This is a genomic window from Phormidesmis priestleyi BC1401, from assembly GCF_001650195.1.
Classification (GTDB): Bacteria; Cyanobacteriota; Cyanobacteriia; order Leptolyngbyales; family Leptolyngbyaceae; genus Phormidesmis_A; species Phormidesmis_A priestleyi_B.
Map to the genome: position 1 here is coordinate 1 of NZ_LXYR01000030.1, position 57110 is coordinate 57110.

Below are 57110 nucleotides of genomic sequence, written 5' to 3' on the forward strand. Positions count from 1 at the left end.
GTTGAGTAGCGTAGGAGTTTGCTCGTTAACTCGCACGGCTTTCACCGCCACACCAAATTAAAAATTATGGTGTGGGGACTCCCGCCTGCCTAGCTAGAAGGCGAATGACAATCGAGCCGTTCTGGATGCAGGTGAACGAGTCAGATCTAAGGCAGGGAGACTACTTAATAAACTGTTTTGTCCCCATTTCACTCTTTGAAGCACACAACTTGGAAGAACAAGAAGTAGAAGTCCAAGAGCGGGACTTAATCGTTCTTACTCAGAGTTGTGATCTGGAAAATAGAAAAACTCGACTGGTTTCTCTCTATCTGATTTCTACCCTTCCAGAATTTGAAGCCGTTAACCCAGATTTTACAAAGAAAGGAAAGTGGAACGAGGTTCGCAAGGGTCGAGTTGAAGGGTTACATCTCCTTGCGTCACCCGTTAATCCAGAGGATAGTCGAGGTGCTCTAGTGGTAGATTTTCGTGAAATCTACAGCCTTCCGTTCAATTACCTGACTCAGCACGCCACACAACTCGAAAATCGGTGGCGGCTCAAATCCCCTTTTCTAGAGCATTTCTCGCAAACTTTTGCTCGCTTCTTTATGCGGGTCGGTTTGCCTTCTGGCGTGCCAGAGTTTAAATAAAGGCAACTAACCTTCGGCTCGAAAGTCGAATTTTTAATTACTATTAAACGCCGACTTCCGAAGCCGATTCGGGTTGCCCGATCGTTGCCAATTCCTTTTCTTTTGCCAGTCTGCGCTTTTTTGCATAAAACTGAATAACGGCTGCCATTGCCACAATCATGGCAAAGATTCCCCAGGCGGTGGCGCTAGTGGGTAGATTGTTTTTAAACACTGCCAGCATGACGATGATTACAAAAAACACGGTGGGCAACTCGTTAAACCAGCGAAACTGCTGCCCGGTCATTTTGCACTCATTGGCGGCGAGGCGCTTCATAATGATTTTGCAGTAGTAGTGGTAAGCCAGTAGCACAGCGACGCAGACAAGTTTGGCGTGGAGCCAGGGTTCTTTGAGCACATCTGGCTCGGTGGTAAGCAGCCCGATCGCCATCGCCACGGTTAACAGCATCGCAGGAGTCATGATGATGCTGTAGAGTCGCTTCTCCATGATTTGATATTGGTTTTTGAGAATGCTGCGCGCTGGCTCTGGTTGCTCATCTGCTTCGGCGTGATAAACGAACAGTCGAGGCAGGTAGAACATCCCGGCAAACCAGGCGACAATTCCAACAAGGTGAAACGCTTTGAACCAGAGATATGACATGAGACAATCCTTCAGAGTGTTGGATTTTAGTGAGAATCGGCTTGAGAAACAGAGGTAATCTCTCTATTTACCAGTTTCTGATATTGAGGCATCGATCGGGGGTGTCTTAATAAATTTGATACCTAAAATTACGATCGCTGCTGTGGAAAACTCTAATTCGTTTAGAAATCTGATTACCCGCCTCTGCTGCTTGCGCTTTCTCTATCTTATTTGCTAGAAGCCAGTATTTATACAGTTTTCAGCCCAAATTATGCTGCGCCTGAAGCAAGTTTCTTTTTTTAGAAAACATTTAAGCGGCTCTGATTAAAAAGTGGTAAAGTATGGAGCGATTCATCTCGTACACCACGATGGAATAAGGGTTTCAGCTCAAAAGTACGTCAAAAGACGTTGCTACCAAAAAGTTTTCCACAGCTCATCCGACCTTCAAGGACTCGGATAGGTCAGCTTGTGGAAAACTTTCTATAATCTGTGGAAAAGTCCCTTGTTCGTGTCAGAGGCTTTTAGGAAGTCTGATTAGTCTGCCGTCGATCGCTGCCTCACTTTTCCGATCAAGACCTGAATTCCTAGCCCAAACAGCCCGGTCGCCGCTAACCCAAATACTCCGGTTCCCAAAGCGCTCAAACCGACCACTAATGTTCTCACGGCAACCGCAATATTTGCGGTCGTGATGTTGTGATATTGCAGGGGTTTGCTCGCAAAAGAGAGCGCGATCGATTGAGTCATACTATATAAAACAAACGCCATTCCACCCGCAACGAGTGATCCTAAAACACACTGCAAAGGGCTGGGCATATCGGGCTGAGTCGTGGGTTTAGAAGATGTCATAACAAAAAGAGTGAGAGAATTTTGAGGTTTTTTGAGAAGCGATCACTGAGGGGCTAACCGAACTCCAGACGTACAAAATCTTGTCACCCAAAGATCTAAATTGGGATCAGCGATCGCCGTCATCTGATCTTTAACCTGCTCGGCTTGGGCATGAGACTCGACTAACCCAAACACTGTCGAGCCAGAGCCAGACATCATTGTACCGAGAACGCCTAAGCTTTGAAAGCGATCGCGGAGTTGCTGCACTTGAGGATATTCGGGCAAGACGACGCGCTCTAGATCGTTGTGAAGCAATTGACCGATTTGAGCGAGATTTTGTTGAGCGATCGCTGCCATCATTCCTCTAGATTGCTGCTTTCGCGCTTCTACATCACTAGCACTTTTGGGATAGGTATCACCAAACTGCTGCCGATAAGTTTGATATGCCCAAGGAGTTGAAATAGGCAAATCGCGATATTTGGCTAACACGACATATATATTGTGGAGATCGGGCAGACCATCAAGTTGCTCTCCTCGTCCCGTCGCCAGCGATGTCCCGCCTGAGATGCAAAACGGAATGTCAGATCCTAACGTCGCCCCTAATTCCTGAAGATCAGAGTGAGTGAGTCCAAGGTTCCACATCAAGTCTAGACCAACCAGCACCGCTGCCGCATTGCTAGAACCGCCAGCTAGCCCCGCACCCATCGGAATGCGCTTTTGAATCTTGATTTCGACTCCGCCAAATTTTGCGAAGTAGTCTGGAAACTCTCTCACCATCAAATCGGCAGCTTTGTACGCCAGATTAGTTTGATCTTGTGGGACATCGGGGTTATCGCACCACACCCGAATGGCTTCTGTCCCGATCGGGCGCACTGTCACCACATCGGCTAGCTCAATGCTTTGCAGCACCATCACCAATTCGTGAAACCCATCGGAGCGATCGCCCACGATTTGCAAATATAAGTTGATCTTCGCAGGTGCGATCAGAGAATAGGAACGCATAAAAAATTAGGATTCAGGGATCAGGGTTTGAGCATCAGGATCAACTCCCACGTCTACAGTGTTGCTGAGGTCAACCCAATTGGCAACGCTGAGATCTTCAGCACGAGCTTGAGGATTGACCTCTAATTGTTCCAGAATCTGAGTCAGTCGATCGCCCTCGATCAAACTCTTCAAATTGTTTCGCAGCATTTTGCGTTTGCTAGAGAAGCCGAGTCGAATCAAAGTCTGCATTTGTCGGGGATTGTGAGCGGGATTTTTAACGGTGCGGGGACGCAAACGAATCACCGCAGAGTCTACTTTTGGAGGAGGCTGAAAGGCTTTGGCAGGAACGTCGCAAATAAACTGACAGTCGGCTAGATATTGAACTCGCACCGATAACGCTCCAAAATGGGTCGATTTTGGATTCGCGCACAGCCGCAACGCCACCTCTTTTTGCACGAGCAGCACGATCGAGTCAAAGGGTTTGGGATTTGGATGCCCGATCGTGCCCAGCAATTTCTCCAAAATCGGTCCCGTAATGTTGTATGGAATATTAGCAACGACTTTATTCGGATTCTGAAATGCAGGAGCGGGGATTAAAAGTTCGTCAAGGTCGATCGAGAGAAAGTCTCCTTGCAGCAGCAAAAAGTTATCGATTTGACCCAGTTTTTTGGCTAAAAGCGCACACAAGTCTCGATCGATTTCAACCCCAACCACGGCTTCGGCTTGACTGAATAATTGCCGAGTCAAAACACCCGTACCGGGACCAATTTCTAGGACTCGATCGTGCTTCGATAGCTCTGCCGAACTGACGATCTTGCCCAAGGCTTTCTCGCTGCGGAGCCAGTGCTGACCGAATTGTTTGCGGGTTTTGGTCACAGTTTTATTCAGGTAAACCCACTAATTGACCCGAACCAGAAATGACAGTGCCGATCGCAGATCCCTTAATATGGTAAGCAGCAAAAAAATCAAGGGTTTGAGTGACTCGATCTGGCGGCACAATCACCACAAATCCAATTCCCATATTAAAGGTATTCAACATATCAATTGGGCTAACGTTTCCTTCGGTTGCTAACCATTTAAAGATTGGCAGAACGTCCCAGCTATTAGGATTGACTTCGATAGTTTGATCTTTTTGCAAACAGCGAGGCAGATTTTCGGGCAAGCCGCCCCCAGTAATATGCGCCATGCCATGAATCGGAATCTCGGCTTTGAGCGCGGCAAGAATCGGCTTAACGTAAATGTGAGTCGGCGTAAGCAGGACTTCACCCAAACTTTTTCCAGCTAACATTTCGGGCTGATCGCTCCAGTCAAATCCGCGATCGCCCACAATTTTGCGAACCAAACTAAAGCCATTACTGTGAACTCCAGAGCTAGGCAGCCCGATCGCGACATCTCCAACCTGCACCTGAGAGCCATCTAAAACCAGACTTTTCTCAACAATGCCGACGCAGAACCCCGCTAAATCATATTCATCTGCCTGATAAAAACCCGGCATCTCAGCCGTTTCGCCACCCAGCAGCGCACAGCCAGCCAGTTCGCATCCTTGCACAATTCCTGACACGACCTCAGCAAGTTGTTCGGGCTGCAACCGTCCTGTCGCTAAATAATCTAAAAAGAACAGCGGCTCTGCCCCACAGGTCAGCACATCGTTGACGCACATCGCGACGAGATCAATCCCAACCGTGTCGTGCCGATCGAGCGTGTGAGCAAGTTTTAGCTTTGTGCCTACGCCATCAGTGCCCGATACCAACACGGGTTCTCGATAGCCTGCGGGGAGTTGAAACAGTCCACTAAAGCCTCCGATGCCGCCCATCACTTCAGGGCGATGAGTGCGCTTGATGAGACTGCTGATGCGATCGACAAATGCCCTCCCTGCCTCAACATCAACTCCCGCCTCTCGATAATCCATGAATTAACCGCCTCTGTAGTCTGTCGCAAATGCTGAATGCTGCACTCTTGACTAACGCAAGATCACTGATTTTTTGAAGTCGTGCAGACATAAGACCTCAGCATAACCCACAACTACCCTGAAGCTAGTATGAAGTCTCCATGAAGTCACAGTTGAGGCAAATCTTAAAAGTTTTCGAGAATCGCTTCTCTACAAGGCTTTAAGGTCTATTAAGTAGTGTGAAGGTATCATAAAGTTTTTTTACATACCGATAATACCCTGATCCCCTGGGCAAAAACTTCATGGTAGTCTGTTGCAGTTCTACAAACAGGAGTAAAAACGGAACGAGTACGAGTTTATCAACAGCATCCTTGCAACATTGCAACCCGATGGTCAAACTCAAGCTCGATGAGCAAGTGTCCTTCACCTACGGAGATATGAATCAAATACTCATTAGTGGTCTTACTGCAACCCTGTTGCTCACGACCTCACTCGGTCTTAGCCACAGCAACAATGCTGAAGCATCACCCGCAGTCAGCCAACCCTCTGAAGCAGATCAAAACGCTTCCTCACCGCCGCATTCGCCGATAGGTGATGTTGTCAAAGTTGGTGAGCAACAGAGCCAAACCCCGTCCGCAGAGGACACGATCGCCAAGATCCAAACCCACGAGCACGCTGGACGCAAAGCCGCAACGCTCTATGTTCGTAACATCCCGGTTTTAACCTTCATTGGTTCACAGTCCGCCTCCTCTGGTGGGGTCAAAATGGGAGCGACGCAGACTGATGAATCGTCTCAAATCGCCAGGCTCAAGTCCGGTTCTGTCAGCGCAACAGCCCAGTCTTTAGAGCAGCGTCAGAATTCTAGCCAAGATTCGCAGCGCGATCCGGTCACGAGAGCCACCGCGATCGCTGCCAAACTCAATCAACTTTATCGTCAAGGCGTAGATGCAAAAGGCATCACGGTGAAATGGAAGCAAGCCCCTAATGGAACGGGCGATCGCTACATTATCGAAGCCAACAAGACGACGATCGTGACAGTCGATGCCGACACGATTCTACCCGACACGACCAAAAACCCTGAGCAAGACGCGCTGCAAGTCACCAATCGCCTCCGCCGTCTGATTGGAGATGCTGCCCCACTCAAGGAAGTGCCCAACAAACCTAACAACAACGGGCAACAAATCTCTCTAGGACCGATTAGGTTCCGTTTGGACGGGTGGGCTTCTTGGTATGGTCCTGGATTTAACGGCAGTGCCAGTGCGAGCGGTGAGATCTTCAATCAAAATGCGCTGACAGCGGCTCATCGTTCTCTCCCGTTTGGGACGCAAGTGCAAGTCACAAATTTGGACAACGGACGATCGGTGATTGTGCGAATCAACGATCGCGGTCCTTATTCGGGCGGTCGGGTTATTGATCTCTCAGCAGGGGCGGCTCGTATGATAGGAGTCATTCAAAGTGGTGTTGCTCCGGTTCGTCTAGAGGTGATGACTTCTAGAGGGTCAGTAGCATCCGGCAACTAATTCGCTGATGGCGGATGTATTCGATGAATCGTTTGTATGTTTTACGGATCGATTCTCTTCTACATCCGTTTTCTGTTCAAAATTGCCTTAACCCTCTCAGTGGCTGTCCATTTTCTGCTTCTGTTAAACCCTTGCTTTGCACCAAAACGCCAAAGTTGCCGAGTCCCATTGGGTTCATCAATCGATGCAGGGCATCTCGGCGCAGAATTACAGTTTGAATATCTTGATTATTTTTAGCGTCAATTTCGCTGAGTGCGGCAAGTCGATCGCCCAACCCCAACGCCATTAAAAACAGCCCTTGCTGCGTGAATCCTAAATTTTTTAACCCCGTTCGATCGCCCTGTCGCTCTAATGCTGTGAAGTCAACATGAGCCGTAATATCTTGCTGACCGACCTGAATATAGGGATTGTTGTGATGACTATGCTGGTAGTAACACTGCAACGTTCCCTGCGATCGCATCGAGTTATAGTAGCGAGTTGCGGGATAGCCATAATCGATCGTTAAAAGATATCCTCGCTGAATGAGATCGGCGACTAAACTCAGCCAGTCTAATGCTCCTAAGTTGACCTCAGTTCGATAGCCGTCTGGATAATTAGGCGAACTTAAATCAATTCCGTTGAGATCAAAATAGTCAGTCAACCTGGAAGTTGAGGGTTGATCAATCACCTCCGCAAATCCATTAGACTGTGCAGTCACGTAAATTTCTTGAAGTTTGCGGTTCGTCAACGTCACCAGATGAACCGGAAACGCATCGACCAATTCGTTTGAGAAAACGCATCCTGTGATTGAATTAGCCGGAATAGTGTCTAGCGATCGCCATTCAATCTGCACGTCTGATTGCCACGATCGTAATCGTTGCTGTTGTTCTGCCATCAGAGCGGCAGATTTCTCAACAATCACATAATCTAAACAAGCAAAACAGTCAGGATGATGACCTTGCAAACCGCTCAACACATCTGCGGCTAATAGTCCTTGTCCGGCTCCGATTTCAACCAATGTGAATGGCTGAGGCTGACCCAAAATTTGCCACATCTCTGCAAACTGTTCAGCTAACAGCTCACCAAAATCTGTAGCTAAATGGGGCGAGGTGAAAAAATCACCGTGCGCCCCAATCTTTTCATTATGTGCAGCATAATAGCCATACTGCGGATGGTAAAGTGCCATCTCCATATACTCAGCAAACGAAACCCGACACTCGGAACTGTGGAGAATGTGCTGAGTAATCAAATCAGACAAGGCAGATGCTCGATCGGGTAAATCGCTCACAGGAAACAGCAGTGTTGATGGTCAATCAATTGAGTCGCTCTCTGTCAAAATTTAGGGGTAGAGAAGTCAGAACTAATCTTTGCCCTGCCCCAGGTTCACCATACTCCGCGCTGCGCTTAAATCAGGCGATCGTAGCGGGCACTGCTTCTTTCTTGTTGGTTTCAAACGCAAGGACAAACTCAGTAGTGGGTCGAGTTTGCTTCAGCACCTTTATATAGCAATCGGCATCGGTGCGACGACGAAACCGAATTACCAATTGACGTTGAAGATCGGGCAGAGTTTGATAGACAGCCCAGGGGGTCAGTTGCTCTTGATAATTCATAGTTCAATTTTTGGGAATGTGTGGTTGAGGAGCGTAAAAAATTTAGGTGAGCAGTAAGGGCGCTCTGCCGAACCAGACGCTACTTATAGTGTTGCTGTCTTGGCTTCTCCCTAGTAATAGCGGTTAATTCTGAAGTTGTCAACCCTTACTTGATCGAAATTTCAAAGGAGACATCTACTCAGTTATTGAAGCTTTTTGCACGGCGATCGACCTGGCAACGTAGAATCTGCCATAGAAGTTTTGCACGATCAAACCTTATGCAATCTCTCAACTTTGAAAGGCTCAAAAAGTTTATCCTACGTCGTTAAATTTAGACAGAAGCATTTTGACTTAATTAAGAAACATACATTTGCACTAATGCAACTCATTTCACACAAATCAGATAGATTGTTTTTTCCCAACATTTAATTATTTGCTGTGCGAAATGTTGAATTAGAAACTTGAAGTGAAAATTTGAACAAACTCAGGCGGCTCAAACTCTCGTAGCTCGATCGGAGCACCCAGAATTAACTGATAAAAAGTAGTTTCAATGCGGCAATCTTGATGAGAGCTTCATACTACCGTGAAACTGATCAACTTTTAGAAAGCTTTGTTTTTACTGATAATTATGTGATGAACTTAACCAAATGCTTGGAAGCTCAATTCATGAAGTTCGATAGTAAGTTTGTGCTAATCATTTGAGACAAAAAATAGGGATGCACCGAAGCCCATCCCTAATGTTAAAAAATGGATTTGAGATTAGCGATCGACTGATCCCATGATGATATCGATGCTTCCCAAGATAGTAACGACATCTGCGACTTTCATGCCCTTCAGCAAGTGGGGTAAAATTTGCACGTTGTTAAAGTCAGCCGCCCGAATCTTCCAGCGCCAGGGGAACGGGTTATCATCTCCCATGATAAAGATGCCTAACTCGCCCTTGCCGCTCTCAACTCTGACGTAGTGTTCGCCTTTAGGAATCTTGAACGTCGGGGCGATCTTCTTGCCAATGAACTGATAGTCAAAGCTATTCCATTCAGATTTCGGTCCTTCTGCCATGCGCTTGGCTTCTAAGTTCTCAAACGGACCGCCTGGTAGAGCGGCGATCGCCTGTCTGATAATCTTGACCGACTCGCGCATCTCCCGAATTCGCACAATATATCGAGCAAAGCAGTCTCCTGCCGTCTCCCACTGCACGTCCCAGTCAAAATCGTCGTAGCATTCGTAGTGGTCAACTTTTCGCAAGTCCCATTTAACGCCCGAGGCGCGCAACATTGGACCCGATAGCCCCCAGTTAATCGCTTCATCGCGCGTAATGGTGCCGATCGCCTCAACCCGCTTGCGAAAGATTGGGTTATCGGTGATCAATCGCTCATACTCATCCACTTTGGGCAAGAAGTAATCACAGAAGTCTTCGCACTTATCGATCCAGCCGTAGGGTAGGTCAGCCGCAACTCCACCGATGCGGAAATAGTTGTGGTTGATCATGCGATAGCCACAAGCCGCTTCCCACAGGTCGTAAATCAGTTCGCGTTCGCGGAAGATGTAGAAGAATGGCGTTTGTGCCCCTACGTCTGCCATGAATGGACCTAGCCACAGCAGATGATTGGCGATGCGGTTTAGCTCTAGCATGATGACGCGGATGTGACTCGCGCGTTTAGGAACCGCAATTCCTGCCAGCTTTTCTGGAGCGTTGACCGTCACCGCTTCATTAAACATGCCTGCGGCATAGTCCCATCGGCTCGTGTAAGGCACAAACATGATGTTGGTGCGATTTTCGGCGATTTTTTCCATGCCTCGATGCAGGTAGCCGATCACGGGTTCGCAGTCAATCACGTTTTCCCCATCAAGGGTGACGATCAGTCGCATCACTCCGTGCATTGAGGGATGGTGCGGACCCATGTTGAGAATCATGGGTTCGGTTTTGGTTTCGAGCATTGCCATGGATGTTCAGCCTCTCCCTTAGAGATTTTGGAATAGCCCTACTTCAGTCTCGGATGATAATTATGTATACCGTTGCTCACTTGATGTTCGCCTTCTTAATTATAGAGAGCGCTGGCTGTAAACGTTGGCGGGGATAGATTTTGCTGGCAATGAAGTTTTTGCAGAAAATCAATAGAGACCAGTCGATGTTAGACCAAACCGATGCTTCTAAGATGAGAGAGACGGACAAGCTCAACGATAAACACAGATGGTACAAGCACTTCAAAAAACGCTGACTCTAGAGGAATTTCTGAAACTGCCAGAGACAAAGCCTGCTGGTGAATATGTGAATGGTCAAATTATTCAAAAGCCGATGCCGCAAGGAAAGCACAGCAAACTTCAGGAAGAGCTTGTCGGGGCTGTGAATACGATCGCCAAACTTCAAAAAATTGCCTACGCGTTTCCAGAGCTACGATGCACGTTTGGGGGGCGATCGACGGTTCCTGACATCGCGGTGTTTGCCTGGGAGAGAATTCCGCTTGATGAGAATGGGGATATTGCCAATGTATTTAATGTGGCTCCTGACTGGACAATCGAGATTCTCTCTCCTGATCAGAGTCCTACTAAAGTAACGAGAAATATTTTGCACTGTCTCAGTCACGGATGCCGAGCAGGTTGGCTGATCGACCCTGATGTCCGATCGATTCTGGTGTATCCATCGGGTCAACAGCCAACATTTTTTGAAGAGCCTGACGAAAAATTACCCGTTCCAGATGTGGTGAAGGATTTAGAGTTAACAGTGGGTGACGTGTTTGGATGGCTGAAAGTATGACTTCTGTGTCGGATGATTCTGATTTGGCGATCGCGCCTGAGTTTTTGCACATTCCGGTGCTGCATCGAGAGGTGATCGAAGGGTTAGCGATTCGTCCCGACGGTCACTATTTAGATGCAACCGTGGGCGGAGGTGGACATACATCGCTCATCTTAGCGGCGGCAGATGGGGTGCGGGTGACTGCACTGGATCAGGATGATCAGGCGATCGCCGCTGCTACCCAAAAACTAGCGGAATTTGGTGATCGAGTCACATTCCAGCACAGCAATTTTGCCAATTTCAATCCAGGAGAAACAAAGTTTGACGGCATTCTGGCAGATTTAGGCGTGAGTTCTGCCCAGTTTGATATTGCCGATCGGGGCTTTAGTTTTCGTCACGAGGCTCCACTAGACATGCGAATGGATCGCGGACAATCGCTCACCGCCGCCGAGATTATCAATTATTGGGATGAAACCAAACTCGCCAATATTTTCTACACCTATGGCGAAGAACGGCTTTCACGACGCATTGCCCGACGCATCGTAGAACGACGCCCTTTGCAGACGACAACCGAATTGGCAGAGACGATCGCGCATTCAGTGCCCCGTCAATATCGCTACGGACGCATTCATCCCGCAACTCGTGTCTTTCAAGCACTTCGCATCGCCGTTAATCAAGAACTCACGGTGTTAGAAACGTTTGTTAATCAGGCTCCGCAGTGGCTCAAACCCGATGGCAGACTTGCGATGATTAGCTTTCACAGTTTGGAAGATCGGATTGTTAAACACCGATTAAAAGAGTCACCATTACTGCGAGTGCTGACCAAAAAACCAATTATTGCCCAAGAAGACGAGTTAAAAGAAAATCCTAGAGCACGATCGGCAAAGCTCAGAATTGCAGAACGATTAGAGGATTAGGCAGTGTTTTGAAACTCTGGTCTTCGTTGCTGTCCCGCCTTGAACTGAAGTTCGGGCTAGGCAGAATCGCAGTGAGAACGGGTTAAACCACGCCCTAGAGAACGGTCGGTCTAATCACTTCCCTGCCGCTCTACTCGTCTGGGCAACTCGACTCGAAAGGTTGAACCCTCTCCTAGCTGACTCTCGACGCGAACCGTGCCGCCCATCATTTGCACCAGCCATTTTGTAATTGCTAACCCCAACCCCGTGCCTGCGTGACGACGAGTGGTTGATTGGTCGAGTTGGTGAAACTCGTCAAAAATGCGCGTCAGATCCTCTGAAGCGATGCCAATTCCGGTATCGCGGACTGAAATCACAAGCCGATCGTCCGCCAGCCCCCACACTTCGACCTCGACACCGCCGACATCTGTAAACTTAATCGCATTTGATAGCAAGTTCACCAAAATTTGTCGAAGTCGAACGCTATCGTTGTTTACCCAAGGGTCTTTGAGGTGTGACTTCACGTTTAAAAGCAACTGTTTTTGGTCGGCAAGCGATCGTAGCTCTGAGGTCGTCGAGTTGACTAGATCATGGAGATTAAAGCGATCGAGTCTTAGCTCTAGCCGTCCGGCTTCGATTCTGGATAAGTCAAGAATGTCGTTGATCAGCGCTAATAGGTTTTTGGCGTTATTGAGAATCCGATCGACCATTTCTAACTGCGCGGGGCGAAGTTGACTTTGCCGCAGCAAGAGCTGAGAAAACCCCATAATGGCGTTCATTGGAGTCCGTAATTCGTGAGACATCGTAGCTAAAAACTGCGACTTTAGCTGGGCTGCATCAATCAATTTTAGGTTTTGCAGTTGGATCTGCTGCCGCTGATTTTCCAACGCCTGATTCTGCTGTGCCAAAATCGCGTTCTGCATCTCTAATCGGACTTCTCGCTCTTCAAGCTCGTTGATTAATTGAGCATTATTCAGCGCGATCGCCGCTTGCTCTCCAAACGCAACCAGCATCCGTGAGTCTTCTTCGTCAAAGGCAGTGGCTTCTTCCCAGTTCCCGATCGCTAACACGCCCAGCCGCCCAGCTTGCGCCGATCCGATCGCCACCGCACAGAGAGACATCGGGAGACGATCGGGTAGAGAGTTATCTAATTCGCGTGTCTGAATCAGATGGGTCTTGCCAGTGACAAAGACCTGTCTCAACAAGCCATCCCCGCGATAGAACGCTTCGTCAATTGCAAACTCGCCGCGATCGAGTCCAGTCGTTGCGGTGAGTTCTAGCTGTTGAGTTTGAGAGTTTTGCAGCACAATTAACCCAAACTCAGCGTTGGGAATGGCATCACAAATCGCATCAATCATGACTTGCAGCAACCCAGGTAAATTGGTCAAGCGCTGATTGAGAAGATCTGTTAACCGCTGTAGCGTTCTTACCTGCTGCTGTTGTTCACCGAGAATCACGATCGCTTTGCGAAGATTGCGCTCGGCTTTTTGGGTGGCTTGATAGAGACGGGCGTTATCGACGGCAAGAGCGGCTCGACGAGCGAGATCCTCTGCTAGCGATAAATCGGCTGACGTGTAGTGTCGTTTTGACTCGATCGTGGCGAAGGTAATCGCCCCTAAAATTCGCTCTCTGGCAAGGAGCGGCACAATCATTACGGATTCAAATCCAAATTGTTTGATCCGTTCATGATGATCAGCGTCTTGAGTCAAGTCTGTGAGCAAATCATCAGAAACTTTGGGATAAAACCTTGACTGTCCAGTTTTCAACACGACTGGAATAGCATCCGTCGAGTTAAGGTCGATCGGATAGCGTTGTCGATAGTCTTCAAACGCCGCTACTTTCCGCGGATCTGCATGATATGAGGCAACTAACTGCGGCTGTTCGTCTTGCAGCGTGTGAATCATGCACCAATCCGCCAAATATGGAACCGACAGTTGAGCGAGATTTTCTAAAATGGTTGAGGCATTGAGAGAAGACGTTAGGAGCGTGCTGGCGTTTGCCAAAAAACGCTGTGAGTCTTCGGTGCGCTTGCGATCGGTGATGTCCAAAAACGCTCCGACGCAGCCTCTTGAATTGCCGTATTCATCAAACAATGGGGCAACTTCTGACACCAGTTTGACCACTTTGCCATTTTGCTGCACGATGTCAAGTTCGATGCCAGAAACCGGAGCGCCCGTTGCCGACGATCGCTGCATGGGTAGCTCTGACGCTGTGAGCTGTCTGCCATCTTGATAGACTTTATAGGAAAGTTGCTCGGCATCTGGGCGGCTTTTAGACGCGTTCTCGTTAAGCGAAATTCCTAAGTGCGCGCTCATAGTCGCGTTGATCCTGATCCGTTCACAATCGACATCTTCTGCAATGCCAATTCCGATCGGAATCACATCCAGCAGTGTTTGCAGTTCGGTGACTCGACGTTCTAAAGCGCGATTTAGCTGAACGATTTTTTCTTGTGCTTGCTTGCGCTGCGTAATGTCGCTCACAATGCCCAACATCCGAAAAGTTTGACCGTGCCGATCGCGTTGGGCTTTGCCGCGTGAGGTGCAATCGAGATAATTGCCCGACGCGTGCTGCATCCGAAACTCGACATCAAACGGGGTGTCTTGCAGGAGATGCGCTCGCATCACTCCTAGAACTCGATCGTGATCGTCGGGGTGAATCAGTCGAAAAAACGCGCTTTGAGCGGTGCCGATTTCTTCCCGCGATCGCCCAATGATTTCTAACATACGATCGTTGCAAAAAACCCGATCGTCGCAGATGTCCCAGTCCCAAATGCCATCATTTGAGCCTTCTAAGACGAGCCGATATCGCTCTTCACTCGCCCGAAGTTTTTGCGTTGCCTCAGCAGTTTGTTGCTCGGCTCGATTCACCCGCACCGCGCTCCACAAGCTGCGAGACAGGTTTTCGGGCGACAGCTTGCCTTTAGCCAAATAATCATTGGCACCTGCCTTCATCAATTCCACAGCAAGCTGCTCATCGCCTTGCCCCGTCAACACGATCAACGCGATCGAAAACTGTCGATCGCGAATCTGCTGCACCAAACTCAGCCCATCTCCATCGGGCAACTGGTAGTCAATCAGCGCACAGTCGAAATCGTCTTGTTCTAAAATCGCGATCGCAGATGCACAGTCTGCTGCCTCCACCGTTTCTCGAAGTTGAACCCCCGCATCTTGTAGCGATCGCTGCACAGCCATGCGGTCAACCACATCATCATCCACGACTAAAATCTTTAGGAAGTCTTCCATTACGGCATTTCACACAGCATCCAATAGCTACAGTGGGTCGAGGATGTTGTTCTTTTTAAACGCTCGTTGAGCGTTCGTCACATCCATTTCGTCGTCATCAACCAGAACAATGGTTAGCATCTTTCCTTCTAACGCCATAAATGTTGTGATATTTATATATTTACACTGCAGGTGAAGAAATCTATCAACCCATAGTAGGGTTCGATCCCATAGACGGAGATAGAACCTGGAGAAAATCAGAATTCGCGGATCGCAATCATGCAGCCCAAGTAGGTCGATGCCTATGTTTTCTACTTTGTCTCGTGCCGCTAACGTCTGAAAAGTGGTGAACACTCGATCGTAAAATTTTTGAGCGATACCCTTTCCCTTGTCTTTCGCCGCGAATTCGTAGTGTTTGTTTAAACTGCTGACCGTGACCCAGACGTGTCCATCTGAGCGATCGTGCTGCTGATCAAGTTGGCAAACACCTGCTGTAGGCTAAGCGATCGGTGCTCAACGAAGTAGAGCGAAGCCCTCGCCTTCTTAAGGAGAAGGGAAACAGAACTCTTGTCCTCTCTCTTTGGGGAGAGGGCTAGGGTGAGGGTAAAATCTGTGCTTCATAAATCAATTCAGCAACGCCCAATTTGCTTCTTGCAGAAGTCCAAAGATGCCCTCATCTAACAGGGAAGCCAGATTTCAAAGTCCCTTTCTCACGCGTGGGAGAGCTATATCTGGGCGGTCAAGAGCAGGACGATCGCTTCTTGGCAGTTCCGTGCCACAATTTTCTCTGAGTGCCCTACGATCGACGTGGTGCTTTTCCGTCTTCTCTAGCTGGTGTGGATATGATGAATCTGAATAATTTGATGAATCTTAAAAGGCTGCGTCTGCCTATGGCACAAATTGTGACGGTGAGTTTAGTGGCGATCGCGCTGCCGATCGCTCCAGCCAAGGCTTTTTCTGGCAGTGATCGCAGGGACTATGAATCGTGTGCGGCTGATTTGACTCGTGCCAAATTGTCGGCGGCGGAGGCGGCTAATGCGTGTGGTCAAGCGCTCAGACCTGGCGATTTGGGCACCTGCGTCAATCGCATCGCCAATGAAAAAGTGTCGGGATCGGATGCGCTGTTAGTGTGCCGTCAGGTGCGACGACCTGTTGAGGCGGCAAGCTGCGTGGTGGGCATTCGTCGAAACGTGTCAGATACGGCGATCGTCGATGTGTTAGATAGCTGTCGTCGGAGTCTCCTGCCTCAGACTTTCTCAGACTGTGTGGTGGGGCTAAATAGTCAGCTTAAAGTTGGAGGCAAACAAGCGATCGCGTCTTGTTTAGATGCTAGCGATCGTCCTTTTGATCTGCTGCCTACTTTTATTCCATTGGGCAACGAGATTCCAATTCCGATCACTCCTTCCCTGATTCCGACTCCGGTTGTGCCTTCAACCAGTCAGCCTGCGGGTTCCCGGTAGCTCGTTCTGGCTTTACATTATCTAGCTCACTCGATCGACTGCACCTCACATTTGCCCATGTTAAATATCTCTCAACTTCTGGCAGAAGAATTGTCTCTGCGTCCCGCTCAGGTTAAAAGTGCGCTGGATTTGTTTGCAGAGGGAGCGACGGTGCCGTTTATTGCGCGATATCGCAAAGAGCGCACGGGGGAAATGGATGAGGTGCAGTTGCGCGATTTGTCCGATCGCTTCACTTATTTGACCGAGTTAGAAGAGCGCAAGAAAAGCATTCTGGAGTCGATCGCGTCTCAAGATAAACTCACCGAGTCGCTCAGAGTGAAGATTGAGACGTGTTTGCAGAAAAACGAGCTAGAAGATCTCTATCTGCCGTTTCGACCTAAACGACGGACGCGGGCAACGATCGCTAAAGAAAAAGGTTTGGGCAGTTTAGCGGAGTTCATCAAGTCGCTGAATCAACCAAACGCGGCGGCACACTCTCTAGAAGACGAAGCGACGAAGTTTTTGTCGGAAGAAAAGGGCGTTAAAACGGTTGAGGAAGCGCTGAAAGGGGCGGCGGATATTCTGGCAGAAGAAGTCTCCGAAAAAGCAGAACTCCGAGCGTATTTGCGAGAGTTTTTGTTAGAGACAGGCGTGTTTCGATCGAGCATCAAAAACGACCACGCCGAAGGCTCGACGAAGTATGAGATGTATCGCAAATTTCAGGCAAAAGTCAGCGCGATCGCGCCTCACAACTTACTCGCACTCTATCGAGGTGAGACCGAGGGCATTCTGGATTTCGGTCTAGATTTTGACGAAGATGCCGTTTTAAATTATCTAGAATCCGAGATTCGCAGCAAAGCAAAATCGGTGCGAGAGTTTTATCGATCGATGCTCAAAGATGCGTTTAATCGATTGATGAAATCTTCTTTGATTACGGAAGTTCGGGCTGAAAAAAAAACTGAGGCTGACATCGAATCGATCAAAACATTCGAGTCGAATATGCGGGAGTTACTGCTTTCTGCTCCTGCCGGAATGAAGCCAACGCTGGCGCTCGATCCAGGATTTAGAACCGGATGCAAAGTGGCAGTTCTCGATCAAACAGGACAGTTTTTGCAATACCAGGCGATTTTTCCGCACACGGGACAGGGACAGCGAATTCAGGCAATGGTAACGCTAAAGCAACTGCTTGAGAAACACAAAGTTGAATTAATCGCGATCGGAAATGGAACTGCCGGACGAGAAACCGATGAATTTGTAGCAGAAGTTTTAGCAACGCTAGACCGAAAGCCGATTAAAGTCATGGTGAATGAGTCAGGAGCCTCAATTTATTCTGCCAGTGATGTGGCGATCGCAGAGTTTCCCGATCTAGATATTACCGTCCGAGGCGCGATTAGCATTGGTCGGCGATTACAAGATCCGCTAGCAGAATTAGTCAAGATCGATCCCAAGTCGATCGGGGTTGGGCAATATCAGCACGATGTCGATCAAAAACTGCTCAAGAAGAAGCTAGACGAGACGGTTGAGAGTTGCGTCAACTATGTCGGAGTCGATCTGAATATGGCTTCTAAAGAATTGCTGACGTTTGTGTCTGGCATTTCGCCTGCCATTGCTAATAACATTGTGGCTTATCGCAATCAGAATGGAGTATTTCGCGATCGCAAAGCCCTGCTCAAAGTTGCCAAATTAGGACCCAAAACCTTTGAGCAAGCCGCCGGATTTTTACGAATTCGGGGGGGTGATAATCCGCTCGACAACACCGCCGTCCACCCTGAAAGCTATGGCGTAGTCAAAGCGATCGCTAAAGATTTCTCGGTGCCGTTGACGCAGACGAGTCAGATTGCCGATCACCTTAAAGCCAACCTTAAAAAGTATGTGACCGATACGATCGGAGAACCTACCCTGCGCGACATCGTTGCAGAATTAGAGAAGCCCGGACGTGATCCTCGCGCTGAATTCAAATACGCCACCTTTAAGGACGGCGTAAAAGAAATGTCTGACCTGAAAGTGGGAATGGAATTAGAAGGAGTCGTCACCAACGTCGCTAACTTTGGCGCATTCGTCGATGTTGGGGTGCATCAAGATGGCTTAGTGCACGTGTCACAACTCGCCGATCGCTTCGTCAGTGATCCCAAACAAATCGTCAAAGTCGGACAGGTTGTTAACGTTCGAGTCTTAGAAGTGAATCAGGGATTGAAGCGAATTAGTCTATCGATGAAGTCAGGCGATCGAGAGAATATTCAACCGACTCGCAAGCAGGAATCACAACCGATCCGCAAACAAGAATCACAACCCCTCTCTAAACAGAACATTCAACCGAAACAAACCCATTCTGAATTCAAATCACCAACGCTAGACGACTTAAAATCGAAGTTTGGGAAGAAACGCTAAAGTAGCTTGGTAAATCCGCTTTGTTTAGAACTCTGCGTATTTTCAGATTTGTTTCGATATTCTATGGAGTGATAGTTTGCCAGTGTTGGGCGATCGTAAAGCGGGAGAGATGCCCTACATTGGTGGTTGCGATAATGACTTCTTGTTGAATTTGCTGGGCGATCGTGATGGCTTGGGCGGCAAGGATAACGTCTCCATCTGGAGACATGGGGTCTGCGGTAGGCTGTCCTTGTTGCCGAACGATCGCCCAAAGTTCAGCGGCTTTAAGGATCATTTCGGTGGTGATGGGGACGTATGCCAAGACGGTTTTGAGTTGGTCGAGTTGTTGAACGCTCCGTTGTTTCCCTGCACGGATGAGTTCTCGACGCACTTCATAGTCAGCAATTTCGGGAACAAAAACGATCGCACCTTGCCGAATCTGGAAGTCGAGCCAGAGTTGGCATTCTAGAGTTGTTCCGTTTGCTTTAGGATTTGTCACCATGCTCAAAGGTCCAGAATCTAGAAAAATGTGGCGGGTCATGAGGAAAAGAGAGGACGGTCTGAGAGGCGGTCTTCATCAAGAGATTGCTGGAGAAATTCCCAAGTTTCGCGCTGTTCTTGTTCATCGCCTTCTTCTCGCCAAGAACGGAGGAGGTCGAGAGCGGCTTGATTGATTAGAGGGGCAGGGTGTTCTGGGTTCAGGATGCGGATTTGAATTTGTTGCCCTTCGGTTAGGTTTAGAGGGGTTGTGGGACGGAGGATGCCAGCTTCATAAATGACGGTGAAATCAGCCATTTTCGGGTGCCGTGGTCAAGGATAGTCTCATTGTAGTGTGGAGATTTGTTAGCGTTGTAGAGCCAGATTTCTCCTCTATGCATGGTTCTGATAGCCTTGAAATTCGTCAGGATCTTCGTCAGTCCACTGCGTGAGTTCGCCTCCGACCTGGTAGAACGGACGTATACGCTCAGCCGCTTGAATGAGGCTGAGTTTTTTCGGTAGAGCGATGTTCTGACGCAGAAGACGAGAAGCAACCTCAATCACTTCTAGGGTTTCCTCTGGTGTGAGATGTTGAAGGGCTTCGAGAACCTCGTTTTTACCCATAACTCAGATGGATTTTCTCAGGGTGAAGTGGATGGGTCTATTATCATTGATTTCTGGACGATCGAATTTGAGGGCGATCGCGGGTCTTGCGTTAAATATAAGCATAGGGAATGAGTGTTGATTACAGTTAAAAATGGTTATCCATCAAGAGCTTCCATTTCCAAGTTTTCATCTTCAATTTTTGACTGATGTACTTTCCATGCGTGATTTGATCAGAATACTTAGTATAATAAAGTAACCAGATGCTCACCAAGATAAATTTCCGCTGTGTATACGCGGCGGTCTTTCCTCAAGGGTAGCGATAGCGCAATTGCTGCTCTTACTTTACCTTGTGCTACCTGTGCTTACGTACAGTGGGGCGTTAAGTTGATATGTGTTGTGAGCATCTGGTTTCTACACAGTCTTCCCATTTAGAGATTGCTGATTTGATGGAGAGTAATGACGGAATTAAGCAGCTCCTAGGTGGACTAGAATCTCGTCAGGATGTAGCGACGCTTCTGGATGTTACTGACCGTCAACTTAGATATCTTCTTTACTCGCCGAGATATAAGAAGTATGAAAAATTTGAGATAAAGAAAAAGATGGGAGGCGTAAGGCTTATTTACTCTCCTAGCCATGCTCTTAAGAATCTACAGAGAAGACTGAACGCTATTCTTCAGCAAGTTTATCAGCCGAAGCCGTCTACTTATGGGTTTGTCAAGGGTAAGGGCATTGTGAAAAACGCAGAACAGCATCTCCGTCAGAAATGCGTTCTCAATCTTGATCTTAAGGACTTCTTCTCATCGATCAACTTTGGTAGAGTGCAGGGTCTGCTTAAAGCTGCTCCATACAATCTACTTCACGAAGTTGCAACCGTTTTAGCTCAAATTTGCTGCCACGAGTTTGAGGTTGATGGGCAGCTTAATAGGCGACTTCCTCAAGGGGCACCTACCTCACCAGTTATTTCTAATATGATCTACGCTCCGCTAGACAGTCAATTGCAGCGATTAGCTAAAAGGCACAAATGTATTTACACTCGGTATGCTGATGACATCACATTTTCAACTTCTAAATCTAAATTTCCATCTTCACTAGCGTTTTATTCAGTAGGAGATGAAAAATGGCTTCTTGGAAAAGAACTATTGGAAGTTGTCGAAGGAAACGGATTCTCGGTAAATGAGAAAAAGACCAGGTTGGCAACTAAGTATCAGCATCAAGAAGTTACAGGAATTACAGTCAATCAAGATCTAAACGTCAAGCGGGATTATGTTAGGGAGATTCGTTCAATGCTCTATGTATGGAGAACGCATGGACTAGAAAAGGCAGAGGCTACATTTCTAGAAAAATTTGACAAAAAGCATAGACTGAACTCCATTACACCTTCTTTCAGAAGTGTTGTTAAAGGGAAAATAGAATTCTTAGGATCAGTGAAAGGTAAGTCAGATCCAATTTACTTAAAATTCACAGATGAGTTAAGAGTTTTAGCACCTGAATTAGTAAGCATTGATAAACTACTGAATTCTCCCATAGTTCGGGCGCAGATTATGACTGAAGGGAAAACTGATATCTACCATCTTAGAGCAGCTTTCAGCAATCTTCAAAAGAAAGGATTATTTTTATCTTTAGCTATTGATTTTGTAGATTTGCCGCCTGAGAAGCAGGGTGATAGTAATCTGGAGAAACACTGTGAATCACTATGTATAGTTACTCCTCAGTTCCCTGTTATTGCAATTTTCGATCGCGATAATTCCGCTATTCTGAAGAAAGTTCACGATGATTCAAAAGGGTTCAAAAGTTGGGGCAATGGAGTATATTCATTTGCATTACCTGTACCAAGCCATCGCCATGAAGATCCAGAAGTGTGCATAGAGCTTTACTACAGCAATGAAGAGGTAACGAGACTGAATCTCCAAGATCGGCGTTTGTTCTTGAACTCTGAGTTTAGTAAGAAAAGCTACAGGCATTCAGAAAACAAAATCCTCAGTACGACAAAGTTCAACGAGGTGAAAAATAATAGTCTAAAGATCATAGACAGCGAAGTTCACGATGATGCCGATAACAATGTTGCCTTATCGAAAAATGATTTTGCTAAGTGCATATTGAACTCAAACCCAGGCTTTGACAACTTTGATTTCTCTGAGTTTTCTGCGATTTTCGAGGTGATTGAAAAGATACTACAGCGTCATAACCTTGACAGTGCCGTCTGAAGAAGCCACAGAATCATACCAGCTTTATTTCTGAATCGACAAGTTGTGGATTGTGGCGAGGTCGGCGGAGTTGTTCCACCTGAAAGTCTCCACAGCATTAAACGAATGTATTGTACATCACCTTCGTCAGGTCAATTTGGTACTCAGCGATCGTCCGAAGGGGGCTGACTCTGCTTCAAATACTTAAGCGAGAGATTGCGACCACTTTCAGCGTTAGGAAAGTCAGGAGTCAGTGCTAGGGCGTTGTTGTAGCTAGCGATCGCTGCCTCATGATTCTCTAATCGACTCAACGCCACTCCCCGGCTATACCAGGCTTTATCAAAGTCAGGAGTCAGACTCAACGCTTGGTCATAACTGGCGATCGCTGCCTCACTCTGCCCAACATGATCGAGCGATCGACCTCTGCGATACCAGCTTTCAGCGCACTTGGGATTGATCGCTAACGCTCGATCGAAGCTGGCGATCGCGTCGTCATAGCGCCCCAGTTTGCGAAGGGCAATGCCGCGACCACTCCAGGCTTCATGAAAATCGGGTTTAGCAGAAACTGCTCGATCGTAGTAGCCGATCGCCTGACTCACATCGCCTAATCTCTGAAAAGCGCATCCCTGGTTATAAAGTGCTGCTGGAAAATCAGGCTTGAGGTTGAGCGCCTCGTGATAGCTCTCGATCGCGTCTTCATAGCGCCACAGCGATTCCAGGGTGTTCCCTCGTTTATACCAGGCTTCATGAGAAGTAGGATTTAGCTGCAACGCTTTGTCGTAGCTTTCCAGAGCTTGTTCATCAAAGCCCAACTTGTGTAGAACATGGGCTTGATTGACCCACACTTCTGACACGTTGGATTTGATTTGCAGGACTCGATCGTAGCTGCCCAAAGCATCTTCAAAGCGTCCCAATCGATTAAACAGATTGCCCTGATTATAGTGAGCGTCCGAAAAGTGAGGACGAACCTCTAGCGCTTTTTGGTAACTGACGATCGCTGCCTCATACTGTCGCAAATAAGTTAAGACAATACCTCGGTTATACCAGGCGCGGGCGTAATCGGGCTTGAGCTTGAGGGTTTCTTCATAGCTGTAAAGCGCCTCCTGACTGGAATTGAGCTTCATCAGCGCGTTGCCTCGGTTATACCAAGCTTTATAGTTTTTGGGGTATGGGTCAATAGCACGATCATAGCTAACAACCGCTTCGTTAAAAAACTCTAGTTTTGCCAGTGCCATGCCCTGATCGTTCCAAGCAGGCGCGTAGTCAGATTGAAGGACAATGACCTCTTGAAAATTGACGATCGCCGCTCGATAATGCCCCAACTCGTACAAGGCTTTGCCGCGCTCATACCAGCCGACATACCAGTTGGGCTGTTTTTCTAGCGCTTTGTCAAACTGAGCGATCGCGCTTTCATAGGCTTTGGCTTTGCTCAACTGCCGCCCCTGCTGAAGAAAATAGTTGGCTTTTGAACTGAGAGGCTGACCCATAACCCCAGTGACCCAATAAAAGCAATCGTCACTCTATCACTATCAACCTTATGGGATCAGTAGCAAAATAACCAACTCAACTTACAAACATTACAAAAAGCGCTATTGCGATTGCAACTGTGCGTCTAATGCTTTGCCAATTCGATCGTGTGCTTCTTCTAAATGTGCCTTGGTGTAAAGATCTTTGTCATCAACTTTTCGCATGGCTCGATCGAGCTTGCCGTGAAGCTGTTTGAGTTCATAGCGAGCGATCGTGCGGGCATCTTCGGGGGCATTGACTTGCCTCAATACCATTGCGATCAGGGTGTTCATATATTCACGCTGCAGCGCGCGACGTAGACCCGAAAGCTTGACCCGATCGCCGGGTTGCAGCACTTCGCCCCAGATGCCCGTTTGCAGCGTGTCAAACAATTCTGGAATCGTCATCGCTTGCCCAGGCGCGGTTTTGAGTTCGGCATCTCTGAGACGAGCGAGGCGATCATAGCTCAACAAGTCAAACAAAACCATCGATTGCAAAAACAGAATGTTGTCATGAATCGGGTAGTCGAGATTGCTGGCTGGCTCGGTGCCCCAATGACTCCAGCGAGAGGGCGCGAGTTTGTTGAGAAGCTCTGGTGAGAATCGAAAGGTTTCTTCATTGAAGACATTTTTTTGCAGCACCGCTAATGCCTGACGCTGTTGCTCTAGCGGCACTGGCTCAAAGGGCAACCGTCCTTTTGCGTCGCCGTAGCGATAGCGGTTAAAAAACTGTCCGCCAACATACTCGGTCAAAAATAGCGAGTATTGGAAGTAGTAATCAAACACTGCATTAAACGCGACGCGAACTTCGTTAAAGCTTTCTCCTTGACTGGGATATCGACTATCGACTTTCTTCCACATCTCACGCGCATTATCCATCTGCCATTGTGTGTAGGTGAGCAAATTGCTGCTCAAATCAAACACGTTGACTTTGGGGTCGAGAAATGACGACGCATCTTCATCGGTGGCATAAGCAAGGGCTGGCTCTGGTGCCCGTTGCGCGATTTTGTCGAGGGTGCGCGTCTCAGCCTGCGGCACTTTGGCATCAATGGGCGTATAGCCATATTCGATCGCCCATTCGTCGTAAGGTCCAATCACTGAGGTGAAGAAATCACCCTGCTTAGTGCCCTGTGGAGCTAAGTTGACCGGATTGTAGTCCATCACGGAGGCAACAAGTCCGTTCTTTTGAGTAATCGCAGTGTTGTTTAAGTCTTCTGACTTCAGCATGGCGCTGCCGTGGAAATTGTGTCTCAGTCCCAAGGTGTGTCCGATTTCATGGGCGATTAGTTCGCGCACAAATTCATGCACATAGTTTTTCATTTCAGGACTGCTCGGCAAGACGTTTTGAAACATCGACAGTGCCATATTGCCGACTGCAAACTGTTTGGTGGCATCTAGCCCATAGCACAGGTCTTGGTAGTTTCCTAAGTGCGACCCAAACCGCAGTTTGGGCACGGCTGGCTGCTCGGTTTTTGCCGAGTGGCGCTGGAGCGATCGAGCCGCCATCCCATAGCGACAGAGGTTAGAATTTCCAGTCAAATGAGCCGCAAAAGGCACGGTTGACATCTGATTCTGCTCGACGAGGGTGCGATAGTCTTGGTTGAGCGATCGCACAAAGTCGGCGGACACAATTATGTCTGCATCTAAAATCTCGCCCGTGAGTGGGTTGACCCGCGACGGACCCATTGCAAAAATCGCATCGGTCGAGTTAAACCAGCGAATCGTGTTGTAGCGCACATCTGCGGGGTCCCAATCGGCGTTATCGGGCATTTGCTGCACTGCGATCGCATCTTTAAACCCAATCTTTTCAAAGGCGCGATTCCACAGCAAAACGCCTTCTCTCACAGCATCGCGATGTTCAACGGGAATGGTGTTTTCGAGCCAAAACACGATCGGTTTTTTGGGTGCAGACATCGCGGCAGTCGGGTCTTTTTTCTCTAAATGCCAGCGATTGATGTATCGAATAAACGCTTGTCGCGGCGTATCATCGTCTAAATCTTTAAACGCGCTGATGAAATAGCCGATGCGATCGTCGGCTAACCGGGGACGATAGCCGTTCTTTTCGGGCAGTTTAGAGAGGCTGTAGCGAACGCGCAAATTAAACGATCGGCTGTCGGGCAGTGCGGCAATGTAGCTCGGCATCGCGCTATCGGCATCGCCGCCTGAGAAGCCAAAAACTGACTCAATCTCGACGTTAAGCGGAAAGGCTTTTGCTTTACTCAAATAAGATTTGGTGGCATCGATCGTGTAGCTGCTTTTGAGATAGCTTGCGAGTACGGGTGTCAGTCCAGGCAGATCGCTCAATAGTAAAGGAGTCAGATCGACCAGAATGCTTTTTCGCTGAGGGTGAATGCTGCGGATGGGCAAGACTTCTAGCACCGAATCGCTGAAAGAGCGATCGACCGATCGTGCCATTGGGGTTCCCGCTTGGGCACGAAAAAACGTGTTGGGAATCACAAACTGAATGCCATTATTGACGCGACGAAAGGTGAAGAGAAAGTCGCCTAATGGCAATCCGCTATAAATTCCTCGCTCTCCCAGACCCGATTCGAGCGTCATGGCAGCGAGATAATTGCGATTCAACTGGTCAGGCTGAATTTCAGCAAACAGCTTTCCGGTCTTCTCATTTCGGTAGAGCGAAAACAGCCCTGGCGATCGAGTCGCTCCTTTCACTACTTGGTCAAAGGGTTTGAACTGAGGCTTTTCTGATTCACCGTCTTCCTCTACCGCATCTTTTTTAGGTGCCTCTGCCAAGGGAGTTTGAGCGCTCAGTCGATCGGGTAACCATTGATGGAAGCCTAGAGGCACCACAACCAAAAACAGCCCAAGTAGAAATGCGAGAAGAATCGATCGTGGTTTCATTCTGATTGCCGTTCACCAAAGCAAGAGTTTTTTAGCTGCAAATCACTCACACTACCCTGACGCGAAACGCCACCGCTCAATGGTAGAGGATGACGTTGGAGTTTAGCTTAACTTATGAATTGGTTTTACAGGCTGCTCTCATTAAAAAGTTAGGTGATATGCTCAGAGGAATTTTATATCAGAACCGTAATGGACGATCGTGACCCAAAAACTGCGCTAATCGTCGGAGCGGGTCAAGGAATTGGCTTAGAGTTTGTGCGGCAGTTTCTCAGTGAGAATCGGGTCGATCGAGTCTATGCCACTTATCGAACTCCATCTTCAGAACTGGTTGCCATCCCCGATCCTCGGCTGCACTGCCTGCAAATGGACATCACTCAAGAGTCGCAGATTGCCTCCGCGATTCAAAAAATTCAGACCGAGACGACCACGCTGCACGCCATCATTAATTGTGTGGGTGTCTTGCACGATGGCGCGATGCAGCCTGAAAAGAGTTTGCGACATCTCAATACCGATCAACTGCTGCACTATTTTCAAGTGAATAGCATCGGTGCCGTGATGTTAGCCAAGCATGTGCAGCCCTTTTTGAAACATCGAAACCGCGCCATTTTTGCCACGATTTCCGCTAAGGTCGGCAGCATTGGCGACAACCAGTTAGGCGGCTGGTATGGCTATCGTGCCTCTAAAACCGCGCTGAATATGTTTATGCGAACGGTCGCGATCGAGTATGGACGAACCTGTCCTAGCACGATCGTGGTTACGCTCCATCCCGGCACCACTGACACTCAGTTATCTCGTCCGTTTCAGCGCAATGTTGCCCCTGAGAAGTTGTTTTCGGTCGATCGCACCGTCACGCAACTGTTACAGGTGATCGATCATCTACAAAACAGTGATAGTGGAGAATTCTTCTCGTGGGATGGTAGTCGATTGCCTTGGTAGGGCTATTTTATGTTGGCGCTCATGCCGATTTGGGCGGCGTAGGCGATCGCTAATCCATCCGCCGCGTCGTCGGGCTTAGGAAGCTCTGACAGACTAAAGATCATCATCACGGCGCGCTGAACCTCTGATTTATCGGCTCCATATTTTGAGACGGCTGATTTGACTTGCGATTGGTGCAAAAAGATTGGCGACCCTAATCCACATTCTCCCAGCGCTAACTCAATCACTCCGAGCGCCCGCAGCACTTTTCCGGCGTTGGTGTTCTCTCGCGTGAAGAAGGGCATTTCGAGTGCTGCCACGTCTGGCTTGAGAGCCTGACACAACTCACAAATATCATCATGAATTTGCTTGAGCCGCTCAAAGATTGGCATATCTTTCGACGTTTTGATGACTCCATAATCAATCACCACGCTATCTCGAATCACCCCATATCCGATCGTGGCGATCGCTGGGTCAATTCCTAAGATGATTTTTCCGGTGAAATCAAGCATGAAGTGAGTGAATCAAAGTCTTTATACAATACACCCGAACTAGCTTTGTCGTTGGAGCAAATAGAATAGAACGATCGAATTGCTTAAAAGTGATTGCTAACTTCAACACTAAAAATATATGGCTAGAGTCAAACTCACTATTCTCCAATCAACGCCCGGAACCGATCGTCGTTGCGAATGCGATCGAAATCTGGGTCGGTTTTTGCCATGTCCTGATAGTCGGAATCAAGGGTGATGGCTTGTCGCAGGGTTGCAATGGCTAAATCGATCGTTCCCTGCAAAGCATAACAGCAGGCTTTGTTGTAGTAAGCACTTGCATAGTCGGGCTGAATTTGCAGCGCTTTGTCATAGCTTTGGATCGCCTCCTCCTTGCGTCCTAAGTCAGACAGCGCATTGCCGCGGTTGTACCAGGCTTCGTGCTTGTCCGGTTTAATGTCTACGGCTTTGTCATAGCTTTGGATCGCCTCCTCCTTGCGTCCTAAGTCATCCAGCGCCACGCCGCGGCTGTACCACGCTTCGTGCTTGTCCGGTTTAATGTCTACGGCTTTGTCATAGCTTTGGATCGCCTCCTCCTTGCGTCCTAAGTCATCCAGCGCCACGCCGCGGTTGTACCACGCTTCGTGCTTGTCCGGTTTGATGTCTACGGCTTTGTCATAGCTTTGGATTGCTTCCTCGTTGCGTCCTAAGGCAGACAGCGCATTGCCGCGGTTGTACCAGGCTGCGTGATAGTCCGGTTTGATCGCCACGGCTCGGTCATAGCTTTGAACCGCCTCCTCCTGGCGTCCTAAGACAGACAGCACTAAGCCGCGGATATACCAGGCTTCGTGATCGTCCGGTTTGATCGCCACGGCTCGGTCATAGCTTTGAACCGCCTCCTCCTTGCGCCCTAAGGCAGACAGCGCTACACCGCGCATATGCCAGGCTTTGTGATCGTCCGGTTTGATCGCCACGGCTCGGTCATAGCTTTGAACCGCCTCCTCCTTGCGCCCTAAGGTAGACAGCGCTACGCCGCGATCGCACCAAGCTTCGTGATAATCCGGTTTGATCGCCAGCAGCTTCTCCCAACTGGTAATAGCATTCTCATAGTCCTGTTCGGCAACAAACAGAAGACCGAGTTTAAGCAGGAGGTCACACTGGCGGCGCTCAGAGCCAACGCCCATCTCTTGCAACATTGCTTTGAGAGTGAGGATCTTTTCTACCCGCTCCTGGGGCATCAGTTTCACATATTGGTTATAACCACCGTCTGACAAGAATCGATCGGCTTCTGCGGCAACCTCCTTAGAGTCAGGGGGAAAGCGGAACAAGCCAGAGCGCCAGTCTAGAAAATCTGCTGCTCGTTGAATGAAATAATCCACCACAAATGGGGGTACCAGAAACACAAACCGAGCCGGGAAGTCATTCCGCAGATGTTCACGCTGCTGGTTCAGGTGGTTCAAAATCTTGGGAACCCCCTTCCAACTGTAGTTATAAATCTCTCCACTCCCCCAACCACTGAGGCGTTTCACGTCTTCATAGGCATAGAGAGAGGCTTCTAACCCATCCAACACCAGCACATCAAAGGGTTGCTGCTGCCAGAGGGTATCAATCTGATCATAGAGAGTCGTGACTTCCCCCACGAGGTGCAATTCTTGAATCTGCTGCTTCGGCAGATCGTGATGTAAGCTTGCAACGATCTCCGCTCCCTGGCTCTTAGAGCATTGGACGAAAAACAGCCCGAATCCCTGCTTGCGCTGCAACGCCCGCCGCAAGGCACGATAGACCTCTTCCCCGGTCTCTGGGGGTAACTCATCATCCCAGTCAAACGAGCTTACTGTCATGGCTTCAGTTTAGCGAGTTCATCCTGAAACCGTTGAATCTTGTAGATCAAAGGATGCACATCATACCAAATGCGAATCTCCCCCTCCCGATCGAGACATCGATACTCTAGAATGCAGCGACGTTGCAGCAGACTGCGATGCTCGTTGTCGTTCGGAATTTCCCGGCGGCGATAGCTAACCAGAGCCAGCCGCTCCCACTCTGGCTCCTCCACAGCCCGGTGATACACGGCTCGCAGTTCCGTAATCGCTCGTTGCACCGATTTCGCTGAGATTGGGAATTGATCCGTCCGGTTGATTGAGTCCTGCATCATCTGCATCAACTCCCGAATATGACCCCCACAAGCAATGCACAGCCGTTCTAGGGTTTCGCGACTGTCAAACACCTGAGTATCGAGATCCAAATCTGGGGCATAGGTTTGCACCCGCCGTTGAATCGCTTCTCGCAACTTTGCTAATCCTGTTGGGTAAACGCTGCCGTTCTGCTCCTGCACCATCACCATCGGCAACACCTGAGTTGTGCCGTAGATCGTCTGCACCTCATTTGCCCAACGAGAATAAACCAGAGCGATCGGCACCGTGTAGATCATGTGGCAATCCAGCCCCTTCAATTGCTCACTGCGATCGAGAAAAATCTCCTCATGATTGCTGCGCCCATTGTCCTGAAAGTCGATCGGAATCCGATCCAGGTTATCTACAATCATCGCCAGCTTAGTTTTGCCGTTGGGGAGATGCTGACGGGCATCGGCAATAAACTCGTTCAGGGCAGTCAGCAGCGTAATGGTGTGCGGATTCACCTTCTCTCGAATCTTGGCACGCTGAGTGGGTTCGGCACGAATACTAGCCGTGAGTTTGGTAAACATCGCCAGAGATTGCTCCAGGCTGATTTTATCCAGGGAAACGTCCATCAGCGCCAGGTCTTTGAGTTCTTGCCCCCGATCGCGCAGCCAGTTTTGAATGGGAGCGACATTGGCAGAACGAATGTCTTTCAAAAAACGCCGAGTACACGCCAGCAAGATATCAATATATTCCACGTTTTGCGGATCGATATCTTCTTCATCTGCCTCAAAATAGACCACAAAGAAGCCGTGATCCTCCAGGCTTTTTTGCAATCGCCGCAGTTCTGTAGACTTGCCACTGCCCCGATGCCCGGTATAAAGCTGATAGGTACTCTGATCCGAGTTGCGAATCCGCTTGCCCACATCACTCTCAATGTTTTCATCACCCCGCACCTCCCGACAATCTACATACTGCGGGTCACCCGCTGGCAACGGACGGGACGGGTCAAACGAGTTGTAGATTCTGGGTAAGAGATCGCTCATGGTGAATTTATCTCATGCTGGAATTTATTGTAAACCAAGGGGAAAGGGAAGCATCCGTGCGATCGTCCGCTCAAATGGGCACTCTCAAAGGAACATTCCCACAGGAACTTTTACCCAATGCCATACCAAAACATCTCCGCCAAGCTCTCGTCCACCGATCTTGACGAAATCAAAGCTGCCCTGAGCACGATCGAAGCCAAACTGCCCTTCCTGATTCATCTCACCGCCGAAGAACGCCGCAAGCTATTCAAAATGGGCAACAAAAGCCTCTCCTTTGTCAGCAATAGTCTCACGGCTGCCCAGTCCAACCCCGACATTCTTCCAGCCAGTTTTGCCCTAGACGAATTCGCCCTTGACTACCAGCTTGCCGCCTCCCTCACCGAGGTACACCTGAGACTGCAACAACTCACCGAAAAGGTAGACGACACTCTAATGGCGGTCAGCAGTGAAGCTATGAACAGCAGCCTGACCGTCTATGACTATGTGAAAACCGCTGCCAAAAAGACTCCTGGACTGAAGGCAATTTCCGAGCAGTTGGGCGAACGCTTCAAAACCCTCCGTCAAAAAGTCTCCAAAGAATCATCTGCATCCTGACTGCCGTATTTCCTCGCTGACCAGCCAGCAGAACTCATTAGCGAGGTCTATATCTTCTCTCACGAGTCTTTTGCATCTCTCTCACGAGTTTTTGCACCTCAGCGACGAGTCTTTGTAACTCGCTCACGAGTCTTTGCAACTCGCTCACACGTCTTTGCACTTCATCAATGAGTCTTCGATCGTCTCCCGTGAGTCTCTACGCCTCTCTTACAAGTCTTTGAATTTCTCTTACGAGTCTCTGTGAGTGTCCCGCGAGGTGAAACTTTAGAAAGAAGGACTTAAAGAAGTCACACATGGCGTTAGTGGGTTTCGCACAGTTAGCCCCGTAGCGAAGGCTCTGCAAAACAATATTGGGTGTTGCTGAATCCGAGTATGAATCGATGAATTCTCCCTCACCCTAGCCTTTTCCCTAAAAGCTACCGTGTACACACAAGTCTTTCGCTCAGTCATCGCTGAGACTCTCGCCCCCTAAATCCCCCATTCTGGGGGACTTTGAGATCAAACGAGGTTTTAGAGGTCAAGCCATTTATCTCGTTCAAAGTCCCCCAATTTTGGGGGATTTAGGGGGCTTAAGCCGACTCAAACGAAGCGACGAGGACTTGTACATACACGGTAGCCCTAAAGGAGAGGGAACAAGAATTCTAGCTCCCTTCTCCCGCGGGAGAAGGGTTGGCGAGGGCTTCGCCCCACTTCGTGAGGAGAGCAATTCATATCTGCATTCGCCAACGTCAATATTTAATCCGGGGGAGTTAAACTATGACTGAGATCAGAACTGCTTCAAGAACCGCAAATCGCTGCTATACAACCGACGAATATCGTCGATCTGGTGCATCACCATCGCCAAGCGCTCCACCCCAAACCCCGCCGCAAATCCGGTATACACTTCAGGGTCATAGCCCACCGCTTTGAGCACATTGGGATCGACCATTCCACAGCCTAGAATCTCCAACCAGCGACCCTTCCATTGCACATCGACCTCCGCAGACGGCTCTGTGAATGGGAAGAAACTGGGACGAAAGCGAATCGGCAAATCGCCAAACATTTCTTGTAAGAACACTTTGATCGTGCCTTTGAGATCGGTGAAAGTTAAACCTTCGTCGATCGCCAAAATTTCGATCTGATTAAACACGGCGGAGTGAGTTGCATCCACCGTATCGCGACGATAGACCCGACCGGGCACCGCAATCCGAATCGGCGGATCGTTGTTCTCCATGTAGCGGATTTGCACCGTTGAAGTATGGGTTCTCAACAGGTTGCCATCGGGTAAATAAAGCGTATCCTGCATATCTCGCGCCGGATGGTCGGGCAAGAAATTCAGCGCCTCGAAGTTATAGTAATCGGTCTCCATTTCAGGACCTTCAGCAACGGTGTACCCCATGCCGACGAAGATATCGAGCACCTGATCGATCGTGCCATTGAGCGGATGCACTCGACCTTGAGGACGAAACACTCCCGGCATCGTCACGTCGATCGTTTCTGCCTCTAATCGCGCTTGAATCTGAGCCGCTTGTAGAGCGGTGCGCGTCCGATCGAGGTCGCCCTGAATCGCTTCTTTGACCTCATTAGCACGGGCACCGACGCGGGGACGCTCGGCAGGGTCGAGTTTGCCCATGCCGCCCAGCACTTGCGGAATCGGTCCTTTTTTGCCGAGATACTTGACGCGAAGTTGCTCTAGTTGGTCAAGCGTTTCGGTCGCAGCAATGGCGGCTTGGGCTTCTTGCCGGATTGCATCTAGCTGAGATTCAAGTTCGATCGTCTGAGCAGTCATACTAAGAAAGGATAGAGGGACGCAATACGGCGTAAAGTCGATTTGTTTTATTAGTTTAATGGATTCGATGAAACTCCTGATCAGCAACGACGATGGTGTTTATGCTTTGGGCATTCGGGTTTTGGCAAACACCCTGGCAACCGCGGGACATGACGTGACGGTGGTGTGCCCCGATCGTGAGCGCTCTGCTACTGGGCACGGGCTTACCCTCCATCAACCGATTCGAGCCGACGTGATTGAGGCGATTTTTCACCCCTCGATCAAAGCCTGGGCGTGTTCAGGAACGCCCTCAGACTGCGTGAAGCTGGCTCTCTGGGCGCTGTTAGACAGTCCTCCTGATTTTGTGCTGTCGGGCATCAATCATGGCGCAAACCTGGGCACCGATGTCCTTTATTCGGGAACCGTTTCAGCCGCGATGGAAGGCGTGCTTGAGGGAATTCCTAGCATTGCGTTTAGTTTGACAAGCCATAAGTCTCATGACTTTCAACCAGCGGCAGACTTTGCGTGTTCTTTGGTTCAACAGCTAAAAGAGCAGCCGTTGCCGTTGACGTTGCTGAATGTGAATGTTCCGGCAATCGCGGCTTCTGAAATCAAGGGAGCGATCGTCACGCGTCAAGGGATTCGTCGCTATGTTGATGTGTTTGAGAAACGAGCCGATCCGAGAGGCAAAACGTATTATTGGCTGGCAGGCGAATTGCTTGAAGATGTAGAAGATCCCGGTGTGCCAGATGAGGTTCCGACTGATGTGCAGGCAAATCGAGACCACTACATTACGATTACGCCGCTTCACTACAATCTCACCTCACCGTCGGGTCTAAAGGTGATGCAGCAATGGGCACAAGGATTTCCTCAAATCAAGTCAACAGATTGAAGCAGATTTCATCGCGTTCAGATCCCCGAATCTTTTGAGACTTGGGGATTGTAGTTCGGTGCATCATCTCTGATGAAGATTTGTAATCTGTGCCAATCTCGAAAGAGTCAACGCTCCGCAATTTTTATGAGGTGAGTGTCAGATATGCTGTGCTTCTAACTTAGAGAATTAACACGATATGTTTGCCAGAGTTCGTCGGCTTTTGAATCGATTTTTTAACCGATCGCGCACTATTAACAACGAACCTCTCAACAAAGTGAGCCTAATTGTTCTCATTTTGGTTGACTTGTTCATCTTATTTAATGTCTTTTCAGGACTCAACGATATTAGCGGATGGCATCTCGCCCCAGCGCAAGCCTATCCTTGTTACTCTGACTGGAAAAATTATCAGACTGAAACCAAAAAAGATAAAGAATACGACGTAATCAATAACGCTTTCACGTCTTCTCCCAACCCATCTAGTTTTCGACAAAGCTATCAGCAGACTGAAGTTGGACATTTAGGCAACGTTTCTGAAACCTGTTTGAAGTATGCAGATTATCAAGACAAAATCAAAACTTCCGAAAATCAAAAGACGGTCAATCTGATTGATCAAAAAGAAAATAAAGTTAGCTCGATCGAGTCAAATAACCGCAAAATTCGCGCTCAATATGACTCAACGCTGTTAGAAAAGCTTGCGGGTCAGGCTCCTGGACAGTCGATCAATCAAGTCGCGGCTGAGAAAGCGAAACAGGAGCTAGACCAAAACAATCGCACGATTTCCACGCTTAAAACAGAAACGTCTGCCCTTAAAACTCAACTGATTGCCAAGCCAGAGAGCGCTAGTTTTATCGCTTTTTTGAACGATCGTCAAAGTTTTGGAGATGTTGAAAAAGGCTATCAGCAAGCTTCTTTTTGGTATCCCAGCCTTCAGTTTGCGTTTCAGGCTCTCTTCTTGTTGCCGCTCATTGCTGTTGCTTGGTTTGTCTATCGATTTGCTCACCGCAAAGGCTATGGACTCATCGCGTTGATTAGCTGGCATTTGCTAGTGATCTTTTTTATTCCACTGATTTTCAAAGTCTTTGAATTTTTGCAAGTCGGCGCACTGTTTGAATTCTTGTTCAGCATCATCAGCACCCTATTTGGTGGGCTACTGTTTCTGATTAACTATGTTTATATCCTACTGATTCCACTTGTTGGATTTGGGATTATCAAGTTTTTTCAAAAGTTTGCGTTCAATCCTAAAAATCAGGCGGCAACTAGAGTTCAAAAATCAGAGTGTCTGCAATGTGCCAGAAAAATCCGCCAGCAAGATTCTCACTGTCCTCACTGTGGCTATGCTCAATACGCCGAGTGTCTCAACTGTCATGATTTGACTTACAAAAACTTACCTTACTGTAAGCAATGCGGACAGTCTCAAAATCTCACCTAGTCGTTCTATTTCTCAAAAATCACCGATCGCACCCATACAATTCTAAAATGGGTAGCGGTTGTAGTAGGACATCACTGTGGCGTTTAAAGTTGGTTTACTTGGCTTGGGAACCGTTGGCACCGGAACCGTTGAGATTTTGCGTGACCCGGCTCAACGGCATCCCTTGCTGCAAGAGCTAGTCATTCATAAAATAGGAGTCCGATCGCTCGACAAAGCTCGATCGCTAAACCTATCCCCAGACCTGCTCACCACCGATTTAGACGCGATCGTCACTGACCCCGAAATCGATATCATCGTCGAAGTTATAGGCGGCTTAGAACCTGCCCGATCGCTGATTCTTAAAGCGATCGCCCACAAGAAACACGTCGTGACTGCGAACAAGGCGGCGATCGCGCGGTTTGGTGACGAAATCTTCACAGCAGCCTCAGAAGCGGGAGTCTACGTCTTACTAGAAGCCGCCGTTGGAGGCGGAATTCCTGTGATTGAGCCGCTTAAACAATCGCTGTGCGCCAATCGCATCAATACCGTCATAGGCATCGTGAACGGCACGACAAATTACATTCTGACTCGAATGCAAACAGAGGGCGGCGACTTTGGCGAGATTTTGGCAGACGCTCAACAGCTTGGTTATGCCGAAGCCGATCCGACAGCGGATGTCGATGGGTTAGATGCCGCCGATAAGATTGCAATTCTCGCGTCCTTGGCATTTAGTGGACGCATCAAACTTTCGGAAGTCTACTGTGAGGGCATTCGGCAGGTTGGCGCGGCAGAGATTGCCTATGCAGAAAAGCTGGGATTTGTGATTAAGCTATTGGCGATCGCCAAACGCGAATCCGACGAGCAATTGCAGGTAAGAGTGCATCCGACTCTCGTTCCTAAAGCTCATCCTCTCGCGAATGTGAATGATGTCTACAACGCGATTCTGATTGAGGGAGATCCGATCGGGCAGGTGATGTTTTTTGGGCGCGGTGCGGGTGCAGGTCCAACTGCCAGCGCGGTGGTTTCAGATATTCTCAATATCGCGGCGATTTTGAAAGTCGGACGTGGGCAGATCACTCAAGCGGATGTCCCACCGATACTCGATCCCTTGTTAGCGTGTTCGCATCAGCATTACTGCACGATCGCGCCGATGTCAGAGCTTGTAACCCGATTTTATGCCCGATTCCTCACACAAGATTATCCTGGTGTGATCGGCAAACTGGGCACTTGTTTTGGCGATCACGAGGTCAGCCTAGAGTCTGTCGTGCAAGCCGGACTCCGTGACGGACTCGCTGAAATTGTGGTCGTCACTCACGATGTCCGAGAAGGCAATTTCCGCGAAGCGCTGGATGAGATTCAACGCATGACCACGGTTGCAAAAGTTGCCAGTGTGCTGCGAGTTTTGTGATTGCTACAATGGGAAGAAAGAGAGACATTCAGCAGATAGAAGCGATCGCTCAAGAATTTAAAATGACGCAAGAAGAACGAAGGGACTTCGGAGACTTCTTAGAGATGGAAAAAATCAATGGACAAGGCGGCACAAAAAATGATCGGGTTGACTTTACTTACGAAGAACTAAGACAAAAAGCGCGTGAGTTTCTAAGCTTAAGTTGAGATGTGACTGTAAACCTATGACCACAGATTCAGCCCAGAAAACGTTGACTACCTCTGATCTAAGAATCGTTCACACAATTGTCGATCGACTATTAGGTAAAACTTGTTGGCAAGCAAGGTTCAGCTATGGCGACGAACTCACCCTCCATTTTGGCGATCGGGTGTCCTATGCTCAATCTTCTATGGCTAATTTGGAAAAAGGAAGTTGGATTTTAGGAACACGCGGAACGAATTGGCAGTTAAGCCGTGCATCTCACTGCATCGTAAATTCTGATGCAACCCCTGAAACCATGCGGGAGAATGTTCGTCAAATTGAGGGGCTTGCACTAACGGCATTAGATATCAACTATCCAAGCCTTGGGCTAATCTTGACTTTTGAGGAGCAACTTCAATTGAGCGTACTACCGTGTCTAGCTGATGATGAATATGAACTACCCTATTGGGAGCTATTTACACCTGAACACTACGTTTTAAAGGTGGGATCAAGATTAACTTGGTCATACACTAGGGCAACTACATCTAAAACTTAACTTTGGCTTTTGAGTCTAACGTACTAACGACTAAATTGAGCGGCAGCGAGTAGACTAAAACGTAGATGAAGAGGCTCTTAACTGCCGCTCCAATGACTTGTTAGACCGCGACAATAAGTGCGTGCATATCTCGGCAATATGACTTGTAATCAGACCAATCAAGGAGTGCCGTGATATTGCTTGAAAAGTTAATTAACGTTTCGTTTTCCAAATCAAAGGCAGGATCTTTAAAGGTAGATGCCGTATCACAATGATTGGATGCAAGAAGATTAAACACAGTTGCGTTCAACCCATGCAGCTTTTCATCTTCCATATGATTGGATTGGTTGCGACCAGCATAAATTATTAAACCAATGGGTATGCTGCGAATCTTACGCCCTATACAAAACTTAGCGGGTTTCGTTTTAGGTTTCAGTAGTGAATGTAGGTCTTTAGGTAGATTGTCAGGTATTTCTTGATTTTCGGAAAACCATTGGATTCCCATGTACGCAATCTGAAGTAGGGAGCCACATAGCGTGGCAAGGGCGAAACTCTCTGCTGAGAATTCTCTTTGCGCTTTCAGCGATAACTTGATAGCCTCTTCGTTATTCGCTGCCCAGCTATCAAAAGCTTGTTTTCGTGTTTCTGAACCATCAAAACTACCGCTGAAAGTCGGCTTTGGAGCATCACGTAAGATTTCAATATATGAACTAATTCCATCAAAAATCCTACTGGCTGCGCTTTCTGTTCGTTTGAGATATTCCTCTGCTGAATTGATCATCGGAAATCAAACCCATTCTGCTTACTGAACTTCAGAGCATAAGTGCTGCCGAGCATTAGTGTATATCACATTGATGTTATTCCCGTTGCTGTAATCTTTTATTTTCTTTGCAACTGCTTGCTTAAATCCCATTTCGTACATTTCTGCACATGCACCATACCCAGCTACAAGAAGGTTGGCATTAACTTTCTGCGGATCTACATCTTGGGCATCAAATCCTTGCTTCTCAAGGGCGGCAATATAGTTCTTGGGTTTGGGACTGGTGGAAATTTTAATACCATTCAAACAGTTGTATGAGTTTGAAAGAGCATAAACTGTTGCAAGGTTGAGCGAAAGCTCATCTACTACTTTTGCTGCTGAAGGTTCTGCAACAAGAAGCTGTAACTGACCAGCGATCGAGTTAAAAATTTGTGCTTCGCTAGATGCACTGGCTTTTAGCTGGCAATATTTGTCTGCCATTTCCAAGACATCTTGGTTTGTTTTTGGAGATCGCTTCTTTTGCGGAAAGACTTCGTAGAATTCGGAAATCATTTTTGCTTGAGCTTGATGCTTTGGATTGCGATCAGCCATCAGTTGACCAAAAGGAGTCCAGTCTTCACGCTTCATTGTTACGGGGTCATACACCTGGATGATATTTCCACAACCCCGAAAGAAGAAGATTCCTCCAAAAATCAGTACAAAACCCAGAACGCCCCCAATGTTATCTCGCCACATAACTCTAGCCAGCTTTTTTAATTCCAAATCTAACTTCACTGTCTCGTACTGGTAATCCGGAACACCATCCTTAATCTCAATGACAATCCCGAACTACTGCCCTAACCAGCGAATTAGCGGTCTAACGTTCGCGCTCACCGGATGCAGTTGACCTTTGCAAATCAACCAACCAAATTTCAGCATTCCGGTGCAGCGCAATTGTTAGGCTCATTTATTGCAATTTGAACAACTAGGATATTACCCACGTAACTAGCCATTAGATATGCGCTTAACTATTAGTAGCCATGAAGCAATAAATAATTTGCCAAATACTCCATGATAAAAAATGATAGAAGACCTAGAAAGAGTCCGATTACAGGCGAGGTAAAGAATCCCAAAATACCAAGAAAAACAGACACAACGAAACCAAGAGGACGGAGAGGCCAAGCAACCTTAGCTCGTCGCACTGCTGAATTAATTTTTCTGGATGCCTTTATATGTTCTTGAGTCGAATCCCAAGTCTCCCATCGCTGTAAGGCCATCATTTTTGCGCCCTTTGAACCGTTATAGACCAAATCTTTCTCTTGCCAAACTGCTAGAAATAGACCCCATTTTTCAACTTTAACCGGATCGAAATAGTCGTACTTGAACCCTGGCTCTCTGACAACAACATAAACTTCCTTACCTACCCAAATTGATGGCAGCCTTGCACGGAACTCCCCTGACTCATCGGAATACCCCTGTAAAAGTATAGGACCACCTTGCCGTTCAATCAGAGCAACTGATGTTCCATTTGGCCACATGCCAGCTAAAAATACAGGAACTGCACTGAAGTTTCCGAGCATAAGGTTTCTGTGGTCAGCAGTGATGCATTACCAAAGGCAAATGAGGTTTGAGCTTCTATATAATATGCCTAACTTCTTTTTAGAGAGAAAGTTTCCGCATATTACGCCAAAACGGGCGAATAGGTAGATGATTTCCGCATAACACTCCAAATCAGGTAGATATGCAGAATTTTTCTGCATAGTACGCTCATTTGGATGGATATGCGGAAAGATTCTGTATATTTGTAGATTCAGCGCAGATGTCAGCGCACAGGTTTCTGCACCGGAGGGGTTCGCCCTAGCATTGTCTGTGATTTGGTCAATTTTTGATGCGATCGCCCCAACTCAAACACAAATAGCAAGGCGATCGACCACTAAGCAATCAGTCTCCTGTAACAATCTTCGGCACTCTGAAGAATTCACCTTCTCGATCGGGCGCACCATCCAAAATATCTTCACGAGGAAAAGGGTGCTGACGATCGACACGCACCACGTTGCTAACCTCGATCGCGCGGGTCGTCGGCTTGACATCTGTGACATCCAACTCACTCAGCAGTTCAAAATAATCCAAAATGCTGCTGAGTTGAGTGGTGAAGGTTGCCTCTTCGTCAGGCGTTAGCTGTAGCCGAGCGAGATGGGCAACTTTTTGAACTTGGGCACGATCGAGCATGAGATTTAATAGTGAATTGGAAAAGACAAAGACCGTTGAGTTTTGAATTCAGAAAATCGATCGTCTAAATTCAAAACTCATCCGGTTTAGAAATAAACATCCATCGTCGATCGCCCGGTGGTTTTGAGCCAGTTTTGAGCTTCGATGTAGTTGTTAGGAGCCAGATTGATGGCGCGTTTCCAGTAGTCAGCAGCTTTTTCAAACAGGACTTCTGCTTCTTCGTCTCTGCCTTCGTCTTTGGCTTTCTCGCCAAGATAGTGAGCAATTACGGCAATATTATTGACAGCCTGAGGCAAGCGAGGATTAAGCTCGATCGCCTGATAATAATATTCCAGTGCTTTTTCGTGTTCGCCATTGCTAGCGTGAATTAAGCCAATGTTGTAGAGAATGTAGCTGCGGTCGTTTTCGTCATCTTCGAGCGTCAGCGCTTCATGATAGTTGTCCAACGCCTCAGCATATTCGCCATCTGCTTGGGCAGACATCCCATCTCGATAATAGGCAAAGGCTTCTTTTTCACGTTTGCTCGCCGGAAAGACCTTCAAAATGAGATCTGCCATTACCGTGAAGCTTTTGTCAATGAAGTTGTCGTTGCGTTGAGTTCTAGGCATATGGCGCTTAGTAAAGGATTGAAACGGCTAGGTCGTGCAGCTTTCAGACACCTATTGTAGTTTAGCGCCTGAGCAGATTTTGAAGTTTGAAGATTGAAGTTTAAATTGGCTCCCCAAATTCCTGGTTTCGCTTTCTTATACTAGAGAGAGACACCTCTTGAAGGGGAACTGCATGGACTCTAATCTGACTCCCGATCCCGCCATTGTCAAAGCCGTTGAGCGACTCGATTATCGGGTCACTGTGGGCGATGTCGCCTCTCAGGCAGGGCTGGATGTAAATCTCGCAGAGCGAGGGCTGCTCGTGCTTGCCTCTGCCGTAGACGGACAGCTTCAGGTTGCAGAGTCGGGCGAAGTCGTCTACCTGTTTCCTAAAGATGTTCAAGGCGTTCTGCAAAACAAATTTTTTCAGCTACGACTCAGAGAATGGCTGGGCAAAGTTTGGCGCGTGCTGTTCTATCTGATTCGCATTTCGTTTGGCATTGTGTTGATGCTGCTGATTGCACTGGCGATCGTGGCGGTCATTCTCCTCGTTCTTGCCATGAACTCCAGTCGCGACGATCGCAACAATAGTGGCGGAATTGGCATTCCCAACATGGGCTTTCCTAACCTGTTTTGGATTTTCTATCCCAATTATTACGATCGCTACGATCGTCCGTCTCTCCGCAATCGCAATCAGAGCGGAAGCACGAGCGATATCAACTTTCTAGAAGCGGTCTTCTCATTCTTATTTGGCGATGGCAACCCCAATGCAGAATTAGAAGAACGGCGATGGCAGTCGATCGCGACGGTGATTCGCAACAACCGAGGCGCGGTGATTGCCGAGCAAATTTCGCCCTTTTTAGATGAAGTCGGCACAGGCTACGACCAAGAATATGAGCAATATATGGTGCCTGTGTTAGCGCGATTTAACGGGCGACCCGAAGTGAGTCCAGAGGGGCAAATGGTCTATCACTTTCCCGATTTGCAAACAACGGTGACTGAATCGCGACGCAAATCTATCTCTGATTATCTCCAAGAATATCGCTATGTCTTTAGTCGCGCTAGCCGTGGGCAGGTCATTGCAGCCTCTTCACTGGGAGCGTTTCTCTTGGCGTTGGCGATCGTGCTGAATGTCTCCCTCGCAGGCGGAGTTACGCTCGTTGGCACAGCGGCTACGTTTGTGAAAACGATCGCGATTCTCTCTCTGGGCTACAGCGTTGCCTATCTCTCAATTCCGGTCATCCGCAACAGTTGGATCGGGTGGCGAAACCGCAAAATTAGCGATCGCAATGCAGAACGCCAACAGCGATCGCTGCTGTTGAAGAGAGCCGATCCAACCATTCAGCAAAAACTCTCCTATGCCCAACAGTTTGCTGCCGAGACGGTAATCCGCAACGACGATCTGATCTACACGACCGAACGCGATTTGATCGACCAAGAGAGCGATCGGGCTTCTCAACTTGATGCTGAGTGGCAAAAACGACTGGAAAAGAGAGATTTAGAATGAATGATCGGCTTCATTTCCAATCACTCAATCAAAACTCATTCTTTTCCTCCAAAATGCAGATATCAAGCTGGACAGTCGCGTTTAGACTAACAGCCATCCAAACAACAAATACACTCGTCTATTCATGTCAGACCAACCTAGACTAGAAGCACAAGCCCTCTCACAAGCCATTAAATTAGGGCTATCGAGTCAACTAGATGATGCTGAAACTATAGAGGTATATGTCGAAACTGATCTGCTGAAAGTAGTTCAGGGAAAAGTAGACTCTATTTCAGTAGAAGGACAGGGTTTGACGATTCAAGAAGACATTCGTTTAGAATCGATCGAAGTCCAAACAAATCAGGTTTCAATCAATCCTTTAATGGCACTTTTAGGAGACATTAAATTAGATCAACCTGTTGATACTACTGCCCGGATTGTTCTCACTGAATCTGACATCAATCACGCACTAAATTCAGCTTATGTAAAAGATAGACTGCCTCCTCTAGACCTTGACGTTGAAGGGAGGAAAGTCACGATCGTAGTAAAGTTTCCCCTAGAGATTCGTTTGTCAGATGTCGGAAAAATTCACTTTAGTGGAACGATCGCGTTGAACGAAGCGGACAAAACTCGCTCAGTTGGCTTTGCTGCTGTCGCGTGTCCCCGCACAGACACTCAGCCGATTTTGCTCGAAACCTTCTGCTGTGTTCCTGGACAGGGCGTTTCGATTCCCTTGATAATTGCTCTAATGAGCAAGCTTCAAGAAATCGTGCGTCAACCATATTTTGCCCTCGAAGGAATCATCTTACGCATTAAAACAATGGAAGTCGAGCCAGGAAGCTTAACCATGCAAGCCGAAATCCGAGCAAACCAAATTCCTTCTCTCTGACTTTGCACAGGGCGATTCTTTGCCTGCGTTTTTCTTCAAACTGAGCTTATAAATTTTCTTTGCATTTGTGGTGATCGGCTTCTCCTCCTGGGAATCTTAACAAAGTCACTTTAAGTTAAGATAAACTCAGGCGATGAGCCAAACTTCAGACGTTGAGATGACCTTCTTCTTTCAGAAGGGACTGTATCTAAACAAAACGAAAGCTTACGAGACTGCCGTTCACAGCTATGAAGCTGCACTCACTCTAAATCCTGACTACTCTGATGCTTGGTATAACCGGGGCAACGCTCTCTATCATCTTAAAAAATATGAAGAAGCGATCGACAGCTATGACCAAGCTCTCGACCATCAGCCAGGATTTGCAGAAGCGTGGAACAACCGAGGCAATGCCTTAGACGAGCTGCTCTGCTACGACGATGCGATTCGCAGCTATGACCAGGCAATCAAGTTTAAGCCAAACTACTATTGGGCATGGTATAACCGGGGCATCTCGTTGAAAAACCTGGGGCGCTATCAGCAAGCCGTCGATAGCTACGATCGCGCCATTGAGTTTAAGCCTGACTATCATTGGGCGTGGTATAGCCGAGGGTTAGCCCTTCGCAAACTGGGCAAGCTCGAACAAGTGATCGCCAGCTATGACAAAGCGATAGAGTTTAAGCCCGATTTTGAAGAGTCGTGGACAAATCGAGGCAATGCCTTTTATCATCTGGGGCAGCACGATGCGGCGATCGCCAGCTACGACAAAGCTTTAGAACTGAAGCCAAACACTCCGACTCTTTGGTATAACAAAGCCTGCTGCTATGCTATTCAGGGCGAATTTGATCTGGCATTTGAGCATTTAGAGCGAGCGATCGAGCTAAACCCTGACGAATATCGTGAAATTGCCCAGACGAACGGCGACTTTGACGAACTCCGGCAAGATGAGCGCTTTTTGTCGCTGCTAACGGCTCGATATCCTGGAGAGGTATGACAACCCTGTGGAGGCGTTCCGGTAGAACGTCTCCCCGCCATCGGGTAATCGCCTCATCTATCGCATTCGCCCACAAATTTGAAGTTTCTAATCTATTGGCTTAACCACGCGATCGATTGACGAATCCAAGCTTCAGCATCGTCTGTTTTAGAGAGAGTGGTGCTCTGCCCAACGGCTTGAAGTGCCTGAGTAATCTCTTGATCGGTATAGCCCAACGCCAATAGAGTCATCTCGACATCTTCGAGAATATTGGTGGCAGGTCCGGCTCCGGGAGCGATCGCGATGCCCGACTGCTGCCGCCACTCGGCAAGTTTAGTTTTTAACTCTAGAGCAATGCGTTCGGCGGTTTTGCTGCCCACGCCGGGAGTTCGAGAAAGTAGACGAGTGTTGCCTGCCACGATCGCCTGAACGAGATCTTGCAGTCCGAGTGTATCAAGTAATGCCAACGCAAGTTGGGGACCAATGCCGCTGACGCTGACGAGTTGCCGAAACAGATCGCGTTCGGCAGACGAGCTAAAGCCAAATAGCGTCACCTGATCTTCTCGCACGTTGAGATGGGTAAAGATTTGAGCATCTTCACCGACTTCGGGGAGCTGTTGCAGCAGTCGGGGCACAATTTGCAGGTCATAGCCGATTTGATTGACCTCAAGGGTGAGGGTGACGTGCTTGCTGCTTTTTTGAATGCCTGCGATCGTTCCTTTGAGATAGCCAATCATAAAGAAGGGTGAGTGAAGTGGGACGAGAGGAGTTACCCTTCATCTTTTATTATAGAAAGCCGAAATGCTGTAAGCCTTCAAGGATTCCAGCGGCGCAGTGAGCTTTGGCAAGATGGCGATCGTCGCTCTGATTTTTGTGATGCCACTGCACTAATTCTGGTTGAGCGTTGCCCATAATCACGCCCAATGTTTTTTGTTCAAACAGTGCAATATCGTTGCCCGAATCGCCACACGCGATCGTGCGATCGGGTTCAAAGTTCAATACTTGCCGAATATAGGCGAGGGCGTTTCCTTTATTAGCTCGGCTTGACAGAATATCGAGATCTTGATTGCTGCTGTAGATCAGTTGCGCGTCAACGCCTTGATTCTTAATTTTGGCTTCGAGTTCCGGCAAAATATGTGCGTCTTCTGCATTCAGCAAAAAGCTGACTTTAAGGGTGCGTTGCTCAGACTTTGGCTGCGGCACAAGCTGAGGAAATTGCTGAGTAATGGCAACGATCGCGTCTCGATTCCAACCTGCTGACGATTGCTCTATCCAGCTTTGATCCAAAATGTTTCCTGGATAATAAATCTCAGTCCCGACGGCGGTGATCAACACGTCTGGCTCTAGTAAGGTCACTTCGCTAGATAGTTGCTGATAAGACGTAAGCGATCGCCCCGTCGAATAAACCAGTTTTACGCCATTGACTTGACGACATTGAGTTAAGCGTTGATTGAGAATGGCAAGGGCACGATCGTCACCGACTAACGTATTGTCTAAATCGGTCACTAACAGAAACTGGGTCACAGCAATTCACAAACTCACCGCTTTTGAGTGTAGCTTGGCTTTATCCATTTTTTGAAAGCCCGCGTTTGAGAGGATTACAGGTTTTAGATCGGTGAGGGTTTGACGATCGGTGGTTCACCGGACTTTGAGAAAAGTTCGGCAGCCTAAGTACGTCTGTTTTAAATGAGCCACACCCCAAAAATTCAGTTATTTTGATAAAAATAGTTGATATTTTATTGCTTAAGTTAATAAATTAATGCCAAACGTTGAAAAAATATCCCTGATCAAGTACGGGATTTTTTAATTAAGTAATACTTATGCAAAATCAAGTACGGGATTTTTAAATCAAGTAATGCTTATGCAAAATCAAGTACGGGAATAATTTGCCAGGATTTCTAATCTTACAGACGAGTAATTTCTGTTGCAATAGAGATCGAGTGGCGCGATCGAGACAATATTTCGAGTGGGATCTCTACCGAAGTTGATTGCACTACATTACTTCACTAGTTGAATCTTAATAAGAAGGGGACGAGACTGACAAAAGCGGCTGCTTAACGCAATTCACATCGCCTCTTCGACTATCTGCGTCGTGGATTGTCTGCTGACTTGGAATTGCAAGCGTATTGCCAATGCTCAAATCAAGGGAAACTCAGTCTCGATTTTGGCTGCGTGCTACCGATCCTTTGTACACCCAACGAACTAATGGGAGATTAGATCATGTGGACAGATGATATTGTCGAAGAGATCCATCGAATCCGTGAGGAGTATGCGAAGTCCTTCGACTATGATCTGGACGTGATATTTGCAGATCTACGCAAGAAGGAAGCAGAAAGCGGCAGAGAAGTCGTAAACTTGTCGCGAAAGCCCGGTTCAACAACACGTTGGAGTGGGAGGGCGAGAAGTCTTGGTGGTGATGCAAAGGATACTTAAATACAGCTTTTCAATAAATGGATAAAGTTGAGTTTAGCGATCGGCGCGAATAAAGTCTTCTAAATCTTTGGGAGTGTTGCAGTTAAATAAAACGTCTCGGTTTTCTAGCCGCAATTCTTGAACAGACTGCTTGGCTAACCAGGATTGAAACGATCGTCCTCCCTGAGCAATAAAACTCTGTAATTCAAATAAACAGGTGCGGCGATAAAATCCGCAGAGAGGTTCCCAACCTTTTTGACCGTAGGGCAACAGCGCGATCTTGTCAGGTGCAATTGTTTCTAACCCAATAATCCAGGACTGCAAATCTTCACCCCGCAATCGAGGCAAATCACACGCCAACAGCAGCACCCAATCAGTTTGAATGTGCGTTAATCCTTGAGCAAAACCCACTAAAGGTCCTTGTTGAGGATCTGCGATTAGATGGCAATTAGGAGGCAGAATTGCACGATAGCGATCGCTCCAGCCCGTCACCACATAAACCTGATGAGTACAGTGCAGTGCCACATCACACACTCGTCTCAGCAAAGGAACGTCGGAAATCTCGATCAGCGCTTTATCGTAACCCATGCGAGAACTTCGTCCGCCAGCCAGCACGATCGCGCTCAGAGAAATAGTAGAAACTTTGGGCGTTGAATTCATCGGTTAGCGATCGAGTTCGATCAATTTGTGTTTAGACGACACCCCAGACTTAATCGTGATATGACACTTGGGAAGATTGAAGCGATCGGACAGCAGTTTGATGAGTTCTTGATTAGCTTTACCATCGACAGGCGGCGATTTTAAGTGAATGAGAAAGCTGCCATCGTCCTGCTGTTCAATCTTCTGCTGTTTAGAGTTTGGCTTTACCTTAATCTTGAAAATTTCCACCCGTTTAAACCTGCAAACCTCTCTTTCTCTAGACTTTACGGCAATTGGTGACTGTTTATGCAATTGTTAGCCTGCTCCGATTGATGGGGAAGCTAAATACAGATACGAAGGCTGACTCACCCATTGAAGGCGATAACTTATGATTAAAATCATCGTGACTGGAATATTATCTGTGGCTACGGCTTGTTTGCCGACATTGGTGAGGTGGATTCAAGCATGGTAGGGTCTAGCGAAGCATATGCTGCGGGAGCAGGACTTGGCATGATTGCTATTTTCATCATTTGGGAAATTGTTGTCGTGCCAGTATCTCTCCTCGGATTGCTCTTCAAGAGAAGCTAATTGCGTCAGTATTGCTCAATGCTTAAATTTCTCAGCAGTGTGAATTGCTGAGGTGTTGTGCTATGCGCTTCGAGTACAATATGAGACAACGTACTATAGAATTTGTGTGTTCACCATGACCCTTGAACAGCTTGAAGCCCAAGTTTTTGCACTTCCAAAAGATTCTCAAGTAATTCTATTAGCGCGACTAATTGAGCATTTGGGGCAAATCAGTGAAATAGATCAAGAAATTTCAGCTAGTTGGGCTGAGGAAGCTGAAAAGCGTGATGAAGCTATGAACATAGATCAAGTAGCTGGCATTCCTGCTAAAGAAGTGTTTCAACGAGTTCGTACATCCTTGCAATGAGAAGCGTTGTATTTCACCCCCTAGCAGAACAGGAACTTATTGATGCCGCAGTTTACTATGAGGAAGAAAATCAAGGGCTTGGGCTAGAGTATCTATCAGAAGTAGAACATGCAGCCAACCTTCTGGCACGCTATCCTAGTACGGGTTCTGTGATTCGAGGCTCTATTCGTCGGGTGATTCTGCCAAAATTTCCTTATTCACTCTTATACCGTGTTGTCGATGAGGAAGTGATTCGGATTTTGGCTGTAGCACATCATAAACGTAAGCCTCGATATTGGGTTGATCGAGAGTAGCCACCACAGCCTAACAATTCAAATGTAGTTTTAGAGACGCTCCACCGGAACGTCTCTATAGGGTTTGGAAATCATTTCAGCGATTCGATGATTGCAGCAGCGGCGATCGTGCAAAAGACCAGCGCAGCCAGCGGCATTAGCCAAACTGAGATCAGAGTTTGCAAACCATCTATGACCTGCGAAGCGCCAAGGCTGCCAGCAAGGATGTAAGCGATCGCCAACCCTGCCAGAAATAGAAACAATAGCTTCATCGCTTTGAAGGAAAGTTTGACGATCGGACTATAAATCGTATTCTCAGGGTCAGGCGCACGATATCGCTGATTGATTGGGTAAGCCACCGCTTCTAGCTCCTTTAATCGGGTCTGCATCTCGTGGATCTGAGTGTAAAGCGTCGTAATCTGATTGCGAAGCGTGGTGATCTGTGATGTTAGCAGTGCGATCGCAGGTGCTATTTCTGGAGCGATCACTGACTCAGAATAATGAGGAATGTCAGCCTGAGACGACGATGAAAGCGTTGGTTGAGGGCTTAGATGACGCATGAGTGCAACTCCTGGTGACGGTAATAAGACACGACTCTCCTCACCTTGGCTTTGTTGAGGCATTTAGGGTGCCTCCAGCCATATCATTCCGCGACTGTTAAATTTATGCAATTTGATAATGTGTGATGCTCGATCGACCGTCCCTGTTGGAAAACGTTAGACTCGATCAATTTGTTGGAAAACGTTAGATCTTTTTTATCTGCCTATTTAGTCATAGAGCGATAAAGCGGTAAGTTGATGCAACAATCGCCTTCTGGCTTTCTGCTTAGTCATCGCTAATCATTACAATAAGAATAAAAAATAATAGCTGGCTCGCAAATGGGTGCTGATGAAGTCTTGGAGTTTGCAGATGAATTGGTTTTTAGAGCGATCGGAAAGCATTTTGACGACCTAACGCGAAACGTTTTTAGAAGAGCCTGGGAGGGGCAAACCTATGAGCAGATAGCCCAAGAGTTAGGCTACGACGAGAGCTATCTGCGTTCAGTAGGTACCCGACTTTGTAAATCACTTTCAAAGGCACTTGACGAAGATGTTAGCAAACCAAACTTTAGATCAGCCCTTGAAAGGCGATATCAAGCACATCGACCCGTCGTTTTGACAAGGACACCTGCGATCGCTGCCAACGCAGATTTTGTGGGACGAGAGCGCGCGATCGCGGATCTCAATCAGTTTGTTAGCCAGGGCGCAAAAATCATTGTCATTCAAGGCGAAGGCGGGCTAGGAAAGACAACCCTCGCTCGCAAATATCTCGACACCCAAGGGTTTGATCTGCAATTAGAACTGTGGATGCCCATCGAGCAAGAGAGCATCACTCCGGCTGAAAGCGTCGTTGAAGAATGGCTGCGTGGAACCTTTAAAGAAGAGACTGAACGAGATTTTGGCATCAATCTAGAGCGATTGCGGCGCAAATTGCGTAATCCAAATCAGCGCATTGGCATCTTAATTGACAATCTAGAATCCGCTTTGAACGGCGAAGGCAGATTCATCGACTCTCGCCGACCCTATGTTGACTTGCTGAGAGTGTTAGCCGACTCTTCGGTGCTATCGCGATCGGTGACGCTGATCACGAGTCGAGAGCGTCTCTATGAAGCGAGTGTGAGTGTGCAACCCTATCGCCCAGATAGCCTTAGCGAAGAGGATTGGAGAGAGTTTTTTAGCAGTCGTCAGATTCGGACTGATTGCGAAGCCCTGTCTGAAATGTGGCGCTCTTATGGAGGCAACGCCAAAGCCATGAAGATTCTCAGTGGTGCGATTTTGATCGACTCTGAAGGCGATATTGAAGCCTATTGGCAGGAAAACAGAGACGATTTGCTGATTGAGCAAGAGCTAAATCATTTAGTTGCCAGTCAATTTACTCGATTGCAGTCGATCGACCCAGATGCTTATCGATTGCTGTGTCGATTGGGGTGCTATCGCTATCAAGATATTTCGTTTGTCTCCGCGAATGGAGTGTTAGATCTGTTGTGGGATGTGCCTTTAGATCGACACAAACGAGTGATTAAATCTTTGCAAGAACGATCGCTGTTAGAAGGGCGGCGTGGGCAAAAATATTGGCTGCATCCCGTGATTAGAGCGATGGCGATCGCGAAGCTGAGACCAAGCGACGAATGGGCGATGGCTCATCAAAAAGCCGCTGAGTTTTGGATGCAAAGTGTGCCCATTGTCAACACCGTAGACGATGCGCTAAGAGCGTTAGAAGCCTATCATCACTATGTTGAAATCAATGACTTTGAGCTTGCGTGTAATGTGATTGTTGAGTTTAGAAACAGCCAGTGGGGAGAAGAAATTCCGTTAGGGTGGCTGTTTTATCGACTGGGATTGATGGAGCAAATGGTGTCTGCGATCAATCGCATTATTGATAACGTCAAACCTGATCACCGATCGGGAATGCTCTACAACTTACTCGGCTATATCTATCGGCTTGCCGGAAATTTTCAATCTGCGATCGAGTGTCACCAAAAAGCCGGGGAGATTTCAAAAGCGTTTAATCAAGACCAGTTCAAAGTCTCGACTCTCTTAAATTTAGGGCTTTGCAAAAAAGATCTCTGGGAAGTTGAAGCTGCGATCGAGTATTTCAATCAAGTTTACTCAATGAGTCAGCAAGACAATGTAAACTCCAATTACCTGGTCTATTCTCAATGCTGTCTAGCTTATCTGCATTCCAGTACGGGGCGTGAGCATCTTGCCTTAGAGTTTGCCAATCAAGTTGATTCTGAATCGTTGCTCAGTCAACTCTCAGCTTGGGGAGCAGGCTATAGCCTCCTCTATTTAGCCGCGACTTATCGAAATGTGGGCGAGATCGAGCGCTCGCTCGCGCTCTACCAGCAAACCACGCGATATTCTGAAGACAATCACTTCACTCAAATCAAAGCCAACGCGCTGCACGGCATCGCCCAACTCTATCGCGAACAACGAGAATTTGCATCCGCAACGATTCATCACCTACAGGCGATCGAACTCTTAAGCAAAATTGGGGCTAAATGTGACCTCGCTGAAGCTCATTTGCAGCTTGGCATCACCTACCAGCGGATGAACCAAGCTAAAAACAGTGGGCTACATTTTGATCAAGCCATTCAATTATTTACCGAAATGGAAGCTCCTAAACGAGTTGAGCGAGTGCGCAGCTATCTATAAATTCGTCTAATTGTGTACTACGATCGCAGTGCCGATCGATGCCCAATCAAACAGCATTTCTGCATGGTCGATCGCCACATTGACGCAGCCGTGACTAACCGGAGTGCCAAATCTGCGATGCCAATAAGCACCATGAATCGCATAGCCGCCCGAATAATACATCGTAAACGGCACATCTGGCAGATCATAATTGTCTCCCTGCATTCGCGCCGATCGCAGCTTTGATTGAATCTGAAACACTCCGGTTAGCGTTGGAGTTGCGGCTTTGCCCGTTGACACAATCACGGCACGAAAGGGAGTTTTTCCTTGCCAAGCAATCAATCGCTGTTTGGTTAAGTCAACTTCAATCCAGCGTTGGTTTGATTTCTTTAACTTCATCATCGCGCTCTTAATCGAATCGGTTGCCCGCGCGATCGCGACGGGTGGTGTTTGTGTTAAAGCAGGCGTTGCCCAGATGTTAATCGGAGCGACTATAAACAGAGCACTCGCCAAAATTCCAGCGTTGCGTAACCGTCGACCATTCATGAGGCACTTGATCATCAGTCCCTCCCATCCTTATTAATTAAATCGTGTTTGAATAGTGGCGAATGCAACCCTGCGGCACGGTCAAATCTCAGGCGGGAAAGAGCTAATAGACTTGTAGCACCCTCTAAAACCCTGATCCCGGTCGATCGACCTGAGATTAACTACACGACTCTCCCATTAGATTCCGCTAATCTACGAGACGTTTAATAGCTTCATCAGAGTGCTGGCTTGCCGCGTAATTGCCGCCCAGTTTTGAGCGTGCAGCGCGGCTTTTGGAAACAGATTTCCGGCTAGCCCGATCGCCACCGCTCCCGCATCGATCAAATCTTGAGCAGTCTTGAAGGTGACTCCCCCGGTTGGAATCAGAGGAATTTGACCGAGGGGGGCTTGCAAACTGCGAATATAGTCCGCTCCGCCCAAAGCCTGAATTGGAAAAACCTTAACGCTGCTAGCTCCAGCTTGCCACGCGGTCAAAATTTCAGTCGGAGTCAACGCACCTGGAATGATTGGAATCTGGCGATCGACTGCCCAGTGAATCAACTCGACATTCACATGAGGCGTAAAGACAAACGCCACCTTTGCAGCGATCGCGTCTCGCAATTGGTCTAACGTCAACACCGTTCCAGTTCCGATCGTGCAGTCCGGTAGCTCTGACTGAAGCTGTTGAATCAACTGAGACGGACGATCGCTATCCCAAGTGATCTCGATCAGCTTCATGCCCCCTGCAGCGATCGCTTTTGCCATTTGTCTGCCGAGTTCAAATTGAGGAGCACGAATCACCGCGATCGCCCGTTGCTGTTTCACCACAGTCAACCAGGATTGAGTCTTCATTTTTAGTCAAATCATACTAGACAGACGATTTTATCAACGATTGGATGGAGCATGAGGTCAATCAACTCTCGGCACTTCAGACGGATTGCAGTCAAACTATTTACAAAACTATACCTCAGTCAACGTTAATCACCTCTTAATAAAGCAGTTCTAGAAAGGCTTGTTTTGCTGAAAACTGAGCGGAAGTCAGCCATTAGAGAGAAGCCGATTGAGTCATTAGAAAGAGGAAGTCTGAGCAAGCACTTTCTACTATTAGCGAGTAAGGGCAGGAAAAAACTTGAGGAAAATAACATGGCACTTTACAAAATCAAAGACTTCGACCCAGACTATCGCGATCACTTTGATGGTCAAGATATTAAAGAATTAGATCTTTATTCTGGCGATCAAAGAATTGGCTCAGTGAACGATGCTTTAGTTGATGACGATGGAAAGTTTCGCTATCTAATCATCAACACAGGCGCATGGATCTTCGGCAAAAAAGTGATGCTCCCGATCGGACGGGCACGCATTGACTACAGCGCTCATCACGTCTATGCAGATGGCTTGACCAAGCAGCAAGTCGAAGCACTGCCAGAATTTACCGACGATCTCAAGGTTGACTACGACAGAGAAGAAGAAGTGCGGAACATCTATCGTCCTTCCGCAGGTGCGGCGATGGGTGCTGTGGGCGCGATGGGTGCTACCTCCCTTGACGCTTCTGGTACCTTGAACACTCCGATGCCTGTTGAAGGCGCTGCCTATACCGGATCTTCAATGGGCGCAGGCGCGATCGAGACCAATGCAGATATGAGCATGGCTCGTCCGACCTACGATCGTGACACTTACGACTACGGTATGGATGCCGACCTGTATGACATCAAAGAAAGCACAAACCCCAGCCTCAAACTTTATCAAGAGCGTCTGATTGCTAACAAAACTCGCCAAAAAACGGGTGAAGTCGCAGTCGGGAAGCGCGTCGAAACCGAAACGGCTAGAGTATCTGTACCCATTGAGAAAGAGCGGGTCGTGATTGAGCGCACTACCCCAACTGGTAGCGCGGCTGTGACTCCTGGCAGCGAGACATTTCACGAAGGTGAAGTCGCACGCATGGAAGTCTATGAAGAAACGCCTGACATTCACAAAGAAGCGTTTGTGCGGGAAGAAGTGCGGGTGACGAAAGTCGTCGATCAAGACACCGTAACCGCTGAAGAGCAACTTCGTCGTGAAGAACTAGATGTTGATACTCAAGGTCGTCCTGTAATCGATGGCGATACTAAGTCGCGCGTCTAAGCGATCGTCTAAACCTTTTTAGATATTCTCTAAGACAGTCGGTTAGACGTTTAATCTTTTCGCTTTGAGCGCCTAACGCGAGGTGGGCAGGGCTATCTAGTGGCTCTGCCCATGCCTTTACAAAAAATCAGCTAACCTCATTAGATCTATGAATCGTGACATTTCTGCCAAGGCGAGTCTAGGTGACCACTCAGCAACGGGTCAGTTAGGGCAAAGACTAGACCAGCTAAAAAACAAACTACAAGGCTTTGCGGTCATTGATCCAGATGGGCGTTTTGTGGGCGAGGTGACTGACATAGTGCTCAACGAGCAACAGCGTTTGCACTTGGTCGTTTCTCAGCCAGACGTAAATAACGGGCAGCGTCTTTTCTTGATTCCTAGCCGTGTTGTGAGTTGGGTACGATCGCGATCGCATACTCTCTCTATCACATTGACTCAAGCCACGATTAGAAACCTCCCAGATTATCAACTGTCTATGAACTCTTCACCCGAGCCAGATGACCAACCCCAAGAGATCGAGCTGACCTCTCTCGAAGGGTTAGAAAATCAGCCGGCTCCTGCCGAGGCTCAAGAACTGCTGGGTCATACAGCACTTCCAAAAGCGATGTCAGGAGAAGTCGTGCATGAAGAGAGCATTCGACTTTTAGAAGAACGATTAGCGGTTTCTTATAACAAACATAAGGTTGGAGAAGTTGTTGTCCGCAAAGAGATTGAAACTTACATCATTGAAGTTCCTGTTCGGCGTGAGAAATTGATTGTCGAGCAAATTAGCCCAGACTATAAACAACTAGCAGAAATCGATTTAGGACACGGCGAAATTGAAGGTTTAGAACTCAGAGACTATCAGTTAAATGATTTACAAACTCATTCAAATTTAACGATTGGCGGTGAGTTTTCTTCACCTAAAACGGCTGCCTGGTTGCTTGACTCGATCGCTCACCAAGCCCAACCGGGTTGCAAAAAGATTCGGATTGAAATCGAATTAGACGATCAGAGTCACCTTGATTTATATCAGGGCTGGTTCGATCGCTGCTCAATTCGCAAAGAACCGTAGGATTAGCCGCTGGTTTCACCAAATTTTGGACGACTTCCAATCCACGGTTGCGCCGCTTCGATTTGTGCTGCTAACGAGAGAATCGTCACTTCATCGGCGGGGCGACCGACTAGCTGAATTCCGATCGGCAGACCCTTTGAATCAAACCCAGCAGGCAGTGAGATGGCAGGTTGTCCGCTCACGTTAAAAGCTGGGCAGGGCGCGATCCAGCGGATGATGTGCTCGATCGTCTTTGCCGGACTTAGCTTTGCCCACTCACCGACTCGAATAGTTGGGTGCAAATAAGTGGGCGTGAGCAACACATCAAACGGCTCGATTAACTGAACGACTTGGCGAGCAAATCGCTGAAGTTGATGGATCGATCTTATATATTGCCCTCCTGTCGTAAAACGTGCTCGGAGCCACAGCCATCGATTGACTCGCTCTAAGAAAAATGGGGGAATGCCAACATCGGTTTGAGTGCGCCAAATGGTGATAAAAGGCTCGATCAAATCACCAAAGTTTGGGGTGACTGATTCGATGTCGTGACCCAACCCTTCGAGCAGGTGCGCCATTTTTTGCACCGCATCGCGACAGATTGGATCGGCATCTCCGATCGGCAAAAATGACGTGATGCAGCCGATTCTCAATCTGCCTGGAGTAGTTTGAGTTGCCGCTAAAAAAGACGGCTCAGGGTTAGGAAGCCAATAAGGATCGCCTGTCACATACCCAGATGTGACATCTAAAAACGCGGCAACATCTGCAACCGTATGGGCGATCGGTCCGTTGACTGCACAGCCTCCCAAATAGTCACCCACTGGCGCATTTGAGATTCTGCCTCGCGAAGGTTTTAGCCCAACCAAACCACAGCAAGCTGCCGGACCGCGAATCGAGCCGCCGCCATCAGACCCTTGAGCGATCGCACAAAATCCTGCGGCGACGGCTGCGGCTGACCCGCCACTTGACCCGCCAGGCGTGTAGTCTAAATTCCAGGGATTGCGGGCAGGAGGAAACCCAGGTGGCTCTGTATAAGGAAACGAACCGAGCTGAGAGGTTGCCGTCTTGCCCAAGATTACAAACCCGGCTTGCCTGATTTTTGTTACGACTAAATCATCATATTTAGCAATGTTTTTCTGAAGGGCAATCTTCACCCCGCCTGAATACGGCACCTCTGCAACCGGATTGAGATCTTTAACGGCGATCGGAACGCCAAAAAAAGGTGGTAACTCTGAAATATCCCCGGTTAGCTGCTCGGTTTTGAGAGTGGCATCAGCGATCGCCCGATCGCTCATCACGGTGAAAAAACTGCCCAACTGCGAGTCTAGCTGCTGAATGCGCTGTAGATAGAGTTGAGTCAGTTCGAGGGGAGAAATTTCTTTAGTGCGGATCAGCCGAGCTTGATCCAACGCTGAAGTGAATGCTAAGTCAGCTAAATTCATGCCGTGGTATCAGAGAAAAGAGCAGAGAGAACTATGGGCGATCGTACCCTCAGTTTA

54 protein-coding genes are annotated in these 57110 nt (G+C 47.9%); 23 read left to right on the forward strand and 31 right to left on the reverse strand.

Annotated features, from left to right (window positions below):
* Positions 1 to 104 precede the first annotated feature (104 nt).
* The gene (locus tag A8707_RS15625; protein ID WP_068818180.1) at positions 105 to 626 is read left to right on the forward strand and encodes a hypothetical protein; all 522 of its coding nucleotides are present in this window, start codon (positions 105 to 107) and stop codon (positions 624 to 626) included.
* 43 nt (positions 627 to 669) lie between these two features.
* Here A8707_RS15625 and hemJ read toward each other — a convergent pair whose 3' ends face one another.
* The 5 genes from hemJ to purM form a co-directional block, all read right to left on the reverse strand.
* Positions 670 to 1263 (reverse strand): protoporphyrinogen oxidase HemJ, encoded by a 594-nt coding sequence (gene hemJ, locus A8707_RS15630; protein WP_068818181.1) that lies wholly within the window; start codon positions 1261 to 1263, stop codon positions 670 to 672.
* 513 nt (positions 1264 to 1776) lie between these two features.
* Positions 1777 to 2088: a DUF3082 domain-containing protein gene (locus tag A8707_RS15635; protein WP_068818182.1), complete on the reverse strand. Its 312-nt coding sequence runs from the start codon at positions 2086 to 2088 to the stop codon at positions 1777 to 1779.
* 42 nt (positions 2089 to 2130) lie between these two features.
* On the reverse strand, positions 2131 to 3069 hold the full coding sequence (gene ispE / locus A8707_RS15640; protein WP_068818183.1) for a 4-(cytidine 5'-diphospho)-2-C-methyl-D-erythritol kinase: 939 nt from the start codon (positions 3067 to 3069) through the stop codon (positions 2131 to 2133).
* A gap of 6 nt (positions 3070 to 3075) precedes the next feature.
* Complete coding sequence (gene rsmA / locus A8707_RS15645; RefSeq protein ID WP_068818184.1) at positions 3076 to 3927, reverse strand: 16S rRNA (adenine(1518)-N(6)/adenine(1519)-N(6))-dimethyltransferase RsmA; 852 nt, start codon at positions 3925 to 3927, stop codon at positions 3076 to 3078.
* Between the two features lie 4 nt (positions 3928 to 3931).
* Positions 3932 to 4960 carry a phosphoribosylformylglycinamidine cyclo-ligase gene (purM, locus tag A8707_RS15650; RefSeq protein WP_068818185.1) on the reverse strand — a complete coding sequence of 343 codons (1029 nt, stop codon included), beginning with the start codon at positions 4958 to 4960 and terminating at the stop codon, positions 3932 to 3934.
* A 368-nt stretch (positions 4961 to 5328) separates the two neighbouring features.
* Between purM and A8707_RS15655 the strand changes: the two genes are divergently transcribed.
* A complete protein-coding gene (locus A8707_RS15655) occupies positions 5329 to 6459 on the forward strand; it encodes a septal ring lytic transglycosylase RlpA family protein (RefSeq protein WP_068818186.1) in 1131 nt (376 codons plus the stop codon).
* A 76-nt stretch (positions 6460 to 6535) separates the two neighbouring features.
* Here the strand turns inward: A8707_RS15655 and A8707_RS15660 are convergent, their stop codons facing one another.
* The 3 genes from A8707_RS15660 to A8707_RS15670 form a co-directional block, all read right to left on the reverse strand.
* Positions 6536 to 7726: a class I SAM-dependent methyltransferase gene (locus A8707_RS15660; protein WP_074382515.1), complete on the reverse strand. Its 1191-nt coding sequence runs from the start codon at positions 7724 to 7726 to the stop codon at positions 6536 to 6538.
* A 121-nt stretch (positions 7727 to 7847) separates the two neighbouring features.
* On the reverse strand, positions 7848 to 8048 hold the full coding sequence (locus tag A8707_RS15665) for a hypothetical protein (protein ID WP_068818188.1): 201 nt from the start codon (positions 8046 to 8048) through the stop codon (positions 7848 to 7850).
* Positions 8049 to 8786: 738 nt separating this feature from the next.
* On the reverse strand, positions 8787 to 9971 hold the full coding sequence (locus tag A8707_RS15670) for an NAD(P)H-quinone oxidoreductase subunit H (protein WP_068818189.1): 1185 nt from the start codon (positions 9969 to 9971) through the stop codon (positions 8787 to 8789).
* A gap of 247 nt (positions 9972 to 10218) precedes the next feature.
* Between A8707_RS15670 and A8707_RS15675 the strand changes: the two genes are divergently transcribed.
* Both A8707_RS15675 and rsmH read left to right on the forward strand, forming a co-directional pair.
* Positions 10219 to 10782: a Uma2 family endonuclease gene (locus A8707_RS15675; RefSeq protein WP_068818190.1), complete on the forward strand. Its 564-nt coding sequence runs from the start codon at positions 10219 to 10221 to the stop codon at positions 10780 to 10782.
* On the forward strand, positions 10779 to 11678 hold the full coding sequence (rsmH, locus tag A8707_RS15680; protein WP_068818191.1) for a 16S rRNA (cytosine(1402)-N(4))-methyltransferase RsmH: 900 nt from the start codon (positions 10779 to 10781) through the stop codon (positions 11676 to 11678). The genes A8707_RS15675 and rsmH overlap by 4 nt, the downstream gene beginning before the upstream one ends.
* 110 nt (positions 11679 to 11788) lie before the next feature.
* Here rsmH and A8707_RS15685 read toward each other — a convergent pair whose 3' ends face one another.
* Positions 11789 to 14899, reverse strand: a complete 3111-nt coding sequence (locus A8707_RS15685; RefSeq protein ID WP_068818192.1) for an ATP-binding protein — start codon at positions 14897 to 14899, stop codon at positions 11789 to 11791.
* Between the two features lie 869 nt (positions 14900 to 15768).
* Between A8707_RS15685 and A8707_RS15695 the strand changes: the two genes are divergently transcribed.
* Both A8707_RS15695 and A8707_RS15700 read left to right on the forward strand, forming a co-directional pair.
* Positions 15769 to 16338: a hypothetical protein gene (locus A8707_RS15695; RefSeq protein ID WP_068818194.1), complete on the forward strand. Its 570-nt coding sequence runs from the start codon at positions 15769 to 15771 to the stop codon at positions 16336 to 16338.
* Positions 16339 to 16395: 57 nt separating this feature from the next.
* Complete coding sequence (locus A8707_RS15700) at positions 16396 to 18705, forward strand: Tex family protein (RefSeq protein ID WP_068818195.1); 2310 nt, start codon at positions 16396 to 16398, stop codon at positions 18703 to 18705.
* Positions 18706 to 18766: 61 nt separating this feature from the next.
* On the opposite strand, the gene A8707_RS15705 is transcribed toward A8707_RS15700, so the two are convergent.
* From A8707_RS15705 to A8707_RS15715, 3 genes are all read right to left on the reverse strand, one after another.
* Positions 18767 to 19225: a PIN domain-containing protein gene (locus A8707_RS15705; protein ID WP_068818196.1), complete on the reverse strand. Its 459-nt coding sequence runs from the start codon at positions 19223 to 19225 to the stop codon at positions 18767 to 18769.
* Positions 19222 to 19479, reverse strand: a complete 258-nt coding sequence (locus A8707_RS27600) for an antitoxin AF2212-like protein (protein WP_068818197.1) — start codon at positions 19477 to 19479, stop codon at positions 19222 to 19224. The genes A8707_RS15705 and A8707_RS27600 overlap by 4 nt, the downstream gene beginning before the upstream one ends.
* 75 nt (positions 19480 to 19554) lie before the next feature.
* Positions 19555 to 19785, reverse strand: coding sequence for a hypothetical protein (locus tag A8707_RS15715; RefSeq protein WP_068818198.1), 231 nt, complete (start codon positions 19783 to 19785; stop codon positions 19555 to 19557).
* A 267-nt stretch (positions 19786 to 20052) separates the two neighbouring features.
* Between A8707_RS15715 and A8707_RS30665 the strand changes: the two genes are divergently transcribed.
* Both A8707_RS30665 and A8707_RS15720 read left to right on the forward strand, forming a co-directional pair.
* Complete coding sequence (locus tag A8707_RS30665; RefSeq protein WP_197484795.1) at positions 20053 to 20199, forward strand: twin-arginine translocation signal domain-containing protein; 147 nt, start codon at positions 20053 to 20055, stop codon at positions 20197 to 20199.
* Positions 20200 to 20213: 14 nt separating this feature from the next.
* The gene (locus tag A8707_RS15720) at positions 20214 to 21971 is read left to right on the forward strand and encodes a reverse transcriptase domain-containing protein (RefSeq protein ID WP_068818199.1); all 1758 of its coding nucleotides are present in this window, start codon (positions 20214 to 20216) and stop codon (positions 21969 to 21971) included.
* A gap of 143 nt (positions 21972 to 22114) precedes the next feature.
* Here the strand turns inward: A8707_RS15720 and A8707_RS15725 are convergent, their stop codons facing one another.
* Positions 22115 to 23437, reverse strand: coding sequence for a tetratricopeptide repeat protein (locus tag A8707_RS15725; RefSeq protein WP_068818200.1), 1323 nt, complete (start codon positions 23435 to 23437; stop codon positions 22115 to 22117).
* A 102-nt stretch (positions 23438 to 23539) separates the two neighbouring features.
* Positions 23540 to 26317: a zinc-dependent metalloprotease gene (locus A8707_RS15730; protein WP_068818201.1), complete on the reverse strand. Its 2778-nt coding sequence runs from the start codon at positions 26315 to 26317 to the stop codon at positions 23540 to 23542.
* A gap of 189 nt (positions 26318 to 26506) precedes the next feature.
* On the opposite strand from A8707_RS15730, the gene A8707_RS15735 reads away from it, so the two are divergent.
* Complete coding sequence (locus A8707_RS15735; protein ID WP_068818202.1) at positions 26507 to 27253, forward strand: SDR family NAD(P)-dependent oxidoreductase; 747 nt, start codon at positions 26507 to 26509, stop codon at positions 27251 to 27253.
* 2 nt (positions 27254 to 27255) lie between these two features.
* Here the strand turns inward: A8707_RS15735 and A8707_RS15740 are convergent, their stop codons facing one another.
* The 3 genes from A8707_RS15740 to A8707_RS15750 all read right to left on the reverse strand — a co-directional run bounded on the left by A8707_RS15740 (position 27256) and on the right by A8707_RS15750 (position 30880).
* Positions 27256 to 27744 carry a crossover junction endodeoxyribonuclease RuvC gene (locus tag A8707_RS15740; RefSeq protein ID WP_068818203.1) on the reverse strand — a complete coding sequence of 163 codons (489 nt, stop codon included), beginning with the start codon at positions 27742 to 27744 and terminating at the stop codon, positions 27256 to 27258.
* A 137-nt stretch (positions 27745 to 27881) separates the two neighbouring features.
* Positions 27882 to 29561, reverse strand: coding sequence for a tetratricopeptide repeat protein (locus A8707_RS15745; protein WP_068818204.1), 1680 nt, complete (start codon positions 29559 to 29561; stop codon positions 27882 to 27884).
* Entirely contained in the window at positions 29558 to 30880 is a 1323-nt protein-coding gene (locus A8707_RS15750) for an ATP-binding protein (RefSeq protein WP_068818205.1), read from the reverse strand. Before A8707_RS15750 ends, A8707_RS15745 begins: the two co-directional genes overlap by 4 nt.
* Before the next feature lie 117 nt (positions 30881 to 30997).
* Here A8707_RS15750 and A8707_RS15755 point away from each other — a divergent pair, with 117 nt between their 5' ends.
* Positions 30998 to 31474 carry a hypothetical protein gene (locus tag A8707_RS15755; RefSeq protein ID WP_068818206.1) on the forward strand — a complete coding sequence of 159 codons (477 nt, stop codon included), beginning with the start codon at positions 30998 to 31000 and terminating at the stop codon, positions 31472 to 31474.
* Between the two features lie 766 nt (positions 31475 to 32240).
* Here A8707_RS15755 and pheS read toward each other — a convergent pair.
* The gene (pheS, locus tag A8707_RS15760) at positions 32241 to 33242 is read right to left on the reverse strand and encodes a phenylalanine--tRNA ligase subunit alpha (RefSeq protein ID WP_068818207.1); all 1002 of its coding nucleotides are present in this window, start codon (positions 33240 to 33242) and stop codon (positions 32241 to 32243) included.
* A 67-nt stretch (positions 33243 to 33309) separates the two neighbouring features.
* On the opposite strand from pheS, the gene surE reads away from it, so the two are divergent.
* The 5 genes from surE (at position 33310) to A8707_RS15785 (ending at position 37647) form a co-directional block, all read left to right on the forward strand.
* Entirely contained in the window at positions 33310 to 34113 is an 804-nt protein-coding gene (gene surE / locus A8707_RS15765; RefSeq protein WP_068818231.1) for a 5'/3'-nucleotidase SurE, read from the forward strand.
* A gap of 178 nt (positions 34114 to 34291) precedes the next feature.
* Positions 34292 to 35524: a zinc ribbon domain-containing protein gene (locus A8707_RS15770; RefSeq protein WP_068818208.1), complete on the forward strand. Its 1233-nt coding sequence runs from the start codon at positions 34292 to 34294 to the stop codon at positions 35522 to 35524.
* Positions 35525 to 35600: 76 nt separating this feature from the next.
* Positions 35601 to 36911, forward strand: a complete 1311-nt coding sequence (locus A8707_RS15775; protein ID WP_068818209.1) for a homoserine dehydrogenase — start codon at positions 35601 to 35603, stop codon at positions 36909 to 36911.
* The gene (locus A8707_RS15780) at positions 36908 to 37117 is read left to right on the forward strand and encodes a hypothetical protein (RefSeq protein ID WP_231948102.1); all 210 of its coding nucleotides are present in this window, start codon (positions 36908 to 36910) and stop codon (positions 37115 to 37117) included. The genes A8707_RS15775 and A8707_RS15780 overlap by 4 nt, the downstream gene beginning before the upstream one ends.
* A gap of 17 nt (positions 37118 to 37134) precedes the next feature.
* Entirely contained in the window at positions 37135 to 37647 is a 513-nt protein-coding gene (locus A8707_RS15785; RefSeq protein ID WP_068818210.1) for a hypothetical protein, read from the forward strand.
* Positions 37648 to 37747: 100 nt separating this feature from the next.
* Here the strand turns inward: A8707_RS15785 and A8707_RS15790 are convergent, their stop codons facing one another.
* The 5 genes from A8707_RS15790 to A8707_RS15810 form a co-directional block, all read right to left on the reverse strand.
* Complete coding sequence (locus tag A8707_RS15790; protein ID WP_068818211.1) at positions 37748 to 38407, reverse strand: hypothetical protein; 660 nt, start codon at positions 38405 to 38407, stop codon at positions 37748 to 37750.
* Between the two features lie 21 nt (positions 38408 to 38428).
* A complete protein-coding gene (locus A8707_RS15795; RefSeq protein WP_156518622.1) occupies positions 38429 to 39148 on the reverse strand; it encodes a hypothetical protein in 720 nt (239 codons plus the stop codon).
* Positions 39149 to 39396: 248 nt separating this feature from the next.
* Positions 39397 to 39945, reverse strand: a complete 549-nt coding sequence (locus tag A8707_RS15800; RefSeq protein WP_068818213.1) for a hypothetical protein — start codon at positions 39943 to 39945, stop codon at positions 39397 to 39399.
* Between the two features lie 361 nt (positions 39946 to 40306).
* Positions 40307 to 40594, reverse strand: coding sequence for an Asp-tRNA(Asn)/Glu-tRNA(Gln) amidotransferase subunit GatC (gatC, locus tag A8707_RS15805; protein ID WP_068818214.1), 288 nt, complete (start codon positions 40592 to 40594; stop codon positions 40307 to 40309).
* 86 nt (positions 40595 to 40680) lie between these two features.
* A complete protein-coding gene (locus A8707_RS15810; RefSeq protein ID WP_068818215.1) occupies positions 40681 to 41202 on the reverse strand; it encodes a photosystem I assembly protein Ycf3 in 522 nt (173 codons plus the stop codon).
* 172 nt (positions 41203 to 41374) lie between these two features.
* Here A8707_RS15810 and A8707_RS15815 point away from each other — a divergent pair, with 172 nt between their 5' ends.
* The 3 genes from A8707_RS15815 (at position 41375) to A8707_RS15825 (ending at position 44526) form a co-directional block, all read left to right on the forward strand.
* The gene (locus A8707_RS15815) at positions 41375 to 42688 is read left to right on the forward strand and encodes a hypothetical protein (RefSeq protein ID WP_068818216.1); all 1314 of its coding nucleotides are present in this window, start codon (positions 41375 to 41377) and stop codon (positions 42686 to 42688) included.
* A gap of 124 nt (positions 42689 to 42812) precedes the next feature.
* Positions 42813 to 43556 (forward strand): LmeA family phospholipid-binding protein, encoded by a 744-nt coding sequence (locus tag A8707_RS15820; RefSeq protein ID WP_068818217.1) that lies wholly within the window; start codon positions 42813 to 42815, stop codon positions 43554 to 43556.
* 133 nt (positions 43557 to 43689) lie between these two features.
* Positions 43690 to 44526 (forward strand): tetratricopeptide repeat protein, encoded by an 837-nt coding sequence (locus tag A8707_RS15825; protein ID WP_068818218.1) that lies wholly within the window; start codon positions 43690 to 43692, stop codon positions 44524 to 44526.
* Between the two features lie 92 nt (positions 44527 to 44618).
* Here the strand turns inward: A8707_RS15825 and ruvA are convergent, their stop codons facing one another.
* The 4 genes from ruvA to A8707_RS15850 form a co-directional block, all read right to left on the reverse strand.
* Positions 44619 to 45242 (reverse strand): Holliday junction branch migration protein RuvA, encoded by a 624-nt coding sequence (ruvA, locus tag A8707_RS15830; RefSeq protein ID WP_068818219.1) that lies wholly within the window; start codon positions 45240 to 45242, stop codon positions 44619 to 44621.
* 49 nt (positions 45243 to 45291) lie between these two features.
* Complete coding sequence (locus A8707_RS15835) at positions 45292 to 46029, reverse strand: sucrose-phosphate phosphatase (RefSeq protein WP_068818220.1); 738 nt, start codon at positions 46027 to 46029, stop codon at positions 45292 to 45294.
* 942 nt (positions 46030 to 46971) lie between these two features.
* Positions 46972 to 47577, reverse strand: coding sequence for a molybdenum cofactor guanylyltransferase (locus tag A8707_RS15845; protein WP_068818222.1), 606 nt, complete (start codon positions 47575 to 47577; stop codon positions 46972 to 46974).
* 3 nt (positions 47578 to 47580) lie between these two features.
* Positions 47581 to 47805 carry a DUF167 domain-containing protein gene (locus tag A8707_RS15850; protein WP_068818223.1) on the reverse strand — a complete coding sequence of 75 codons (225 nt, stop codon included), beginning with the start codon at positions 47803 to 47805 and terminating at the stop codon, positions 47581 to 47583.
* 454 nt (positions 47806 to 48259) lie between these two features.
* Here A8707_RS15850 and A8707_RS15855 point away from each other — a divergent pair, with 454 nt between their 5' ends.
* Positions 48260 to 48490, forward strand: a complete 231-nt coding sequence (locus tag A8707_RS15855; protein ID WP_068818224.1) for an addiction module protein — start codon at positions 48260 to 48262, stop codon at positions 48488 to 48490.
* A complete protein-coding gene (locus tag A8707_RS15860) occupies positions 48487 to 48783 on the forward strand; it encodes a type II toxin-antitoxin system RelE/ParE family toxin (protein WP_068818225.1) in 297 nt (98 codons plus the stop codon). The genes A8707_RS15855 and A8707_RS15860 overlap by 4 nt, the downstream gene beginning before the upstream one ends.
* A gap of 71 nt (positions 48784 to 48854) precedes the next feature.
* Here the strand turns inward: A8707_RS15860 and A8707_RS27605 are convergent, their stop codons facing one another.
* Positions 48855 to 49385, reverse strand: coding sequence for a hypothetical protein (locus A8707_RS27605; RefSeq protein ID WP_156518624.1), 531 nt, complete (start codon positions 49383 to 49385; stop codon positions 48855 to 48857).
* 255 nt (positions 49386 to 49640) lie between these two features.
* On the opposite strand from A8707_RS27605, the gene A8707_RS15870 reads away from it, so the two are divergent.
* Positions 49641 to 51956, forward strand: coding sequence for a tetratricopeptide repeat protein (locus A8707_RS15870; RefSeq protein ID WP_068818226.1), 2316 nt, complete (start codon positions 49641 to 49643; stop codon positions 51954 to 51956).
* Positions 51957 to 51962: 6 nt separating this feature from the next.
* On the opposite strand, the gene A8707_RS15875 is transcribed toward A8707_RS15870, so the two are convergent.
* On the reverse strand, positions 51963 to 52496 hold the full coding sequence (locus A8707_RS15875) for a L,D-transpeptidase (RefSeq protein ID WP_082906383.1): 534 nt from the start codon (positions 52494 to 52496) through the stop codon (positions 51963 to 51965).
* Between the two features lie 177 nt (positions 52497 to 52673).
* Entirely contained in the window at positions 52674 to 53312 is a 639-nt protein-coding gene (locus A8707_RS15880) for a bifunctional 4-hydroxy-2-oxoglutarate aldolase/2-dehydro-3-deoxy-phosphogluconate aldolase (protein ID WP_068818227.1), read from the reverse strand.
* Between the two features lie 291 nt (positions 53313 to 53603).
* Here A8707_RS15880 and A8707_RS15885 point away from each other — a divergent pair, with 291 nt between their 5' ends.
* Positions 53604 to 54581, forward strand: coding sequence for a DUF2382 domain-containing protein (locus A8707_RS15885; RefSeq protein ID WP_068818228.1), 978 nt, complete (start codon positions 53604 to 53606; stop codon positions 54579 to 54581).
* Between the two features lie 148 nt (positions 54582 to 54729).
* Positions 54730 to 55635 carry a DUF2382 domain-containing protein gene (locus A8707_RS15890; RefSeq protein WP_082906384.1) on the forward strand — a complete coding sequence of 302 codons (906 nt, stop codon included), beginning with the start codon at positions 54730 to 54732 and terminating at the stop codon, positions 55633 to 55635.
* A 2-nt stretch (positions 55636 to 55637) separates the two neighbouring features.
* Here the strand turns inward: A8707_RS15890 and A8707_RS15895 are convergent, their stop codons facing one another.
* Positions 55638 to 57053, reverse strand: a complete 1416-nt coding sequence (locus A8707_RS15895; protein WP_068818229.1) for an amidase — start codon at positions 57051 to 57053, stop codon at positions 55638 to 55640.
* Between the last annotated feature and the right edge of the window lie 57 nt (positions 57054 to 57110).

Bases quoted from the DNA above. Each gene is read 5' to 3' on its own strand.
- A8707_RS15715 (WP_068818198.1), bottom strand. From the start codon at position 19,785: ATGGGTAAAAACGAGGTTCTCGAAGCCCTTCAACATCTCACACCAGAG.
- A8707_RS15625 (WP_068818180.1), top strand. From the start codon at position 105: ATGACAATCGAGCCGTTCTGGATGCAGGTGAACGAGTCAGATCTAAGG.
- A8707_RS15695 (WP_068818194.1), top strand. From the start codon at position 15,769: ATGGCACAAATTGTGACGGTGAGTTTAGTGGCGATCGCGCTGCCGATC.
- A8707_RS15740 (WP_068818203.1), bottom strand. From the start codon at position 27,744: ATGCTTGATTTCACCGGAAAAATCATCTTAGGAATTGACCCAGCGATC.
- A8707_RS15820 (WP_068818217.1), top strand. From the start codon at position 42,813: ATGTCAGACCAACCTAGACTAGAAGCACAAGCCCTCTCACAAGCCATT.
- A8707_RS15635 (WP_068818182.1), bottom strand. From the start codon at position 2,088: ATGACATCTTCTAAACCCACGACTCAGCCCGATATGCCCAGCCCTTTG.
- A8707_RS15675 (WP_068818190.1), top strand. From the start codon at position 10,219: ATGGTACAAGCACTTCAAAAAACGCTGACTCTAGAGGAATTTCTGAAA.
- pheS (WP_068818207.1), bottom strand. From the start codon at position 33,242: ATGACTGCTCAGACGATCGAACTTGAATCTCAGCTAGATGCAATCCGG.
- A8707_RS15875 (WP_082906383.1), bottom strand. From the start codon at position 52,496: ATGATCAAGTGCCTCATGAATGGTCGACGGTTACGCAACGCTGGAATT.
- ruvA (WP_068818219.1), bottom strand. From the start codon at position 45,242: ATGATTGGCTATCTCAAAGGAACGATCGCAGGCATTCAAAAAAGCAGC.
- A8707_RS15735 (WP_068818202.1), top strand. From the start codon at position 26,507: ATGGACGATCGTGACCCAAAAACTGCGCTAATCGTCGGAGCGGGTCAA.
- ispE (WP_068818183.1), bottom strand. From the start codon at position 3,069: ATGCGTTCCTATTCTCTGATCGCACCTGCGAAGATCAACTTATATTTG.
- purM (WP_068818185.1), bottom strand. From the start codon at position 4,960: ATGGATTATCGAGAGGCGGGAGTTGATGTTGAGGCAGGGAGGGCATTT.
- A8707_RS15885 (WP_068818228.1), top strand. From the start codon at position 53,604: ATGGCACTTTACAAAATCAAAGACTTCGACCCAGACTATCGCGATCAC.
- A8707_RS15755 (WP_068818206.1), top strand. From the start codon at position 30,998: ATGCCATACCAAAACATCTCCGCCAAGCTCTCGTCCACCGATCTTGAC.
- A8707_RS15810 (WP_068818215.1), bottom strand. From the start codon at position 41,202: ATGCCTAGAACTCAACGCAACGACAACTTCATTGACAAAAGCTTCACG.
- A8707_RS15855 (WP_068818224.1), top strand. From the start codon at position 48,260: ATGACCCTTGAACAGCTTGAAGCCCAAGTTTTTGCACTTCCAAAAGAT.
- A8707_RS15825 (WP_068818218.1), top strand. From the start codon at position 43,690: ATGAGCCAAACTTCAGACGTTGAGATGACCTTCTTCTTTCAGAAGGGA.
- A8707_RS15845 (WP_068818222.1), bottom strand. From the start codon at position 47,577: ATGAATTCAACGCCCAAAGTTTCTACTATTTCTCTGAGCGCGATCGTG.
- A8707_RS15750 (WP_068818205.1), bottom strand. From the start codon at position 30,880: ATGAGCGATCTCTTACCCAGAATCTACAACTCGTTTGACCCGTCCCGT.
- A8707_RS15700 (WP_068818195.1), top strand. From the start codon at position 16,396: ATGTTAAATATCTCTCAACTTCTGGCAGAAGAATTGTCTCTGCGTCCC.
- A8707_RS15730 (WP_068818201.1), bottom strand. From the start codon at position 26,317: ATGAAACCACGATCGATTCTTCTCGCATTTCTACTTGGGCTGTTTTTG.
- A8707_RS15665 (WP_068818188.1), bottom strand. From the start codon at position 8,048: ATGAATTATCAAGAGCAACTGACCCCCTGGGCTGTCTATCAAACTCTG.
- A8707_RS15800 (WP_068818213.1), bottom strand. From the start codon at position 39,945: ATGCTCGGAAACTTCAGTGCAGTTCCTGTATTTTTAGCTGGCATGTGG.
- A8707_RS15880 (WP_068818227.1), bottom strand. From the start codon at position 53,312: ATGAAGACTCAATCCTGGTTGACTGTGGTGAAACAGCAACGGGCGATC.
- A8707_RS27600 (WP_068818197.1), bottom strand. From the start codon at position 19,479: ATGGCTGATTTCACCGTCATTTATGAAGCTGGCATCCTCCGTCCCACA.
- A8707_RS15745 (WP_068818204.1), bottom strand. From the start codon at position 29,561: ATGACAGTAAGCTCGTTTGACTGGGATGATGAGTTACCCCCAGAGACC.
- A8707_RS15685 (WP_068818192.1), bottom strand. From the start codon at position 14,899: ATGGAAGACTTCCTAAAGATTTTAGTCGTGGATGATGATGTGGTTGAC.
- A8707_RS15670 (WP_068818189.1), bottom strand. From the start codon at position 9,971: ATGGCAATGCTCGAAACCAAAACCGAACCCATGATTCTCAACATGGGT.
- A8707_RS15790 (WP_068818211.1), bottom strand. From the start codon at position 38,407: ATGATCAATTCAGCAGAGGAATATCTCAAACGAACAGAAAGCGCAGCC.
- rsmH (WP_068818191.1), top strand. From the start codon at position 10,779: ATGACTTCTGTGTCGGATGATTCTGATTTGGCGATCGCGCCTGAGTTT.
- A8707_RS15815 (WP_068818216.1), top strand. From the start codon at position 41,375: ATGGACTCTAATCTGACTCCCGATCCCGCCATTGTCAAAGCCGTTGAG.
- A8707_RS15890 (WP_082906384.1), top strand. From the start codon at position 54,730: ATGAATCGTGACATTTCTGCCAAGGCGAGTCTAGGTGACCACTCAGCA.
- A8707_RS15655 (WP_068818186.1), top strand. From the start codon at position 5,329: ATGGTCAAACTCAAGCTCGATGAGCAAGTGTCCTTCACCTACGGAGAT.
- hemJ (WP_068818181.1), bottom strand. From the start codon at position 1,263: ATGTCATATCTCTGGTTCAAAGCGTTTCACCTTGTTGGAATTGTCGCC.
- A8707_RS15785 (WP_068818210.1), top strand. From the start codon at position 37,135: ATGACCACAGATTCAGCCCAGAAAACGTTGACTACCTCTGATCTAAGA.
- A8707_RS15895 (WP_068818229.1), bottom strand. From the start codon at position 57,053: ATGAATTTAGCTGACTTAGCATTCACTTCAGCGTTGGATCAAGCTCGG.
- A8707_RS15860 (WP_068818225.1), top strand. From the start codon at position 48,487: ATGAGAAGCGTTGTATTTCACCCCCTAGCAGAACAGGAACTTATTGAT.
- A8707_RS15870 (WP_068818226.1), top strand. From the start codon at position 49,641: ATGGGTGCTGATGAAGTCTTGGAGTTTGCAGATGAATTGGTTTTTAGA.
- A8707_RS15705 (WP_068818196.1), bottom strand. From the start codon at position 19,225: ATGACCCGCCACATTTTTCTAGATTCTGGACCTTTGAGCATGGTGACA.
- A8707_RS15720 (WP_068818199.1), top strand. From the start codon at position 20,214: ATGGAGAGTAATGACGGAATTAAGCAGCTCCTAGGTGGACTAGAATCT.
- surE (WP_068818231.1), top strand. From the start codon at position 33,310: ATGAAACTCCTGATCAGCAACGACGATGGTGTTTATGCTTTGGGCATT.
- gatC (WP_068818214.1), bottom strand. From the start codon at position 40,594: ATGCTCGATCGTGCCCAAGTTCAAAAAGTTGCCCATCTCGCTCGGCTA.
- A8707_RS15725 (WP_068818200.1), bottom strand. From the start codon at position 23,437: ATGGGTCAGCCTCTCAGTTCAAAAGCCAACTATTTTCTTCAGCAGGGG.
- A8707_RS15770 (WP_068818208.1), top strand. From the start codon at position 34,292: ATGTTTGCCAGAGTTCGTCGGCTTTTGAATCGATTTTTTAACCGATCG.
- A8707_RS27605 (WP_156518624.1), bottom strand. From the start codon at position 49,385: ATGCCTCAACAAAGCCAAGGTGAGGAGAGTCGTGTCTTATTACCGTCA.